The sequence below is a fragment of the Brevibacillus sp. GCM10020057 genome, assembly GCF_042683565.1.
Classification (GTDB): Bacteria; Bacillota; Bacilli; order Brevibacillales; family Brevibacillaceae; genus Brevibacillus.
On the sequence record NZ_JBHUJW010000023.1, the window covers coordinates 57,672 to 113,729 of the forward strand.

At 55.5% G+C, this 56,058-nt stretch carries 59 protein-coding genes, 1 tRNA gene, 1 riboswitch and 1 other annotated feature (2 of these 62 running past the window's edge); of the genes, 16 read left to right on the top strand and 44 right to left on the bottom strand.

What is annotated here, in order from left to right:
* The 4 genes from ACFSO0_RS07170 to gpr all read right to left on the bottom strand — a co-directional run.
* Positions 1-556 carry the 5' portion of an ABC transporter ATP-binding protein gene (locus ACFSO0_RS07170; RefSeq protein WP_376878400.1) on the bottom strand. 413 nt of this gene lie to the left of the window's left edge, so the window shows 556 of its 969 coding nt (coding positions 1-556); the start codon lies at positions 554-556; its stop codon lies off the left edge, out of view.
* Between the two features lie 257 nt (positions 557-813).
* On the bottom strand, positions 814-1,122 hold the full coding sequence (locus ACFSO0_RS07175; protein ID WP_376878402.1) for a DUF3679 domain-containing protein: 309 nt from the start codon (positions 1,120-1,122) through the stop codon (positions 814-816).
* Between the two features lie 5 nt (positions 1,123-1,127).
* Positions 1,128-2,309: a stage II sporulation protein P gene (spoIIP, locus tag ACFSO0_RS07180; protein ID WP_376878404.1), complete on the bottom strand. Its 1,182-nt coding sequence runs from the start codon at positions 2,307-2,309 to the stop codon at positions 1,128-1,130.
* 161 nt (positions 2,310-2,470) lie between these two features.
* Positions 2,471-3,571, bottom strand: coding sequence for a GPR endopeptidase (gene gpr, locus ACFSO0_RS07185; protein WP_376878406.1), 1,101 nt, complete (start codon positions 3,569-3,571; stop codon positions 2,471-2,473).
* Positions 3,572-3,727: 156 nt separating this feature from the next.
* Here gpr and rpsT point away from each other — a divergent pair, with 156 nt between their 5' ends.
* Positions 3,728-4,003: a 30S ribosomal protein S20 gene (rpsT, locus tag ACFSO0_RS07190; RefSeq protein WP_376878408.1), complete on the top strand. Its 276-nt coding sequence runs from the start codon at positions 3,728-3,730 to the stop codon at positions 4,001-4,003.
* A gap of 89 nt (positions 4,004-4,092) precedes the next feature.
* Here rpsT and holA read toward each other — a convergent pair whose 3' ends face one another.
* The 4 genes from holA to ACFSO0_RS07210 form a co-directional block, all read right to left on the bottom strand.
* Positions 4,093-5,133 (bottom strand): DNA polymerase III subunit delta, encoded by a 1,041-nt coding sequence (gene holA, locus ACFSO0_RS07195; RefSeq protein WP_376878410.1) that lies wholly within the window; start codon positions 5,131-5,133, stop codon positions 4,093-4,095.
* Positions 5,134-5,457: 324 nt separating this feature from the next.
* Complete coding sequence (locus tag ACFSO0_RS07200) at positions 5,458-6,321, bottom strand: hypothetical protein (RefSeq protein ID WP_376878412.1); 864 nt, start codon at positions 6,319-6,321, stop codon at positions 5,458-5,460.
* A complete protein-coding gene (locus ACFSO0_RS07205; RefSeq protein ID WP_376878414.1) occupies positions 6,321-6,866 on the bottom strand; it encodes an RNA polymerase sigma factor in 546 nt (181 codons plus the stop codon). Before ACFSO0_RS07205 ends, ACFSO0_RS07200 begins: the two co-directional genes overlap by 1 nt.
* Positions 6,867-6,919: 53 nt before the next feature.
* The gene (locus ACFSO0_RS07210; protein ID WP_376878891.1) at positions 6,920-9,307 is read right to left on the bottom strand and encodes a DNA internalization-related competence protein ComEC/Rec2; all 2,388 of its coding nucleotides are present in this window, start codon (positions 9,305-9,307) and stop codon (positions 6,920-6,922) included.
* Between the two features lie 192 nt (positions 9,308-9,499).
* On the opposite strand from ACFSO0_RS07210, the gene asnB reads away from it, so the two are divergent.
* The 3 genes from asnB to comER all read left to right on the top strand — a co-directional run bounded on the left by asnB (position 9,500) and on the right by comER (position 13,343).
* Positions 9,500-11,425: an asparagine synthase (glutamine-hydrolyzing) gene (asnB, locus tag ACFSO0_RS07215; protein WP_376878416.1), complete on the top strand. Its 1,926-nt coding sequence runs from the start codon at positions 9,500-9,502 to the stop codon at positions 11,423-11,425.
* A 108-nt stretch (positions 11,426-11,533) separates the two neighbouring features.
* Positions 11,534-12,409 (top strand): helix-hairpin-helix domain-containing protein, encoded by an 876-nt coding sequence (locus ACFSO0_RS07220; protein WP_376878418.1) that lies wholly within the window; start codon positions 11,534-11,536, stop codon positions 12,407-12,409.
* 76 nt (positions 12,410-12,485) lie between these two features.
* Complete coding sequence (comER, locus tag ACFSO0_RS07225; protein WP_376878420.1) at positions 12,486-13,343, top strand: late competence protein ComER; 858 nt, start codon at positions 12,486-12,488, stop codon at positions 13,341-13,343.
* A 197-nt stretch (positions 13,344-13,540) separates the two neighbouring features.
* On the opposite strand, the gene leuS is transcribed toward comER, so the two are convergent.
* The 12 genes from leuS to ACFSO0_RS07285 all read right to left on the bottom strand — a co-directional run bounded on the left by leuS (position 13,541) and on the right by ACFSO0_RS07285 (position 24,820).
* On the bottom strand, positions 13,541-15,958 hold the full coding sequence (gene leuS, locus ACFSO0_RS07230; RefSeq protein ID WP_376878422.1) for a leucine--tRNA ligase: 2,418 nt from the start codon (positions 15,956-15,958) through the stop codon (positions 13,541-13,543).
* Between the two features lie 82 nt (positions 15,959-16,040).
* Positions 16,041-16,281 (bottom strand) — a binding site (T-box leader).
* Positions 16,282-16,325: 44 nt separating this feature from the next.
* Positions 16,326-17,069, bottom strand: coding sequence for a class I SAM-dependent DNA methyltransferase (locus ACFSO0_RS07235; protein WP_376878424.1), 744 nt, complete (start codon positions 17,067-17,069; stop codon positions 16,326-16,328).
* Between the two features lie 5 nt (positions 17,070-17,074).
* Positions 17,075-17,431, bottom strand: a complete 357-nt coding sequence (gene rsfS / locus ACFSO0_RS07240) for a ribosome silencing factor (RefSeq protein ID WP_376878426.1) — start codon at positions 17,429-17,431, stop codon at positions 17,075-17,077.
* Positions 17,424-18,020 (bottom strand): bis(5'-nucleosyl)-tetraphosphatase (symmetrical) YqeK, encoded by a 597-nt coding sequence (gene yqeK / locus ACFSO0_RS07245; RefSeq protein ID WP_376878428.1) that lies wholly within the window; start codon positions 18,018-18,020, stop codon positions 17,424-17,426. Before yqeK ends, rsfS begins: the two co-directional genes overlap by 8 nt.
* Positions 18,013-18,639 carry a nicotinate-nucleotide adenylyltransferase gene (locus ACFSO0_RS07250; RefSeq protein WP_376878430.1) on the bottom strand — a complete coding sequence of 209 codons (627 nt, stop codon included), beginning with the start codon at positions 18,637-18,639 and terminating at the stop codon, positions 18,013-18,015. The genes yqeK and ACFSO0_RS07250 overlap by 8 nt, the downstream gene beginning before the upstream one ends.
* Positions 18,640-18,648: 9 nt before the next feature.
* Entirely contained in the window at positions 18,649-18,939 is a 291-nt protein-coding gene (gene yhbY / locus ACFSO0_RS07255; protein WP_376878432.1) for a ribosome assembly RNA-binding protein YhbY, read from the bottom strand.
* A 40-nt stretch (positions 18,940-18,979) separates the two neighbouring features.
* On the bottom strand, positions 18,980-19,834 hold the full coding sequence (locus tag ACFSO0_RS07260) for a shikimate dehydrogenase (RefSeq protein ID WP_376878434.1): 855 nt from the start codon (positions 19,832-19,834) through the stop codon (positions 18,980-18,982).
* A gap of 77 nt (positions 19,835-19,911) precedes the next feature.
* Positions 19,912-21,030: a ribosome biogenesis GTPase YqeH gene (gene yqeH / locus ACFSO0_RS07265; protein WP_376878893.1), complete on the bottom strand. Its 1,119-nt coding sequence runs from the start codon at positions 21,028-21,030 to the stop codon at positions 19,912-19,914.
* A complete protein-coding gene (locus ACFSO0_RS07270; RefSeq protein WP_376878436.1) occupies positions 21,030-21,554 on the bottom strand; it encodes a YqeG family HAD IIIA-type phosphatase in 525 nt (174 codons plus the stop codon). Before ACFSO0_RS07270 ends, yqeH begins: the two co-directional genes overlap by 1 nt.
* Before the next feature lie 146 nt (positions 21,555-21,700).
* Positions 21,701-21,901, bottom strand: coding sequence for a hypothetical protein (locus ACFSO0_RS07275; protein ID WP_376878438.1), 201 nt, complete (start codon positions 21,899-21,901; stop codon positions 21,701-21,703).
* Between the two features lie 12 nt (positions 21,902-21,913).
* On the bottom strand, positions 21,914-22,966 hold the full coding sequence (locus ACFSO0_RS07280) for a DNA polymerase IV (protein ID WP_376878440.1): 1,053 nt from the start codon (positions 22,964-22,966) through the stop codon (positions 21,914-21,916).
* A 228-nt stretch (positions 22,967-23,194) separates the two neighbouring features.
* Complete coding sequence (locus ACFSO0_RS07285; RefSeq protein ID WP_376878442.1) at positions 23,195-24,820, bottom strand: peptide ABC transporter substrate-binding protein; 1,626 nt, start codon at positions 24,818-24,820, stop codon at positions 23,195-23,197.
* A 248-nt stretch (positions 24,821-25,068) separates the two neighbouring features.
* On the opposite strand from ACFSO0_RS07285, the gene ACFSO0_RS07290 reads away from it, so the two are divergent.
* Positions 25,069-25,878, top strand: coding sequence for a serine hydrolase (locus tag ACFSO0_RS07290; RefSeq protein ID WP_376878444.1), 810 nt, complete (start codon positions 25,069-25,071; stop codon positions 25,876-25,878).
* A 117-nt stretch (positions 25,879-25,995) separates the two neighbouring features.
* On the opposite strand, the gene ACFSO0_RS07295 is transcribed toward ACFSO0_RS07290, so the two are convergent.
* The 4 genes from ACFSO0_RS07295 to ACFSO0_RS07310 form a co-directional block, all read right to left on the bottom strand.
* Positions 25,996-27,288, bottom strand: a complete 1,293-nt coding sequence (locus ACFSO0_RS07295) for a phytoene desaturase family protein (RefSeq protein WP_376878446.1) — start codon at positions 27,286-27,288, stop codon at positions 25,996-25,998.
* A gap of 305 nt (positions 27,289-27,593) precedes the next feature.
* Positions 27,594-28,730 carry a virulence factor gene (locus tag ACFSO0_RS07300; protein ID WP_376878448.1) on the bottom strand — a complete coding sequence of 379 codons (1,137 nt, stop codon included), beginning with the start codon at positions 28,728-28,730 and terminating at the stop codon, positions 27,594-27,596.
* Between the two features lie 107 nt (positions 28,731-28,837).
* Positions 28,838-29,698 carry a GNAT family N-acetyltransferase gene (locus ACFSO0_RS07305; protein ID WP_376878450.1) on the bottom strand — a complete coding sequence of 287 codons (861 nt, stop codon included), beginning with the start codon at positions 29,696-29,698 and terminating at the stop codon, positions 28,838-28,840.
* Between the two features lie 12 nt (positions 29,699-29,710).
* Positions 29,711-30,469, bottom strand: a complete 759-nt coding sequence (locus ACFSO0_RS07310) for a DUF4931 domain-containing protein (RefSeq protein ID WP_376878452.1) — start codon at positions 30,467-30,469, stop codon at positions 29,711-29,713.
* Between the two features lie 159 nt (positions 30,470-30,628).
* Here ACFSO0_RS07310 and ACFSO0_RS07315 point away from each other — a divergent pair, with 159 nt between their 5' ends.
* Positions 30,629-31,330 carry a pirin family protein gene (locus ACFSO0_RS07315; protein WP_376878454.1) on the top strand — a complete coding sequence of 234 codons (702 nt, stop codon included), beginning with the start codon at positions 30,629-30,631 and terminating at the stop codon, positions 31,328-31,330.
* A 142-nt stretch (positions 31,331-31,472) separates the two neighbouring features.
* A complete protein-coding gene (locus ACFSO0_RS07320) occupies positions 31,473-31,718 on the top strand; it encodes a hypothetical protein (protein WP_376878456.1) in 246 nt (81 codons plus the stop codon).
* 149 nt (positions 31,719-31,867) lie between these two features.
* On the opposite strand, the gene ACFSO0_RS07325 is transcribed toward ACFSO0_RS07320, so the two are convergent.
* From ACFSO0_RS07325 to ACFSO0_RS07340, 4 genes are all read right to left on the bottom strand, one after another.
* Positions 31,868-32,095, bottom strand: a complete 228-nt coding sequence (locus ACFSO0_RS07325; protein ID WP_376878458.1) for a hypothetical protein — start codon at positions 32,093-32,095, stop codon at positions 31,868-31,870.
* Positions 32,096-32,202: 107 nt separating this feature from the next.
* Positions 32,203-34,107 carry an ABC-F family ATP-binding cassette domain-containing protein gene (locus ACFSO0_RS07330; protein WP_376878460.1) on the bottom strand — a complete coding sequence of 635 codons (1,905 nt, stop codon included), beginning with the start codon at positions 34,105-34,107 and terminating at the stop codon, positions 32,203-32,205.
* Between the two features lie 188 nt (positions 34,108-34,295).
* Positions 34,296-34,370 (bottom strand) — tRNA-Thr (locus ACFSO0_RS07335).
* Positions 34,371-34,426: 56 nt separating this feature from the next.
* Positions 34,427-34,594, bottom strand: coding sequence for a hypothetical protein (locus ACFSO0_RS07340; protein WP_376878462.1), 168 nt, complete (start codon positions 34,592-34,594; stop codon positions 34,427-34,429).
* Between the two features lie 107 nt (positions 34,595-34,701).
* Here ACFSO0_RS07340 and ACFSO0_RS07345 point away from each other — a divergent pair, with 107 nt between their 5' ends.
* From ACFSO0_RS07345 to ACFSO0_RS07370, 6 genes are all read left to right on the top strand, one after another.
* Positions 34,702-35,514: a metallophosphoesterase family protein gene (locus ACFSO0_RS07345; RefSeq protein ID WP_376878464.1), complete on the top strand. Its 813-nt coding sequence runs from the start codon at positions 34,702-34,704 to the stop codon at positions 35,512-35,514.
* A gap of 140 nt (positions 35,515-35,654) precedes the next feature.
* A complete protein-coding gene (locus ACFSO0_RS07350) occupies positions 35,655-36,083 on the top strand; it encodes a disulfide oxidoreductase (protein WP_376878466.1) in 429 nt (142 codons plus the stop codon).
* A 3-nt stretch (positions 36,084-36,086) separates the two neighbouring features.
* On the top strand, positions 36,087-36,557 hold the full coding sequence (locus tag ACFSO0_RS07355) for a thioredoxin family protein (RefSeq protein ID WP_376878468.1): 471 nt from the start codon (positions 36,087-36,089) through the stop codon (positions 36,555-36,557).
* 183 nt (positions 36,558-36,740) lie between these two features.
* On the top strand, positions 36,741-37,610 hold the full coding sequence (gene ctaG / locus ACFSO0_RS07360; RefSeq protein WP_376878895.1) for a cytochrome c oxidase assembly factor CtaG: 870 nt from the start codon (positions 36,741-36,743) through the stop codon (positions 37,608-37,610).
* Between the two features lie 29 nt (positions 37,611-37,639).
* Positions 37,640-38,251: an SCO family protein gene (locus ACFSO0_RS07365; protein ID WP_376878470.1), complete on the top strand. Its 612-nt coding sequence runs from the start codon at positions 37,640-37,642 to the stop codon at positions 38,249-38,251.
* A 2-nt stretch (positions 38,252-38,253) separates the two neighbouring features.
* Positions 38,254-39,033 carry a FixH family protein gene (locus ACFSO0_RS07370; protein WP_376878472.1) on the top strand — a complete coding sequence of 260 codons (780 nt, stop codon included), beginning with the start codon at positions 38,254-38,256 and terminating at the stop codon, positions 39,031-39,033.
* A gap of 616 nt (positions 39,034-39,649) precedes the next feature.
* On the opposite strand, the gene ACFSO0_RS07375 is transcribed toward ACFSO0_RS07370, so the two are convergent.
* Together ACFSO0_RS07375 and ACFSO0_RS07380 are read right to left on the bottom strand one after the other, a co-directional pair.
* The gene (locus tag ACFSO0_RS07375; protein ID WP_376878474.1) at positions 39,650-40,642 is read right to left on the bottom strand and encodes a C40 family peptidase; all 993 of its coding nucleotides are present in this window, start codon (positions 40,640-40,642) and stop codon (positions 39,650-39,652) included.
* A 228-nt stretch (positions 40,643-40,870) separates the two neighbouring features.
* A complete protein-coding gene (locus ACFSO0_RS07380) occupies positions 40,871-41,929 on the bottom strand; it encodes a UDP-N-acetylmuramoyl-tripeptide--D-alanyl-D-alanine ligase (protein WP_376878897.1) in 1,059 nt (352 codons plus the stop codon).
* Between the two features lie 283 nt (positions 41,930-42,212).
* Between ACFSO0_RS07380 and ACFSO0_RS07385 the strand changes: the two genes are divergently transcribed.
* Positions 42,213-43,268 (top strand): CapA family protein, encoded by a 1,056-nt coding sequence (locus ACFSO0_RS07385; RefSeq protein WP_376878476.1) that lies wholly within the window; start codon positions 42,213-42,215, stop codon positions 43,266-43,268.
* A gap of 186 nt (positions 43,269-43,454) precedes the next feature.
* On the opposite strand, the gene ACFSO0_RS07390 is transcribed toward ACFSO0_RS07385, so the two are convergent.
* Complete coding sequence (locus ACFSO0_RS07390) at positions 43,455-43,955, bottom strand: CarD family transcriptional regulator (RefSeq protein ID WP_376878478.1); 501 nt, start codon at positions 43,953-43,955, stop codon at positions 43,455-43,457.
* Between the two features lie 281 nt (positions 43,956-44,236).
* Between ACFSO0_RS07390 and ACFSO0_RS07395 the strand changes: the two genes are divergently transcribed.
* Positions 44,237-44,908, top strand: a complete 672-nt coding sequence (locus ACFSO0_RS07395) for an MBL fold metallo-hydrolase (protein ID WP_376878480.1) — start codon at positions 44,237-44,239, stop codon at positions 44,906-44,908.
* A gap of 60 nt (positions 44,909-44,968) precedes the next feature.
* Here ACFSO0_RS07395 and ACFSO0_RS07400 read toward each other — a convergent pair whose 3' ends face one another.
* From ACFSO0_RS07400 to ACFSO0_RS07435, 8 genes are all read right to left on the bottom strand, one after another.
* The gene (locus tag ACFSO0_RS07400; protein ID WP_376878482.1) at positions 44,969-45,430 is read right to left on the bottom strand and encodes a DMT family transporter; all 462 of its coding nucleotides are present in this window, start codon (positions 45,428-45,430) and stop codon (positions 44,969-44,971) included.
* A gap of 40 nt (positions 45,431-45,470) precedes the next feature.
* Positions 45,471-46,169: a Crp/Fnr family transcriptional regulator gene (locus ACFSO0_RS07405; protein WP_376878484.1), complete on the bottom strand. Its 699-nt coding sequence runs from the start codon at positions 46,167-46,169 to the stop codon at positions 45,471-45,473.
* A gap of 44 nt (positions 46,170-46,213) precedes the next feature.
* On the bottom strand, positions 46,214-46,642 hold the full coding sequence (locus tag ACFSO0_RS07410; RefSeq protein ID WP_376878899.1) for a DMT family transporter: 429 nt from the start codon (positions 46,640-46,642) through the stop codon (positions 46,214-46,216).
* A gap of 154 nt (positions 46,643-46,796) precedes the next feature.
* A complete protein-coding gene (gene sigK / locus ACFSO0_RS07415; protein WP_376878486.1) occupies positions 46,797-47,507 on the bottom strand; it encodes an RNA polymerase sporulation sigma factor SigK in 711 nt (236 codons plus the stop codon).
* A 106-nt stretch (positions 47,508-47,613) separates the two neighbouring features.
* Positions 47,614-47,973 carry a fluoride efflux transporter CrcB gene (gene crcB / locus ACFSO0_RS07420; protein ID WP_376878488.1) on the bottom strand — a complete coding sequence of 120 codons (360 nt, stop codon included), beginning with the start codon at positions 47,971-47,973 and terminating at the stop codon, positions 47,614-47,616.
* A 16-nt stretch (positions 47,974-47,989) separates the two neighbouring features.
* A complete protein-coding gene (locus ACFSO0_RS07425; protein WP_376878490.1) occupies positions 47,990-48,376 on the bottom strand; it encodes a fluoride efflux transporter FluC in 387 nt (128 codons plus the stop codon).
* Positions 48,377-48,435: 59 nt separating this feature from the next.
* Positions 48,436-48,499: riboswitch (Fluoride riboswitch) on the bottom strand.
* Between the two features lie 171 nt (positions 48,500-48,670).
* Complete coding sequence (locus ACFSO0_RS07430; protein WP_376878492.1) at positions 48,671-49,237, bottom strand: GNAT family N-acetyltransferase; 567 nt, start codon at positions 49,235-49,237, stop codon at positions 48,671-48,673.
* 155 nt (positions 49,238-49,392) lie between these two features.
* Positions 49,393-50,457, bottom strand: coding sequence for an HD-GYP domain-containing protein (locus tag ACFSO0_RS07435; protein WP_376878494.1), 1,065 nt, complete (start codon positions 50,455-50,457; stop codon positions 49,393-49,395).
* 169 nt (positions 50,458-50,626) lie between these two features.
* On the opposite strand from ACFSO0_RS07435, the gene ACFSO0_RS07440 reads away from it, so the two are divergent.
* On the top strand, positions 50,627-51,118 hold the full coding sequence (locus ACFSO0_RS07440; protein WP_376878496.1) for a Mov34/MPN/PAD-1 family protein: 492 nt from the start codon (positions 50,627-50,629) through the stop codon (positions 51,116-51,118).
* Here ACFSO0_RS07440 and ACFSO0_RS07445 read toward each other — a convergent pair.
* From ACFSO0_RS07445 to ACFSO0_RS07465, 5 genes are all read right to left on the bottom strand, one after another.
* Positions 51,030-52,859, bottom strand: a complete 1,830-nt coding sequence (locus ACFSO0_RS07445) for a peptidoglycan D,D-transpeptidase FtsI family protein (RefSeq protein WP_376878498.1) — start codon at positions 52,857-52,859, stop codon at positions 51,030-51,032. The genes ACFSO0_RS07440 and ACFSO0_RS07445 overlap by 89 nt on opposite strands.
* Positions 52,860-53,059: 200 nt before the next feature.
* Entirely contained in the window at positions 53,060-53,701 is a 642-nt protein-coding gene (gene udk, locus ACFSO0_RS07450) for a uridine kinase (RefSeq protein WP_376878500.1), read from the bottom strand.
* A gap of 81 nt (positions 53,702-53,782) precedes the next feature.
* Positions 53,783-54,418, bottom strand: coding sequence for an O-methyltransferase (locus ACFSO0_RS07455; RefSeq protein ID WP_376878502.1), 636 nt, complete (start codon positions 54,416-54,418; stop codon positions 53,783-53,785).
* Positions 54,419-54,491: 73 nt separating this feature from the next.
* Entirely contained in the window at positions 54,492-55,592 is a 1,101-nt protein-coding gene (gene mltG / locus ACFSO0_RS07460; RefSeq protein WP_376878504.1) for an endolytic transglycosylase MltG, read from the bottom strand.
* Positions 55,593-55,697: 105 nt separating this feature from the next.
* A protein-coding gene (locus tag ACFSO0_RS07465) for a DUF4405 domain-containing protein (RefSeq protein ID WP_376878506.1) crosses the window boundary here: on the bottom strand, positions 55,698-56,058 show its final stretch. 443 nt of this gene lie beyond the right edge of the window; only the last 361 of its 804 coding nucleotides appear in the window; the start codon falls outside the window, past its right edge — the gene reads right to left on this strand; its stop codon occupies positions 55,698-55,700.

A 56,058-nucleotide genomic window follows, 5' to 3' on the forward strand; every position in this document is an offset into this window, starting at 1 on the left:
CTGTCGTCGGCTCGTCCGCAATCAGCAGCTCGGGATCACAGGCCATTGCCATGGCGATCATGACGCGCTGGCGCATCCCTCCGGACAACTGGTGCGGGTATTCGTCCAAAATAGCTTCCGCGCGCGGGATGCCCACTTTTCTCAGCATCTCGACCGCACGCTGCCTGGCTTCCTTTTTGCTCGCCTTCGTATGTAAACGGATTGCCTCCCCGATCTGATCCCCAATCGTAAAAAGCGGATTGAGCGAGGTCATCGGTTCCTGAAAGATCATGGCAATTTCATTTCCGCGTATTTCGCGCATCCGTTTATCATCGGCCTTCACCAAATCCTCTCCCTTGAAGCGGATCGAGCCGCCGACGATCTTTCCGGGAGGATTGGGCACCAGCTTCATGACGGAAAGGGAGGTCACACTTTTTCCACACCCGGACTCTCCTACGATGCCTACGATTTCACCTTTGTTTACTGTGATCGTCACACCGTCAACAGCTGGAATCTGGCCGCGGTCCGTAAAAAAGTGCGTCTGCAAGTTTTCGATTTGTAGGACAGGCTGTGACACGGGGCGCACCTCTCTTGCCGATATATTCAATAGAAATAGTTCTATCAGTAGATATTATGCCATTAGTACAATTTTTTGGCAACACAATAAATTCAAATAATTATATCTTGACTGACTATACAAAACATTGTTTTCATATCAGGGAAAGAGGGGATTTTTTCTCGCCCACTGCCTTTTGCAACGAAAAAGACCCGCGTCTGCGGGACTTTTGGCTATCGCTGCTCCTCCCAGTTATTTTTTTGCTCATAAACAAATCCTTATGGTTCAAAGAGACTCCCTACCCAGTCGACGAAGGTTTTGGCGCCGCTTTTGATCGTGGACCCCAATGTCATCCCCATGTTGCTCATGTAATTGACTACTTTTTCCGGCCCCGCTGTCTGCACTTGTTTGCCCATCACCGCGATTTCCATTTTCCCCTGATCCATTTTCTTGATGTAAAAGGTCTGCGGCTCTTGCTCGGGCAAGCCGCTCACCTTGGCAATCCCCCGTTCTGCCGTTTGCAGGCCCAAAACGACTCCGATCAGCAGGACGATCAAAAGCCCTGTCAATTTTGCAGTCACGTTCATGTCCGTCACCTCTTCGCCGGCGCATCCGATGCCGGTTTGTCCACTTTTTCCGCCTTCAGGTAGTAGGCCGCAAACACATCTGCCAATGCTTCTGCAGTGTTCAGACACTCCTGCAAGGTGTTTTCCGTGCCGCCTATTTCCATTAACAGGCTTCCCGGCGAAATGGACTGATTATACTCCCCGTGGTCCGTCTTTGCCCCTTTTTCCATGACGCCCCGGGAAAGCTCGGGGTACATTTCTTCCATCAGCTGGTGCAGTTCGGTTGCAAAGGCTTCGTTTTTTTCGTAGTTTTTGTTGCGCTTGCCGATGACGAACATGACGCGCGCGTACGTTTTTCCTTTAATGGTGACGGTCGTCCTGTCCCGCGGAGCCGTATCGCGGTGCAGGTCGAAGAAGTAGCGCAGCTCCCGGTTGTTTTCCACTGCCGCCTTGACCACCTGCAGCGACTGCGCATAGGACAAGGCATAGTCTTTGTTTTGGTTGAGCAGCTCCTGGTAGATGTCGTCCTTGCTCGCTTCGGCGCCGATACCGCGTTCGTTCAACGCTTCGGCAAGGTGCTTGCCCACCAGCGAAATGTTGCGGGTCGGGTGATCGACGGAAGTTCCGACCGGCTTCGTCTCGCTGTACCACGATTCGCGATTGTGCGTGTTGTATACGTACACGATCTTCCTGCCAGCTGTATCGGGCTTTGCGACGGGCTCTGTCTGCTCTTTATCCGGCTTGTCCTGCGCTGCCGGTACTGGTTCGGACGTCAGCGGTACGGCATCGGAAGCGTCTATGACCTGTTTTGGATGCGGGGGGTACTCGATGTAAAAGTCGGCGAGTGTCGCTCCTTTGCCTGCTACCACGAAACGGGCGTCGTCGGCCGTCACCATGCCTGGCAGCTCTCTGCCCAGCAGGCTGCGCAAATCGCCGGGCTGGATACTGGTGGCGAGTTGGAACAAAAAACCGGAAACACTGTTGGTCCGGCGTTCTGGCGAGGCTTGTACGATCTCGCCGAGCGCCGGGATCTCCTGTCCCATCCAGCCGAGAATGGCGAGGCTGGATACGCGGGCAGCGGCTTGCTGGACGGTCGAGGAAGCGATCATAAGCTTGTTGCCCCCGAGTGAGAAGACTCCGGTCATGACAAACAGGAAGGCCGTTATAAACGACAGAATTGCGAATTGGCGCTGGATCAGGGCAGCCATCTGGCTCACACTCCTCATGCTGCAGCATTGTCGCGGGACGTTCCATTTCCCTGCCCGCTCGTCTATGCTTTAGCCTATGAGCCTCATAGAGACGATAGAACCCTTTCCTAGCATTTCTCTCAAATCGCTACGCCCGCTCTTTTTCACCTGCCCTGATGCGCCTAGTGCGTGTACGCCCCGCTGTTGTTTTCATTCACCGCCCTGTGCAAGGCACGGTTCAGCCCTGTCGCGATGACGTTGGCGACTCCTTCGATAAAATCGTCCACTTCCTTTGGCGTCACGACCAGATCCTGTCCCAGCGGGCGGAGCACTTCGTGGATCAGCTGGCGCTTTTCCTCCTCGGGCAGCGAGCCTACCAGCCCCATGAACGTCTTGCGTGATTCCATATCCGGCAGGTCATCCTCGGTGTACGGTTCCTTGCGCTCCGGCAAAGTGCTCATGCTCAGCTTGTTGAATGCCCGCTTGCTCTCCGCCATCGATTGCCCGAAGTGTCCGAGCAGGTATGTGATCGCATCGTTGACGATCGTGGACGCGAAGACAACGGTTGGCACGCCGATCGCAATGACGGGAATGCCCAGCGTGCTTTGATCGATCGCCTTGCGCTTGTTGCCGACACCCGAGCCCGGATGAATACCGGTGTCCGATATTTGGATCGTCGTGTTGACCCGATGCAGTGCCCGGGAGGCGAGCGCGTCGATGGCGATGACGAAGTCCGGCTTGCTTCTTTCCACGACGCCAAACACGATCTCGCTCGTTTCAATCCCCGTAATGCCGAGAACTCCCGGTGACAGGGCGCTCACCTCCCGATAGCCCTCTCCAACCGTTTCCGGGGCGAGCTGGTACAGGTGGCGCGTCACCAGCAAATTTTCCACCACCAACGGGCCAAGGGCGTCAGGGGTCACATTCCAGTTGCCCAGCCCGACGACAAGCGCTTTTTTGTCCTCCGTAATCCCCATCTTTTCGAGGAAAGCGGCAAACTCCCGGGCGAACCGCTTCGTTACCTGTTCTTCGATAGATGTATCGTTGTCGCGCAGCTTGGGCACTTCTATCGTAAGGTAATGTCCCGGCAGCTTGCCGATGGCTTTGCCCGCCTCCTCATTCTGGACGTGCAGCCGGGTGACCTTGATATTGGGCTCCTCGTCGTCGGCCTGCAGCCAGATGCCGGGGATGTTGCTCTCGTTTTGCTGCTGCGCCAGCTCGTGCGCCTCTACTGCGAGATCCGTGCGAATCGAATAGCCAGACAAGTCAATGTTATGTTCCATAGTTCGTTGGCTCCCTTCTCCAATTTGTTCCTGCTACTATGTTGCTTGAATCCGCTATTTTTATTCCGAATCCTTTCTTGCAAATGGATTCCGCCCATGCTAGAATTACTTTGTTGTATGACTGTATGTCTATGGTCGTCTAAGGAGGTGACACACATGCCAAACATTAAATCCGCGATTAAGCGCACCAAAACCATTGAAAAGCGCCGCGCACACCGTGCTTCTCAAAAGTCTGATCTGCGCACTTCCCTGAAAAACTTTGAGAAAGCTGTCGCCGCTTCCGATGTAGCATTGGCGAAATCCACTCTTCTGGTGGCTGTGAAAAAGCTGGACAAGGCCGCTTCGAAAGGTCTCATTCATAAAAACGCAGCAAATCGTCAAAAATCTCGTTTGATGAAAAAGTTCAACGTGCTGACCGCTCCTGTAGCGTAAGAGACCAAAGTTGCAAAAAAACCCCGCGAACCTGGTGTTCACGGGGTTTTTTCCTTGTTTGTCCACGTAGAAAGCTCCGCAGAAATAGCTCATCCGCTCATCCGCTTCCGCTCCTCGTGGGCGCGGGCAATAAACAGCTCCAGTGCCAAACGCTTGTCCACCTGTCCGGACTTCATGCGGAAATCGTCCTCGGCAAGCATCAGCAGCAGCCTTTTCAAGGACTCCTCTGAAAAGTAGCGGGCCTGCTCCATCGCTTTTTTCACGGCGTACGGATGCATCTTGATCATGCCGGCGATCTGCTGCTGCGAATAGCCCCGCGGGGCGAGCTGCCTCACCTGCAGGAGCATGCGAAATTGCCTCGCCAAAAGCGCCAGCAGCTTGATCGGCTCCTCGCCTGTTTTCATGCTGTCGTAGAGCATGCGCAATGCCCGATCCAGCCGGCCAGTGGCCACCTGTTCAATGAGGGCGAATACGTCCTGCTCCAGCGTGCGTGCGCCGAGCTGTTCGATGACCTCGTCCGTAATCACGCCGCCGTCTCCCACGAACAGCGCCAGCTTCTCCAGTTCCTTGTCCAACAGCCGCAGCTCGCTGCCTGCCCTCTCCACCAGCTTCATCGCCTGCTCTCGCCGGATCGTCGCCTTGTACTTCCCGGCCTGGCGCTCGACCCAGCCGTACAGCTCCGCATCCTTCAGCTGCATAAACGGGATGACTTTGGCTCTTTGCTGCAGCGTCTTGACCAGCTTTTTGCGCTCGTCCAGCTTTTCCGCCTGGGTGTGCAGGATGAGCGTGGTGTAGTCCGGAGGGTTTTGCATGTAGTCGAGCAGCGCGTCCGGATTGCTTTCCACCTTGGTCTGCGGTTTGCTGCCCGTCAAAAAATACGCCTGTCTGGCGATGACAAGCCGGTGCTCGCCCATAAACGGCAAGGTCTCTGCATCTTGCAAGATGTCACCAAGACTGGTCTCCGTACAATCGTAAACGCTCACGTTGAGATCGCTGAAGTCGGGATCAATCATTTCCCGCTTTGCCAGCGTCAGAAATTCTTCTGCGAGAAAGGATTCCGGACCGTATAAGACGTAGACGGGGGCGTACTGCTTTTGCCGTATTTCCCGTACAGCCGACACCAATGGCATGGTTTTCCCTTCCTTTCTTTGCCCTGTCGTGCGTTATTATAGCACAAAACGGCTATGACGGTTTCGCTGACCGCAAGCGGCAAAGTTCCCTTCCCCGAAAAATCGCAAGGCGCTCTGTTTCCGGAAAAAAACCCGCCTCCTTGAAAAGCGGGAAGCGGGTTTCCTTATTCTGGCACCTCTATGTAAACGTTTGGGGAAAAGCCCCGGGATTCCTCCTCCCCAAACGGTAAGCAGGGGGTGCTTGATACTGTACTATACGCAACGCTCCCCTGTTCGGTGCCGGTCCTTATGTGAAATCCATGTTTGCCAAGCGTAACTTTCACTTCAATCTTCTTTGTCTTTGTTTTTCTCTTTGCTTTTCTTTTCTTTTCCTTTTTCACTGCTGCTTTCCTTTGCGTTTTCCTTGCTCTTGTCCTTGTTCGAGTCACTCTCTCTGCCGCGATCGTTGTCCTTGTCCGATTTCTCTTCCAAGCCGTAAGGAAATGCTGGCGGCTTTTCCTCTCTGAAGACAGGTTTTGGCTTGGCGGTCGGTTGGTGAGCAGCCGGTTTCACAACTGCCGGTTTCACGGGCTGTTTCGGCTGTCCGGACGAGGAGACCTTCTTCCCGCTCTGCTTTTTCGCAGGGGGAGTCGTTTTCGTCTCTTTCTTTTTCTCCTCCTCCTGGGTATTGGATGAAGGGAGATTAGTGCTGGGAGGAGGTACGGGCGGACCCACGAGCGGGGCATTGTCCGTTGTCGGCGTTTCCGTTCCTTGCTGGAGCAGGTCAGGTTCTACCTTTTTGCCGTCGCTGCCCGTAAACATCATGCCGATCAACAGACAGGCTGCGACCGCAGTGCTTCCAACAGTAGCAAGCCACACTTTCATCCGCTTCCACTTTCTCGATTCCGACGGCGAGGACGAGTTGCGTTTCACTTCCAAAACAGGAAGAGGTGCTTCATTCAAAGCTGCAGGCTGCGCCGGAACGGCTGCTGCTGATTCCAGTCTGGGCAGGATGGAATCCACGATGCTGAATGAAGGTACGACAGGGGGCAGCTTTTCCAACTGCTCGGAAACAGTTTTCAGACGGTTGAATTTCAATTGCAGATCAGAATCTTTGCGAATGAGGCTGTAGAGCGCCTCCTGTTCTACCGGGGAGAGGTCCCCGTCCAGATCCCGCTGCATCCATTCCCAAATTTCTTCGTTGGTCATCAACCGATCCCCCCTTTCTGGTAGTCGTACAAAAGTTCCTGCAACTGTTGTCTGGCCCGGAACAAATACGACTTTACCGTGTTAAGCGGCAAATCCAATGCTTCTGCGATCTCTTGGTAGGACAAATCCTCCAGGTAGCGCAGCACTACGACCATCCGGTACTGCCTTGGCAGCTTGGCGATGGCTTCCTGGATGTCATTCGACAGTCCAGTGAGAAGAATTTCATCTTCCACGTTGTTACGATCAGGGATGATCAGCTCATGCTCGTCTATTGAGACCGTTTCCTTCTTCGCTCGAAATTTATCCATACAAACGTTGCTTACGATTCGTTGCACCCATGTGGAAAATTTCGCCTTTTCCTGATAGGTGTCCAGTTTCCGATAAATGCGAATAAGCACTTCCTGGGCTGCGTCGAGAGCGTCCTGCTCGTTCCCAAGAATATAGTAAGCGCTGCGGTAAACGGAGGTCTCAATGGATCGAAGCAGATCGACAAGCGCTTCATGATCCCCGGACTGCGCTTTCCTGATCAACTCTGCTTCCTGCATATTCTCCTCTCCCCCCTACAGACGGTTCGCAAAAAGAAAAGGTTGCAAACAGATTATGTATTCGATCTTTGGACTTCCCAGGCCATCCCCTCTGGCGAAATAATCAGCGTGATAGCGCCTTGCCGGTCGGTTCTGTACACCTTGGAGCCTATTTCATTCAGTCTTTGCAAAACTTCCGCAGCCGGATGCCCGTAGCGGTTGTGCGCACCGACGGAGATGACGGCAGCCTTTGGGCGCAGTGCCCGAAGCAATTCCTCTGTGCTGGAAGTACGGCTGCCGTGATGGGCGACTTTCAATACATCCACCTCGCGTACGCCTTGCCGCACGACATTCGCTTCCCCGCCGCGCTCGATGTCGCCTGTGAACAACACCGATCGGCCGAATGCCGTCAGTTGGAGCACAACAGAGGCATCGTTGCCGGAAGCATCTGACGATTGGTCCGGCTGTATCCACTTCCACTCTACCCCCGGAGCGTCTGACCAAGTCTGCCCGGGGCTGCCCGTCAAGATCGGGACTCCCTTTTGTTGAAATTGCCGGAGGATTTCTCTCTCTGTTCCTTCCGGTGTGACGCCGCTCACAAGCACTGCCCCGAAGGAAAAGCGGGACACGAGCGCAGCCATACCTCCGATGTGATCCAGATCGCCGTGCGTCATGACGACACGGTCAATTTTTTCGATCCCGCGCGCCCGCAAAAAGGGGAGGACGACTTCTTTTCCCACCTCGTACGGATCGCGTTTTTCCCTCCACGGTTCACGTGCAGGAAGGCGCATCGTCCCACCTGCATCCATTAAGTATACCTTCTCTTTACCAATTTCGACAACGATGGAATCACCCTGGCCTACATCCAGGAAAGTGATCCGCACTTCGTCCCTCCCCGAAAAAGGCTGCCTGGCCAAAGCGACCAGAGCGATATAGAGCAACAGGCAGACAATCACATCTCTTTGCCGATGATAACCCATTCGCCACAAAACGGGCAACATCGCTATGAAGCCTCCGTAGAGCAAAAGCCACCACCACGCCGGGTGTGGCCAGTGCGAAAACGGGATGGCCGCGCTTCTCAGGGCGAATAACGGCTCGTGCAGCACTTTTAGGAGACCGGCGGACAACAGCACGGGCCAGGCAGCCAAAAACGGATGTACCAGCCCTGCGAGCAAGGCGATATACCCCAGGGGCAGGACGACCACGGAAAGAATCGGGGTGACAATCAGATTGACCAGCCAGGAGAGCGCAGAAAACTGGTGGAAATGGTAGATGAGAAAAGGAAACGATACGGCTTGGGCGGCGAAGGTGACAGCGATCAGCGTGCGCAGCCACAACGGAATGCGGACCATGACATGCTGGCTGAACGGCACGAAAATAATCAGCCCGAGCGTAACGGCAAAGGACAGCTGAAACCCGATGTGCCACAGCTGGTACGGATCGGCGAGCAGCATGAGCATGAGCGCGCCGGCCCACACATCCTTGCCGTCCACTTTCTTGCCCAGCCCTTGACTGACGACGCCTGCTCCGCCCATAATGCCCGAGCGCACAGCCGAAGCGCTCGCGCCGACCAACAGGACGTATCCGGCAAGCACGCACACGGCAGCTGTCATGGCCCCTTTTCGCGGCACCCCCAGCCGGGTCATGCCCCACATGAACATGCTGCTGACGAGCGAGACATGCAAACCCGATATGGCGAGCACATGACTTAGCCCCAAATCTGCGTACAAATCCGACAGCTCCGTCGATACGTCTTCTCCCGCGCCCAGCAACAGCGATTTCATGTAGCCGGCCATTTCCGGATCGGAGTATAACTGCTCCACCTGCTCTGCCGCTTCATCCTGCCAGCGCTGAAAGGACGACCACAAGCTGCTGCTTTCGCGGACGCTCGCATCTCGATAGGAAGTGTTCGCGATCGCCGCGACCCCTTGCCAGTGCAGGAACCGCTCGTAATCAAACGCGTACGGATTTCGCGCAGACTCCGGGAGCGACAGCGTCACATAGGCCGCGATCTCGCTTCCCCGCTTCCACGTGTCTGCCTGCAGAGCCTGTTCCTCCGTTTGCAGACTGACACGCACCGCCAGCCGTTCGGAGCGCTCCATGTCCGTCCACTTTTCCCCGTCGTGCGACCATTTGACTGTCTCCATGAAAAACCGCGCGACATCGCCATCCCTTTTTACAGCAGAATCGATCGTGCCACAAACCCACAAACGCTGTTCCTGTCGTGCGTACGGCGCAAGCGCGGAGGAGTGAAGAATCTCGTACCCGTAAAAATAGAGACCTGCTAAAATAGTAACGAGCGTGCAGAAAAGCCAGGGCTGCCGCAGGCTCTTTCGTCTGCGGAAACTGGCAGCAGCCGTTGCAATGCCCGCTGCGGCAAGGAGCCAGGCCGGATGCAGGCAGGCCGCCAACAGCAATCCGGCCAACATCGAAAGGCTCGCTCTGTACATCGTCACGCACATTCCTCCGTCCCTTTGTCGAACCATTCATTCGCATTCCCGAGTATATCCTTCAGGACGGGGACAAAAATAGGAACAGAAAGACTGCGCAGCTTATGTTCTGCAAGGTTCATAGGCATTCGGAGTGATTGCGCTGACTGTCGATACGTGATAGAGTTAGCAGGAGCAATCCAGTGAGAGGAAGAGTCATTTCATATGTGTGGAATCGTATCACTCTATAACAAGCGGCAAATGCCTGCCCAGCAAGAAACGATCAGCGCGATGACCGGTGTCATCCTGCACCGCGGTCCAGACGACGATGGTTTTCATTTGGAAGACAATGTCGCCCTGGGCTTTCGTCGTTTAAGCATCATCGACGTGGAAGGCGGACATCAACCGCTGTTTAACGAAACACGGGACATCTGGATTATTGGGAACGGGGAAGTTTACAATTACAAGGAACTGCAACAATGGCTGAAAGACCTTGGACATGTTTTTCACACCGATTCTGATATTGAAACGATCCTGCACCTCTACGAGGAAGTCGGGACAGACGCACCGAAGCATTTGCGCGGGATGTTCGGTTTTACGATCTACGACTCTCGCAAAAAGCGGCTGTTCGGTGCGCGCGACCACTTTGGAATCAAGCCGCTCTACTACGTGGAAACGGCTGATTCAATCGCGATTGCCAGCGAAATCAAGAGTCTGCTGGAGCTGCCGAAAGTCGCGCGGGAAGTGAATCACACCGCCTTTTATCATTACCTCACCTTCCAGTACGTGCCGGACCCGGAGACGATGTACCGCGGCATTTACCGCGTGCCGCCTGCGCACTCTTTCATCGTCGAAAACGACCAGATCAAGCTGGAGCGTTACTGGGACGTCGAGTTCAAACCGGACGAAAACAAGCCGTTCTCCTACTACGTGGAAGGTACGCGCAGCGTGCTGCTTGAATCGGTGGATAAGCATCGGATGAGTGAAGTGCCGCGTGGAGCGTTCCTCTCCAGCGGCGTGGACTCCAGCAGCATCGTCGCCATGCTGCGCACGTTCGAGCCTGTGAAGACCTTCTCGGTAGGCTCGGATATTCCGGGCTACAGCGAGCTGGACTTTGCCAGACGGACAGCGCAATATCTGGGCTCCGAGCATCACGAGCTGGTCGTAAATGCCCAGCAGTACATGAACGAGCTGCCAAGGCTGATCTGGCATCAGGATGAACCGGTCGCAGACCCGTCGGCAATCCTGCTCTATTTCGTCGCCCAGCTGGCGAGCGAGCACGTCACTGTCGTCCTGTCCGGCGAAGGGGCGGACGAATTTTTCGGCGGCTACAACATCTACCGCGAGCCGAGCGCCTTGAAAATGTTCTCCGGCATGCCTGGCTGGATGCGTCACTCGATCGGCTACATGGCGGAACGCCTGCCCGATCAGATCAAAGGGAAAAACTTCCTGATCCGCGGCTCCAAAACGGTGGAAGAGCGATTCTTTGGAAACGCCCTGATCTTCAACGAGGAAACGAAAAAACGGGTCGTCATGGAGGACATCTCGCGCTCCAGCTCGTACGTGTCTCCTTTCACCATCACCGAGGAGATCTACAAGCGCGCTGCCCAGTACGACGACGTGACCAAAATGCAGTATTTGGACATTCACACCTGGCTTCGCGGCAACATTCTGATGAAGGCCGACAAAATGACGATGGCCAACTCCCTGGAGCTGCGCGTACCGTTCATCGACCTGAAAGTCTTTGAGTTCGCCGCGACCATCCCGACGAAGTACAAAATCGCAAGCGGCACGACCAAGCACGTCCTGCGCGAAGCGATGAAGGACTTCTTGCCGCCGGAAATCAAGACGAGAAAGAAACTGGGCTTCCCGGTTCCGACCCGCCACTGGCTGAAAAACGAATTCTACAAATGGGCGAAGGAAATTATTTTTGAATCGAAAGTTGACGATCTGATCAACAAAGCGTACGTCCTGTACATGCTGGATGAGCATCGCGAAGGCAACGCCGATTACAGCCGCAAAATCTGGACGATCCTCGTCTTCATGCTGTGGCATCAAATCTTTATCGAGCAAAAATACAACTTCGGTCCGTTCGTCAGCCCGAACGTGGATATTCGCCGCAAAAAAAACTCGCTCCAGCACATCGGCTAGAAACCTGAAAGAAACATTTGCACACCCTCTCTTTCTTTTCGTAGCATCGCAAGTAGAGAGCACTGCCTCTCTACTGTAAGTTTTGCGAAAAGCAAGGGAGGGTTTTTTGTGGTGCTGGAATGGTGGGACAAGTATCGGCGCATTCTTTTGCCTGCTGCCGCCGTGCTGCTGATCGCAAGCAGCATCTGGCTCTATCAGGCGCGTGGTACAGGACGGGAAGGCACGACTGGACAGCTGCCGCTGATCCCGCCCGCTTACGCTTCAGAGGAAGGTGTACTTGCTACCGAAGATGGCCACTTGACGTCGGATAAAACAACGGCTTCTGCAGCGGATGCCGGGAACAGGTCTGCGCGTATTGCAGCGGGAGCATCGCAGCCAACGGCACCCGGTCCTGCATTTGGTGCAGCGGATGCGACAAATGCTGCCCATGCGCCGCAGGCGAAGAATGCTCAACCCGCAGACCCGCCTGCCTCCCCGCTGTACGTGGACGTCAAGGGCAGCGTGAGACAGCCGGGACTGTACCGTCTGGAGGTGGGCATGCGAGTAGCGGACGCGATTGCCAAGGCGGGCGGGGCCAAGCCTGAAGCCGATCTCGATCAGCTGAATCTGGCGGCACCGCTCGTGGACGGCACAGCCATCGTCATCCCTGCCAAAGGTTCTGCTCCCCCGTCTCTCGCTGTTGCCGCTTCGCCCGTCAGCCCCGCTGGCGTCTCCTCCTACGACGTCTCCGCGGCCAGTCTCGGCGGAGCGTCGGCCAGCCAGGCGAGAAGCAGCAGTTCTTTCCCCGAACAGCCTGTCCTGCTCAATACGGCAACCTTGGAGCAGCTGATGACCTTGCCTGGCATCGGCGAAGCACGTGCCCGGGCAATTCTGCAATATCGCGAGGAAAAAGGCGGCTTTCGCTCCCCCGAGGAGCTGCAAAACATCGAGGGCATCGGCGAAAAACTGTACGCGCGAATCAAGGAGCGAATCCGGGTCCGGTAAACAGGATCAATCTTTGGTCATGACGAGCGCGATTTGTACATAAAATTGGGAAAGAATCACGGAGGGAGGTATGGACATGGATACGATCGGGTTCATCGGTACAGGCAGCATGGGCAGCATCCTGATCGAAGCGTTGCTGTCTGCCAAAGCCCTGTCGCCGAGCCAGATCATCATAGCGAACCGCACTCCCGCCAAAGCGGAACGGTTGGCCGAACGTCATCCCGGATTGATTGTCGCGCAGAGCAATGTCGAACTGGCTAAAAAGGCGCAGGCGCTGCTTTTGTGCGTGAAGCCTTTGGAATATAGGGTCTTGCTGGAGCAGATCGCTCCTGCCCTGTCGCCGGAGCATCTGTTGATTACGATCACCAGCCCGATCAAGCTCGCCCAGCTGGAGGAACTGGTGCCTTGCGCCGTCGCCAGAGTCGTCCCGAGTATTACGAATGCTGCCCGCAGCGGAGTCAGCCTTTGCGAGTTTGGCTCTCGCGTCACGGAGAGCCAGCGACAGTTTATTCTCAACCTCTTTTCCCAGATCAGCAACCCGACAGTCATCTCCGAATCATTTTTGCGCATCACCTCTGACCTGACCAGCTGTGGACCTGCTTTCATCAGCTACATCCTCCAGCAGATGATTCAGGACGCTGTGAGCGAAACGGGCATCTCCCAAGAAGCAGCTACCTATTTGACGACACAAATGTTCATCGGCATGGCTGACCTTTTGAAATCGGAAATTTTCACTTTGCCCTCCTTGCAGCAACGGGTATGCGTCCCCGGAGGAATCACAGGCGAAGGATTGATCCCTCTGCAGGAGAGCATTCCGGGCCGGTTTGCAGAAGTTTTCCGCCGCACCCATGCGAAATTCGCAGAAGACCAGGAGCTGGTTGCTGACATGCTGTGCCACCAGCCGCAGGAAGCGGCGGGAGAGGGGCAAAGCTGACAGCGCAAGGGCAAAGCAGCGGGACAACACCTGCAGCACGGAAACTGGCTGCGGCTCCATAAAAAGAGCAAAAAAAGGAGCGGACACCCGTCATTTTCAGGGTCCACTCCTTTTTTACATCAGGGAATTTACTTCATCCCGTACAGGTTGCGGCCAAGGCTGTGATAACCTTGGCACAGCCCGTTCGCCCGGTTCCATTAGCGGACGACGATGTTGACCAGTTTGCCAGGCACGGCGATGACTTTGACAATCGTTTTGCCTGCCGTCAGTTCTTTGATGACGGCGTTGCCCAAGGCCAGTTCTTCCATTTGCTCTTTTGTCGCATCGGCGGCGATGAGCAGCTTCTCCTTGTTTTTGCCGTTCACTTGCAGAACGATCTCCACTTCGTCGTCGATCAGCTTGGATTCATCGTAAGTTGGCCAAGCTTCGTAAGCGATCGTCTCGGTGTGTCCCAGCTTTTCCCACAGTTCTTCGGCGATGTGCGGAGCGATCGGGGACAGCATTTTTACGAAGTCCTCCATATATTTCTTCGGCAGGACATCTGCTTTGTACGCCTCGTTGACGAATACCATCAGTTGAGAAATACCGGTGTTGAAGCGCAGGCCTTCGTAGTCTTCCGTCACTTTCTTCACGGTCTGGTGGTACACGCGCTCCATTGCCCCGACATTCGCCGTATCGACGATCTTCTCGTTCAGCTCGCCGTTGTCGTTTACAAACAGGCGGTAGACGCGGTCCAGGAAGCGGCGGGCGCCGTCCAGCCCTTTGGTCGACCAGGCGATGGACGCCTCCAGAGGTCCCATGAACATCTCGTACAGGCGCAGGGTGTCTGCACCGTGGGTGTTGATGATGTCATCCGGGTTGACGACGTTGCCTTTCGATTTACTCATTTTCTCGTTGTTTTCCCCAAGGATCATTCCTTGGTTAAACAGCTTCTGGAACGGCTCCTTGGTAGGCACGACACCGATGTCGTACAGGAATTTGTGCCAGAAGCGTGAGTAGAGCAAATGCAGAACCGCATGCTCGGCGCCGCCGATATAGACGTCGACCGGCAGCCATTCCTTCAACTTGTCCGGGTCTGCCAGCGCATTGTCATTGTGCGGATCGATAAAGCGCAGGAAGTACCAGCAGCTTCCAGCCCACTGCGGCATGGTGTTGGTCTCGCGGCGAGCTTTCAGGCCGGTCTCCGGATCGACAGTGTTGATCCAGTCGGTGATGTTTGCCAGCGGTGATTCGCCTGTGCCGGACGGTTTGATTTCTTTCGTCTTCGGCAGCATGATCGGCAGTTGGTCTTCCGGAACGACTTTCATGGTGCCGTCTTCCAGATGGAGGATCGGAATCGGCTCACCCCAGTAGCGTTGACGGCTGAACAGCCAGTCGCGAAGGCGGTAGGTCACTTTGCGGCTTCCTTTGCCGTTTGCCACCAGCCATTCGATCATTTTGTTGATCGCCTGTTCCTTGTTCAGGCCGTCCAGGAAGCCGGAATTGATGTGCTCGCCATCGCCCGCATACGCTTCCTTGGAAATGTCGCCACCAGCGATGACTTGCTTGATCGGCAGGTTGAACGTCTTGGCAAATTCGTAGTCGCGCTCGTCATGCGCCGGCACCGCCATGATGGAGCCAGTACCGTAGCTGATCAGCACGTAATCGGCGATCCAGATCGGCAGACGCTCGCCGTTCACCGGGTTGATCGCATACGCGCCGGTAAACACCCCTGTCTTTTCTTTCGCCAGGTCGGTACGCTCCAGATCGCTTTTCCGCTTCGTCTGCTCCAGATACGCATCCACCGCTGCCCGCTGCTCAGGCGTAGTGATCAGGTCGACCAGCTTGTGCTCAGGTGCGAGTACAGTATAGGTAGCACCGAACAATGTATCCGGACGGGTCGTGAAGACCGTGAATGTCTCGTCATGGCCTTCGATGCCGAACGTCACTTCTGCCCCTTCGGAACGGCCGATCCAGTTGCGCTGCATTTCCTTGATGCTCTCCGGCCAGTCCAGCTCCTCCAGGTCAGCCAGGAGACGCTCTGCGTATGCCGTAATTTTCAGCACCCATTGCTTCATCGGGCGGCGTTCCACCGGATGGCCGCCGCGCTCGCTCTTGCCGTCGATGACTTCTTCATTCGCGAGGACGGTTCCCAGCGCAGGGCACCAGTTTACAGCCACTTCGTCGATGTACGCCAGGCCGTGTTCATAAAGCTTGGTGAAAATCCATTGGGTCCATTTGTAATATTTCGGGTCTGTCGTGTTGATTTCCCGATCCCAGTCGTAGGAGAAGCCCAGCGCCTTGATCTGGCGGCGGAAATTTTGGATATTTTTCTCCGTAAATTCCGCAGGGTCGTTGCCGGTATCCAGCGCATACTGCTCCGCCGGCAGACCGAATGCATCCCAACCCATCGGGTGCAGCACGTTGTAGCCTTGCATCCGTTTCATACGGGACAGAATATCGGTAGCGGTATACCCTTCCGGATGGCCTACGTGCAGGCCGGCGCCGGAAGGATACGGAAACATGTCCAGCGCGTAAAACTTCTTCTTGCCCGGGTCTTCCGACGTTTTGAACGTCTTGTTTTGCTCCCAGTATTGCTGCCATTTTTTCTCAATGTCGCGATGACTAAAAACCATGGTAAAGCACTCCCATCCTCAATGGTGAAAATAAAGGAAAACTGGTGAAAAATAAAAAAACCCCACGCCCCCATCGATTACGAGAAGGGACGAGAGGCAGTGTTTACTCCCGCGGTACCACCCAGATTGATGAATGTCAGCCATTCATCCGCTTGTTTTACGTCCGTAACGTGGACCATTCGCTTACCCTTACGCAGCTGGCATGCAGCCTTGGGGGCAAGTGCTGGGAGGCGAGTTCAGATCGCTCCGGGTTGACTTGCACCAGCCGTCAACTCTCTACTGCACGGAGTTTACTCCTACTATTCCTCTTTCAACGCGTCGAAATTTGCAGTTATAACACGATTATAGTAAATCTCAACCAGTCATGTCAACGTTTCGGCTTGCGCGCGGCAAAAAACAGGCGCTCGCTCGTTTCCTTTGGCGGCCGATCCGAGTAGTCGGCCGTCACGACGATGTCCGCAAACCCGGCATCAGACAGCCAGCGGATCAGCTGGATCGGCTGGTACGCCCGCTGCAAGTGCTCTTCCTCCACCCGCTCGTACAGTCCCTCTGGCTGGCGGATAAAAAAGGTCAGCTGATGCTCCACCTCGAGCCGGAGCGGGTCGCAAAAACATTGCCAAATGTACGAAACTTCATCGTCCATGTAGGTGAACGTCTCATCGCCAAAAATGTGCAGCATCTTGTACGGGCTGTGCACGTCAAACAGGAAGCTGCCGCCTTCTGCCAGATGGTCGAACACCCGGCGGAACGTCTCCTGCACATCCGCCTCCTCGGTCAAATAGCTGAGGGAGTCGCACAGCGAGATGACCGCATCGGCCTGCGGCAGCTCGAGTTCGCGCATGTCCTGCTCCACCCAGGTGATTTCCACCTGCTCCCGGCGCATTTTATCATAGGCGACAGCCAGCATCTCCGCCGAAAGGTCGACGCCCGTCACGCGGTAGCCGCGCTTTGCCAGCGGAATGGCGATCGTACCCGTTCCGCAGCCGAGATCAATCACATGCCGCGGCTTCTCCCCTTTGGCAAAGTGGCCCTCTACCCAGTCGAGCCATTCGCCGTAGGGAGAGTCCGCCATCAGCCGGTCGTACACCGCTGCCATATGTGCGTATGCCATAGCGATTACCCCTGTTCGGAGAAGGAGACGATTTCGGCATCCTTCCACAGACGCTCCAGGTTGTAAAACTCGCGATCCTCGCGATGGAATACGTGAATGACGACATCTCCCAGGTCGACGAGCACCCAGCGTCCTTCTTCCGCGCCTTCGATCCCCCGAACATCCATCCCGTTTTTGTGTGCCTGATCGCGGATTTCCTTGACGATCGCCTGCACCTGGCGCTCATTGTTACCATGACAGATCATGAAGTAGTCTGCGATCACGGACAGGTTGCGGATATCCATCACGACCAGCTTTTCCGCTTTTTTCTCCTCGGCAGCCTTCACGACCAAACGAGCCAAATCTTCTACTGTTTTAACCATTAAACCCTCCTACTCTCCCTCTGCGGGAAATCAAGTCGTTATATGCCAAAAGCGTCAACGGATACACCGTCTTTTGCTTTTCGATCAAAAACTGTATCGTGCCTCCCAGCGCCAAAGCCAGAGCGGCATCCAGATCGGTTTCAGCCACCTCGCGGATCTTTTCCACACCGGGAAAATTTCGGTTCGGTTCTATATAGTCTGCCACACAGACCACTTTTTCTAACAGCGTCATGCCTGCTCTGCCAGTCGTATGGTAGCGGACAGCCTGCAAGATTTCCGGGTCCGTAATCCCAAGGTCCGACTGAATGACGATCGCTCCTGCAAAGGCGTGCCACAGCTCCTTTTCGCCTTCGAGCAATTCTGTCGGCATGTCGTGCCGCACGAGAATCTCGAACATCTTGTCGACCGGCCAGCATTTGCAGTAGTCGTGCAAACAGCCGGCCAGCTCGGCCTTGTCAGGGTCCGCTCCGTAGCGAACCGCCAGCTTCCGGGCAGATTCTGCGACGCCGAGCGTGTGCGTATACCGCTTTTCGTGCATTTGCGCCCGCACGCGTGCGAGCAGCTCCTCCCGATTGCTCCACTCATTCATAGATTCGGTTCTCCTTTATATAGCGCTCCACCTCACGCGGGACCAGGTAGCGAATGCTCTGTCCGGCCGCCGCTTTGGCGCGGATCAGCGTGGAGGAAATATCCCAGATGGGCATTTGTACAAAGGTCACGTCTTCCAAGGGGGCTTGATGGTTGATCGTACCGGGGCGGTCATCAGCCGGGTCTGCCTGATCGACAACCGAACCGGGCCGGGCCAATCCGATGAAGCGAACCAGCCGACGAAGCTCCTCGTACCGGTGCCACTTCGGGAGAATTTCCACCATGTCTCCACCAATGATAAAGGAAAAGCGGCACTCTGGAAACTGCGCCACCAGCTGCACAATCGTATCGTACGTATAGGACGGCCCTTCGCGCAAAAGCTCGATGTCGGTCACTCGAAACGATTCGTGGTCCGCGATGGCCAGCTCTACCATTTTCAGCCGCGCCGCTGCAGGAGTGAGGCCTGCTCGCGTCTTGTGCGGCGGTATGTGTGCGGGCATGAACCACACTTCGTCCAGCCCTGCCTGCTCCCTCGCCTGTTCGGCCGCGAGCAAATGCCCGCAGTGAATCGGGTCAAAAGTCCCGCCCAAAATGCCTACGTGCTTGATTCCGTCGTTCATGGCATTCGCCTACGGCAGCTCGATCGTCTTGTGTTCCCGGGATTCCTTGTACAGGACGACGGTGTGCCCGATCAGTTGCACCAGCTCCGCTCCTGCTCCCGCCGCCAGTTGTTCTGCGACTTCATGCTTGTCGTCACTGTTGTTTTGCAAAATGGAGACCTTGATCAATTCGCGCACTTCCAGCGCCTCCTTGATCTGGGTAATCATGTTTTCGTTTACGCCGCCTTTTCCCACCTGAAAAATCGGGGTGAGGTGATGCGCTTCTGCGCGCAAAAAGCGCTTTTGCTTGCCGGTCAACATCGGCATGCCTCCTTCGTTCTATTCATCGGATCGATTTATTTTATTCTGCTGTTTTTGTCAATTGTTGCAGGACCGTCTCCCGCATGATTTCCGTCGGCGCCTTTTTCCCTGTCCACAGTTCAAAGGCCAGCGCTCCCTGATTGACGAACATGCCGATGCCGGAATGGACGCGGGCGCCGATTTCTTTGGCCTCGCTGAGCAGCCTGGTCTCGAGCGGATTGTAGATGAGATCGCTTACGATCAGTCGGTCGTGCAGCCACTCTTTGGGCACAGGCATTTCGGTCACGTTCGGGAGCATCCCGATCGAAGTCGTGTTGATCAAAAGCGAAGCGTCGGCAATCGCTTCTTTTCCTTCTCCCTGCTCCACGATCTTCGTCGAGACGATGGATTGCAAGGATTCTGCCAGGATCGTCGCTCGTTCCCGCGAGCGGTTGATGATGCGAATTTCCTTGACCCCTTTTTCCGCCAGAGTAAAGGCTACCGCACGAGCTGCTCCGCCTGCACCCACCATGGTGACGATCTGCTGGTCGAGCTGGATGCCCGTCTCCTCCTCGAGAGAGCGCACGTATCCCATGCCGTCCGTATTGTAGCCGATCAGGCGTCCGTCCTTGATCACGACCGTATTGACTGCCCCGATGCGCTTCGCCAGCGGATCGATCTCGTCGAGCATCGGCATGATGGCCACCTTGTGCGGAATCGTCACGTTGATTCCCACAAGCCCCAGCGCGCGAATCCCCGCGACGGCATCCTCCAGACTGTCTGCTGCGACATCAAAGGCTACGTAGGCAAAGCCCAAGCCCAATTCCGAAAATGCGGCATTATGCATCATTGGCGATTGTGAATGGGAAACCGGATGGCCGAACAGGCCGACCAGCTTTGTTTTACTCGTAATCACGATGCTCTCCTACCCCCTAATGACCTCTTTTTTTCAGACGCGCGGGAACAAGGACGGCGCCTTTTTCTCCGACGGAGCTAGATCAACCCTTTTCTGATCCCTACGCTTACCCCTTTGGGCGCATGAACCACGACACTGGCGTCATGCTTGCCCTGCAGGCTCACCCAGCCCAAACCGGAGATGACGATGTCGGTAGTCATTCCGGTCGGCTTGATTTTAAACGAATGTTTGACAAACGGCGGCAACGCTCTCGCCGCATCTCCGCCTGTCGGCGGAACGAGCAGGGTGCCATGATGCTTTTCCATCACTTCGTCTGCCTTTTCCAGCTTCGTGCGATGAATATACAAGTCGTTGGACACGTAAATGACAAAAGGCTGGCGATGGCCCTGGACGAAATCGATGCGGGCCAGTCCGCCAAGGAACAGCGTCTGGCGGTCGTCCAGCTGGTACACCCTGGAATTGATCCGGCTTCGCGGCGTAATTGTACGCAAATCTGTCGGTGAGATCATATGCCCGATCTGATCCCGGTTGATGATGCCCGGCGTATCGTAGATGGACCGCCCGTCTTCCAGCGGAATTTCGATCTTGTCCAGTGTTGTGCCCGGGAACGGAGATGTCGTGATCTCCAGCTCCGCTGCACCGTAATCGTGCAAAATGCGGTTGATCATCGTGGATTTCCCCACGTTGGTCACGCCGACGATGTAGACGTCACGCCCATTGCGCAGCTCTCCGATGCGGGCGAGCAGCTCGTCGATGTGCTGACCCTTCGCCGCGCTGATCAGGACGACATCCTGGGGGCGCAGGCCGCGCTCCTTGGCCTCGTGCTGCATCCAGTTGCGCACGCGGTTGAGATTGATGTTGCGCGGCAGCAAGTCGACCTTGTTGCCCACGAGCAAAATCGGATTTTTGCCCACAAAACGCGGCAAGCCCTTCAGCCAGGAGCCCTGGAAATCAAAGATGTCCACGACCATGACTACAAGGGATTGCGTAGAGCCGATGCCGTCCAGAATCCGCAGGAAATCGTCATCCCCCATGCTGACAGGGGCCACTTCGTTGTAGTGCTTGATCCGATGGCAGCGCTGGCAAATGACGTTCTTCCTGCCCAGCGCTGACGGCGGCGCATAGCCTGGCCGTTTGGCATCCTCCGTCTGAATCGCGATTCCGCACCCTGCACAGGCAAGAGCCGTCTGATCCATCATGCTTTTCTCCTCCACGAAACCATTCCTTTCCGTTCCATCCAAATAAGAGCCAATCGTTCCATCTGACGGTTGAAACGCGTCCAAAAACCATCTGTCTGGGCTACCGGCACGACCAGAATCGTGTGAAATCCGAGCCGATTTCCTCCCAGCACATCGGTAAACAATTGATCGCCAATGACGACAGTCTCGGCGATGGTCACGTTCATCTGGCGCACCGCCTGCAGAAAAGCGCGGTTAGTAGGCTTACGAGCCGCACTGATATACCCGATGCCGAGGGGCTTGCAGAAGCACTCGACGCGCTGCTGGTTGTTATTGGAGACCACCGTGACCTGTATGCCTGCGTCGCGCAGTCGCGCAAGCCACATCTCCACCTCCGGGGTTGCGAGCGGCCTGTCCCATTCTACCAGCGTGTTGTCCAGATCGGTGATCACGGCACGAATGCGATTACGTTTCAATTGATCTATATCAATGTGGTGGATTGATTCCACGAACTGATTAGGTACCAGCTTCTGTAAAAACACGGGGCACCTCCAAATAATGTGAAGCAATCAACCGCGATTTCGGCACTTACTATACCATAATCGGCCACTTGGTTGCAAAAGAAAAAGCGCCAGCACCGGCGGCAATGACGAAACCCCCGCGCCGCTGTGCGTCGGGGGTTGGGCTGTCATGACTCTCCCTCGACTTTTTCCCGCCGGGACTCCATCAGCCGACGGACAGACTCGCGCGGAGACCAGCATTGGAACCGGTAATGCGGCTGCGTCTCGTACGTCAGCCGCGAGCAGCGATAAGTGACTTTCCCCGCCGCCTTCTCCACGCGAAAGTGAATACAGGACGCGCAGCAATGATACGCATTCGACCCTTCCACCAGCGTTCCTCCCTACCTCCCGTATTTCCAGGGAAACAGCGTCAGCTGCTCGTACCGCTCCTGCTGCGGCTCTGCGAAGTTGGAGAAGCCTACTCCGACCAGCCGTACTCCTGCCGCGTAGTCAAAAGCATCGAGCAAATCGTCCAAGAGCTCCTGCCAGTTCGCGCCGACAGCGGCCTTGTGCTGCTTGGTCCTCTGCGTGAAATCCGCGTATTTGATCTTCAGCGTGATCGTCTGGGGAACGACATTCTCCTGACGGACGTCTTCTTCGACTTCGCGCAGGAGCGAGTGTGCGATCGGCGCGATAGAGTCGCGGTCGTACAAGTCGAATGGCAGGGTCGTCTCCCTGCTCGTCGACTTGTGCGGGCGATGCGGCTCGATCTCCCGGTTGTCCTCGCCTCTGGCCCGATAGTAGAGTGCCCTGCCCAACTTGCCGAACAGGGCGACCACCTCATCCAGCGACAGCTGCCAAAAATCTTCGACGGTCTTGATCCCTTTTTTGGCCAGCAGCTCCTGCGACTTTTTGCCGACGCCATTGAGCGTACCGATCGGCAGCGGGCGCAAGACATCCAGCGCCTGCTCCGGGCGGATGATGACAAACGCATCCGGCTTTTTCAGGTCGCTCGCGATCTTGGCAAGCGACATGTTGTAGGACAGGCCGATGCTGCAGGTCAAGCCCGTCTCCCGCTTCACCCTCCGCTTGATTTCTCTGGCGACCGGAACGGCATTTTCGTAATGGGACACGTCCAGATAGGCCTCATCCAACCCGACCGTCTGGTAACGTCCCGTATAGGCGGAAAAAATGTCGCGCACCTCTGCCGATTTCTCTACATATCTGGGGTAGCGTACGGGCAAAAAAATGCCTTGGGGGCATTTTTTACGGGCCAACGCGACTGGCATGGCGGAACGCACCCCGAACTTGCGCGCTTCGTAGCTGCAAGTGGACACGACTCCGCGGTTGCCTGTCCCCCCTACGATGACCGGCTTTCCCCGCAGCTCCGGTCTGTCGAGCTGCTCGACACTGGCAAAGAATGCGTCTATATCCAGATGCAAAATTTTTTTCATGAGCCGGATACCACCAAACATACATTCTCGTATGCAAGTATTATCCCTGATTTGGAGCGTACGCGCAAGGGACAGGCACCCATCGCCCTCATGCCGGCAAAAGGGGCGTCTCCAAGTCAAAAAACTCAACTTTTTGAGACAACCCCTTCCGCTTTTCTTATTTGTATACCGCTTCGCCTGGCGCGATTTTATGCCGCTTCCTATTTCACCTGTCTAGCTCCCGGTTTTCTATTTCTTCTCGTTGGAAGCGTATTTGAAGTCGATAAAGCCGAGCGCGTCGATTACGACATCTTTTACGCTGTCCTGCTTCACCCAAGCGTAGGTGAAGTAGTAGATCGGCATGGCAGGCATTTCATCCATGACGATCGCATCCGCTTTTTTGAGGATTTCTTTGCGTTTTTCTGCGTCTCCCTCTTTTGCGGATTGAGCCAGGAGATCGAGGAACTCTTTGTTTTCCCATTTCGAGGTATTCAGACCGCCTTTGAATACTTCCAGGAAGTTGATCGGGTCGTTGAAGTCGCCGATCCAGCTGGCTCGCCCGATCATGAAGTTGCCTTCTTTCATTTGCTCGCGGTGTACTTTATTTTCTTTATTCACCAGTTTGACTTCGATGCCAAACGCTTTGCGCCACTGGTCCTGAATAACTGTCGCGATGCGCTGGTTCACCTCTGTCGTGTTGTAGGCAATCGTCAGCTCAGGCAGCTTGGTGATGCCTTCTTCCTTCATGCCTTCCGCGAGCAGCTTTTTCGCTGTCTCGACATCGCCGTCCTTGATGTAGCCATCCGGATTCAGCGCCATCGTCGGAGGCAGGATGTCCAGCGCAACCGTGCTCTTGAACGGCACGACGCTCTCCGTGATCTCCTTGCGGTTGACCGCTGTGGCGAAGGCTTGGCGAATTTTTTTGTTGTCAAACGGCTTTTGTGTCGTATTGAAAATGTACCAGTACGTCCCGGCTGTCGCCTGCGTCTGCATTTTCCCCGAATCTTTGAGGGATTCCAGCGCGTCAAGCGGCAGATCGCCCAGCGGAGAGCCCGCCCAGTCCAGGTCTCCGTTCTCGAACATCGACAGCTCTGTATTCGCATCTTCGATCATGTTGATCGTGAGCTTGGACAGCTTGACGGAATTTTTGTCCCAATAGGAGTCGTTTTTCACGAATTCGATCTTGGATTTGTGCTCCCACGTCTTCAGCACGAAGGGGCCGTTACCCACGTAGGTTTCCGGCTTGGAAGCCCAGTCTTTGTTTGCTTCCACCGCTTTTTGATTGACCGGGAAATACGTGACGGATGCAACCAGCTCCGGGAAGAACGGGGCCGGATTTTCCAGCGTCACGACCAGCGTCTTGTCATCTGTCGCCTTGACTCCGACATCTTCCGCTTTTGCCTTTTTGGCGTTGTACGCTTCCCCGTTTTTCAGATAGTACATTTGATACGCGTAGGCCGATGCCGTCTCCGGATTCAGCACGCGTTTCCACGCATACTCAAAGTCGCGGGCCGTAACCGGGTCCCCGTTCGACCATTTCGCATCGCGCAAATGGAACGTGTACGTCAGCCCATCCGGCGACACTTCGTACTTCTCTGCAATCGCCTCTTTCAGCTCGCCCTTTTCATTCAGGCGCAAAAGGCCATCGAATGCCGCACGGGCAACAGACATCGAAGGGATATCTTCTGCCAGTCCCGGATCGATGGTGTTCGGTTCGCCTGTACTCAGGTTGACTTGCATGGTTTGCGGGGCCGCTGCCTGCTCTGCTGCAGGAGCCTGTTCCCCCGTCGTGCTCCCCTGCGGCGCACCACAGCCCGCAAAAGCCAGGCTCGTCAGCAGCAACGCGCAAAATGACAGTTTCTGTAACCGTTTCATCAAAAAACCCCCGTCTCTGAAATCGTTTGTCTTGATTGTTAGGAGCATGAATAAATCATATTGTCTTGAAAAAAATTTGTCTACATCAGAAAACTTCTATCAAGATAAAAACTTTATCTGAAAGACGATTTGCAGACGGGCATTTGCCGCGGGAAACCTGTAAACGGCCACAGCAGGACTGCAGCTATGCGCTCCCGAATGAGTAATGATCTCGCTAATTTCGTTACACAAAAAAGGAGATGGATCGAATGCTTTCAAGTTTAGCCACCCCCATCGCGCAGTTGACCGAAAAGGCTGGCGGCGACTGGGGCGTTTATCTGGAAGATCTGCATACGGGAGAGAAGCTGGCGTTCAATGAAAACGAGAGGTTCTACGCAGCGAGCATCATCAAAGTCCCGATCATGGTGGCCGTGTTCGCAGAAGCGTATGCAGGCAGGATCGCGCTGGGGCAGACCGTCAAGCTGCGCCGCGAAGACCTCGTGGGCGGAGCCGGCGTCCTGCAGCATATGACACCGGGTACGGAACTCACTGTGCAGGACCTCGTCACGCTGATGATCATTCAAAGCGACAACTCCGCGACGAACATCCTGATCGACCTGGTCGGGACAGAAAGCATCCGCAGCGCCATGCAAAAGACGGAAATGGTCAACAGCCGCTTCTACAACAAGCTGATGGTAGTGCCCGCCGAGCTGGAAGGCTACAACGAACTGACGGCGGCCGACATGGGCTCCCTGTTCCGCTATTTGGCGACGGGAAAAGTTCTCTCCTACGACAGCTGTCTGAAAATGGTGGCAATCCTCAAACAGCAGCAGCACCGCGACCGCATTCCCCTGCTTCTCCCGGACCCGGACGGCGAGTTCATCGGCATGGTGCCGAAATGGGAGTTCGCGAACAAGACAGGCTCTGTCACCAAGATCACGCACGACACGGGCATCCTCTACCTGGGCAATCACGCAGTCACGATCTGCCTGTTAAACAGAGGGCTGGAGCAAAAGCCGGCCGCCGATGTCATGGCCCAGATTGGCCGGCTCGTCTACGATCTGTACCGGCAAGCATAGCGATCCTTCTATCCCCGCCTGATCCGGCGGGGTCTTTTTATTGCTGCCCGACGCGCGAGCGAAAAAAGCGGGTGTTCCTCTCATGCCGAATGAGAAACACCCGCAGATCATTCTATACTATTTTTCCAAAATCAATTGAGATACATTCCATGCACTCGAGAAAGAAAGCTCGGACAATTGTCCCTGGCCTTCGCACCAGTCGCCTGCGAAGAACAGGTTCCGGTAATCTGGCAAAAACGTAGGCATCGGCTTTTGGTTCATGGTCCACTTGATCTCCTGCACGATCGCACGCGCGGAAACACGCGGAACGACCAACTGCTCGCGCCAGCCGGCAAAGTGCTTGTCGTACAGCGCTTCGATTTCCAGCTTGCGTTGCTCGGCGATCTCCTTGTTCCCCACCTCGGACTGGCGCATATACGCAGTCGCCTGCAGCAACTGTCCGCCCTCCGGAACGCAAGTGTGGTCGTAGTAGGAAATATCGGTGATAAAGATGTTGTTTTGCTTGTCGTAGATGTACGAGTACGGCACGTCGATGCGCTCTTTCAGGCCGATGTCGTACACCATGACGACGGTCGGCTCGTATTCGGCGTGCTGGGCAATGGCATGCTCCAGGCGCGTTCCGGCGAACACCTTGACCATCTCTTTCGGCGGGATACAACTGATGAATTCATCTGCCGTAATTTCGCCTTCCGGTGTAACGACTCCCACGACGTGATCTTCTTCTACATTGAATTTTTCCACTTTTGTTTTCGTCAAAATGACGCCGTTGTTCGCCTCGATGACACGGACAAATTCATTGATGAGCGCTTGCCAGCCCCCGCCGATGTAGGCCACAGGCTTGTTCGTCTTGAACAGACGGCTATAGTAGGTAAAGAACACGTCGGACGGAATTTTCTCCGGCTCGCGCGTGAAGAAGTTGGAGGACGCCAGTGTCAGCATCATGTCTTTAACTTCCTCGTTCACTTGCTGCTTCTCCATCCATTTTTGAATGGACATGTGCGGATGGCCCGTTTCCATCTTCAGCATCGTTTTCAAGATTTCAAACGTAAACAATACTTTGTCCATACCTTTCAAAAGCTTGGTCTGGAACAGTCCTTGTATGTTCGCTGGAACAGCCGTCAAGTCGTCTCCGATATCGTACTTCGCTTTTGTCGGATTAAAGTCTTGCCAATCAATGTGAAGGCCCAATTCCTTTTCAAACGTCCGCAAAAATGAGCTGTCCCGGGCATAGATCGCATGGGCGCCAAAGTTGAAATTGAAGCCTTTGATTTTCAATGTGACGGCGCGACCGCCAAGCTGTCCGCGCTCCAAAACTGCTACTTTTTTTCCTTTCGCCGAAAGATAGGCGGCACTGGAGAGACCAGCCAGTCCTCCGCCTACAATCACAACGTCATAGTGATTGGTTGTCATACACAATCTCCCCTACGCTACTCTCAATGTTGATGACATGGTGAAAACACTATCCTAGAATAAGGGATAGATCCCGTGGAAGTCAACCATTATTGAACTGTGTACATTTTTATACTGATAGATACCACTCATTTCCTTATGTGCTCCATGATGACTGTTTCCTCTCCCATCCCGTGCAAGCCCGCTCCCGGAGCAGCTGTCGCCTGTACGCGAGAGCGATGACCTCTTACGCAGTATTCCCTTGCGCGGAAGGTATATCCTGCTGATTATCGCGCGGCCGCTCGCACGAAGCCCGCAAACCCTTGCTAGTTTTGCTCGTTTCTGCGCGTCATTTGCTGCCAGACCGTTCCGCTGGCAGCTACTCCGCTTTCAATTCGCTCTACCGCCATCTGCACCTGCAGACTCACTTCAAATTCCGGATCGTTTTGCGCTGCACGCAGAGCCGGGAGGGCCGATTCATCTCCGACCTCAAACAGGAAGCGCGCCGCCCGCCAGCGTACCAGCTTGTTGCGGTCCGCCAGCGCTTCGCACATCGGAGCGATCGCCCGCGGATCACCCAGATCGGACAGCGTATCCCCAGCCGTCCGTCTGACCGACACGGAATCGTCCTTCAGTGCACGGAACAGCAAGGGAAAAACGGCGTCACCCCCGACCATCCCCAAGTAAACGACTGCCAGCCTGCGAATGGACGGCTTGGCATCCGCTAATGCCTTTTCCAGCACCGGAAGGTCTTCCTCGCTCGGCTCCATCCGTTCCAGAGCAGCGTAACGTTTTTGCCAGTCGGGGTCGTCCAGCATTTCCAGCGTGACCTTTTTCTTTTCCCGTACGATCGGGGCAGGCGCATCCCCTTCGCCAAGCTGCAGCGCCCTTTCGACCAATTCTTCCACGCGGGCTTCGGGATACGCGGCTGTAATTTCCTGCGCGACTTCTTCCCCGATCTCCCGCAAGTCCCCGTAGCGGACGCCATGCTCGACCCATTTGCGCTCCATGATCAGATTCTGCGACGCCGACCCGGCACGCATCGCCGCCTGGCCAAACCGCTCCGGCAGCGCAGCGCGAATCTGCTCCGTCCCCATCGTGACTTTGACCTGCATCGGAATGTCGCGGAACATTTGCACGAATACTTGCGCTTCCCCGAACGCCGCCGCCTCTCCCGCGACAACCACGGGCACGGCCGCCCCCTCGCCTGTCGCAAAAATCTCCCGCGCCTGCGTCAAAATGCGCTGCCAGTCCGCATTCGCTTTGCGCTCCAGCGCGAGGAAGTCAGCGGTGTGAAAGATCGAGGCGACTCCATCAATCGCCAGCAGCTTCCCCATCAGCTCCGGGGAGCTGGCTGCCTTTTCTTTTGTATAGACATGTTGGACACCGTCCGGCAGACGCTCGTCGACGTTCAGCTTCATCACATTCGGACTGGGCGTCGGTTCGATGGACAACAGTTTCATGGCTTTTGTCACTCCTTTATCCGCATGTGGGCGAAAATCCCTTTAATCGTAGCACGGAATTGGGCCGCATATCCAATCTGCGGTGCATTTCCGTACAATTTGCGCGGCTACAGCGGCAGCTTGTAATAGTCGTTTGCCGACCGGACGACAAACCCGCACGATTCATACAGGCCCAGCGCCCCGCTGTTTTCGGAGGCGACCTCCAGCGACATCCGCTCTGCTCCCTGCGCCCGGATCAACTCGATGGTACGGGCCAGCGCGCGGCGGCCGTAGCCTTTGCCCTGGTGATCGGGATGCACGCAAAAACCGTAGATAAAGCCTTCGCCGTCCGTGACCTTGGCGCTGATCTTCCCGATCGGCTTGCCGTCTGTGAAGATCAGGAAGGTCCTCGCGTCAGCCTCCTGCTCCACGCGGATGCTCATTTCCCTGGCGCGAGCCTCGTCCATCTGGAAGCCGTGGACATTCAGCCGGATCACGGTCTCCACATCTTCCGGACCTGCCGCGCGCAGCTCGATGTCAGCAGCAGGTTTGGCCGTCTTTCCGCTGTCCAGGTCCATCCAATATTCTGAAAATTGATAACTGGCTCCAAGCTGCTCCATGCACGCCTTGCCCGACTTAGACGCTCGCTGCACGATAAACAGCTGGTGCGGAATGTTTCGCGTCCGGCAATGCTTTGCGGCGCGCGCTTGCAGCGCCCGAAATATCCCCCGCCTGCGATAGTCGGGATGAACCATGCCGCTCACTTCGGCCTCCCCGCCGTGAAAGACGTACATGCCGAGAAAGCCGACCAGCTGCTCCCCCACATAGCACAAAAAATCTTCCGTATGGGTGCCAGAGCGATTCGCCAGCATGTCCGGGTTGACTTTCAAATCGATGCCGTCGTGCTCGTTGCACACATTTACCAGTTGTTTGACCGCTGCCAGCTCATCTGCCGACAACTTGCTTTTTTCGCTGATTAGATGCTTCATGATTTGGGCCTCCTAAAAATACTGACGTCTGATTTCGGCCGCCACTTCCTCCAGGTTGTTCGCCACCTGCGGAATGGAGTAGCCTATGTAGAGCGGCGAGGTCACAAAGCGCGGCACAGCCTTCGCGATTATCCTGCCGTTGCTGCGGTAGAAGAAAAAATTGTAGCTAAGACAGCGGCGATTGGCGTGATGAAGAATCCAGTGCGCCAAAATTTGCAGGTATTCCGCCATTCGCGGCAATCCGTCCCAATTGGAAAGAATGACGTTGTATTCATAAAAGCCTGCCCGAGGGTGTGACGAGAGGTTCAATTCCACTCCCCGCGCCCGGTCGATGAGGACCCCCTCGAAATCGCTCTCCTTCACCTGGCTGCGATAATCGTACTTGTTCAAGCCGACAATTTGCATATGCGGGTGACGGATGCTGCCGCCTGAATAGGGGCCGTGATTTTTGAAGAACAGAACGGATTGGAAGGCGCCGCTGTCGTCAAGCTCCAGCCACTTTTCCAGCCCGAATGCGAGCAGCTCGTGCGCATGTTCTTTGGAGTAGACGGACCAGTCCCCATCGCAGTCATCCGATTCGATCAGGACGGTCTGGTATGTATCCTGCAAGACCGGAAACTTGTTCATCAGCCAAATCATCGACCCGCGCCGTTCCAATATATCCGTAAGGTTGTCTGTGTCGCAGAACGGACAGGCAGTCTCGCGGTTGGTGATGCTCTCCGGTTTTTTTCGGCCGATGTGCATGTTGAAATGCAAATGCGTCTGCATCATCCGCATAATCCTCCTCATTGCCAATACTCTAACTTTACACGGAAATCATTAGAAAATCATTCCGTATTTTCTTCCCTGTTTTTATGTTATCATCCTCCCAAAAGTAAGTGAAAAAATGCGAGCCAAGTGCCGCTCGCAGACTCTCCAGGAGGTCCTGCCATGATACACGTCTATCCGGCCGCATCCCGTTACACAGCGGACCACGGCTGGCTGAAAAGCAGCTTCAGCTTCTCCTTTGCCGATTATTACGATCCCGACAACATGGGCTTCGGCCCGCTGCGCGTATTCAATGACGACTGCGTAGCTCCGCAGACCGGTTTCGGCGCCCATCCGCACCGGGAGATGGAAATCATCTCGATCGTCCTGCAAGGGCAACTCGCCCATCGCGACAGCACCGGCAACCAGGAGGTCATTCGACCGGGGGAAGTACAGCGGATGAGTGCAGGCACAGGCATCGTTCATTCGGAGATGAACCCATCCGCGACAGAAGAAGTGAAGTTTTTGCAGCTCTGGTTCGAGCCTGCCCAGTACGGACTTGCGCCATCCTACGAGCAGAAGACGTACGACCAGGCGAAGCTGGCGAACCAGCTGCTGCCGGTCGTCTCTGCTGAAGGCGGCGAGCAGATCGCCAAAATCCATCAAGACCTGACTTTGTACCTCTCTCGCCTGGAGAGCGGCAAGACGATTCGCTTTGAACAGGAAGCGGGGAGGCGCATCTATCTTTTCGTCATGCAAGGGTCTTTGCGGCTCAACGGCGACGCCGCGCTCGAGACGCGGGAGGCCGCGCGCATCACCGAGACTGGAATCCTCGACATCGAAGCGGCAGCCGACACGCACTTCATGCTGATCGACCTGCCCTGACCCTCTTTGCCCGCTTTGCAGCATGAACTTTTCTGATAGTCACGCAGCCTATTTTTCATCCAACGGGCTGCGTTTTCTTTTTTTATCTCAAATCTCCCGCATACAATAAATAGTAGTGTATCGCGGAAAGGTGTTGGATGAAATGGAAAAGTCGTTTTATTACCCGGTCAGCTGGAGTGAGGCTCACAAATACAAAGCGTTGCTCGACCAAGAAGGCGTCCCGTACGAAATACAATCCCCCCTGGATTTGCCCATCCTGGAAAAAGGCCAACTGGCCATCGTCTTTCCTTCGATTCCGTTGCGGATGTACGCTTGGGTTCGGACCTTGTTTTACCGGGACGGCCTGCGCTATCCCGACAAGTATTCGTACGACTTCGGTTCGCGCTAGGCGGCACCGGCAGGAGCAATCCCGCAGGAAATAACCCGACGTGTTCTCCCCGCTCACGACAGGCGGTGAATTCCTGAGCCGCGTTCTCCAGTCCTTTAGCCGACAGCAAAAACAACGGCCCGCCTCTTTTCTCCCGAGGCGGGCCTCCTTTACATGAGCCTTGTATTTTTGCCAGCCGCCGCTTCTTTCGGCGGCTCGCTTGGCTCCAAATACACCAAAAACCTTCTGGCTTGCTTGTACATGATCGACAAAGTCAGTTCCCTTATCTTGTTCATCACTTCATCTTTTCGTTCGGGCGGAAGCTCCGCTTCGAGCTTTTCTTCTTGCTCGGCTAAATAAGACATTACCCATTCCGGGTCCAATTTGTAGGCAGGCAACGACAGCGACTCCTCTACTAAATAATCTATTCCAGTCTACCGAAGCCCACCGTCAATTCACAGCCACAATTACTGGCTGCGCACACAGAGATTGGCACTGTCGCTCGCTATTTCCCTTGCTCCAGCTCCTCGATCATGGCAGACAGCTCAGCCCACCGCTCGATGGCCGCTTCCAGTTCGGCTGCCACCTGCTGTTCTTCTGCGTACAGCTTTTCGACTTTCCCGTAGTCGCTGCCAAAAGCCGCAATTTCTTCTTTCAGCCTGGCGCTGCGTTCCTCCAGCGCCGCGATCTTGCCTTCGATTTCGTCCCATTCCTTTTGATCCTTGTAGGACAGCTTCTTCGTCCGGTTGTTGCCGCGATTCGCCTGGCTGCCCGCGCTTTTTTCCTGCGGCGCTGCTGCGGCCGCCGCTTTGCTGGCACGCTGCTCCTCCAAATACTCCGAGTAATTGCCGGTAAACGGACGAATGACGCCCTGCCCTTCAAAGGCAAACAGGTGGTCAACGGTCCGGTCCAGGAAGTAGCGGTCGTGAGAGACGGTTATGACGGCGCCGGGAAAATTTTCCAGGTAATCTTCCAGGATGCTGAGGGTCTGAATGTCGAGGTCGTTCGTCGGCTCGTCCAGGAACAGGACGTTCGGCTCGCCCATCAGTGTGCGGAGCAAGTACAATCGGCGCCGCTCCCCGCCGGACAGCCGCGAGATCGGCGTGTACTGCATCGACGGTGAAAAGAGGAAGCGTTCCAGCATTTGCGATGCCGTAATCGTCTCTCCGTCGCTCGTATGAATGACTTCCGCCGCTTCTTTAATATAATCGATCACCCGCAGCTTCTCGTTCATTTCCACGTTGTTTTGCGTGTAGTAGGCGATCTTGACAGTCTGTCCTACCTCGATCTTACCCGTGTCGGGCTGGATTCGTCCTGCCAGCATGTTGAGCAGCGTCGATTTGCCGCTGCCGTTCGGGCCGATGATCCCGACGCGGTCACCTGGCAGGACGATGTAGCTGAAGTCCCGGATCAGCTGGCGGTCGCCGTAGGCTTTGCTGATGTGCTCCACCTCGATGACCTTTTTGCCAAGCCGGCTTGCACCCAGTGCCATATCCAGCTTGGCGGCAGGCCCTTCGACGACGCGGTCGCGGAGCTCTTCGACCCGTTGGACGCGCGCCTTTTGCTTGGTCGTGCGTGCTTTTGCCCCGCGGCGCAGCCACGCCAGTTCCCGCCGCAGCAGATTTTGCCGTTTGCTCTCGGCCGCCGCTTCGTTTTCTTCCCGCTCCGCCTTTTTCTCCAGAAATGTCGCGTAGTTGCCCTCGTAGCTGTAGAGCTTGCCGCCGTCCAGCTCGAACGTCCGGTTGGTCACGCGGTCCAGGAAATACCGGTCGTGCGTCACGAGCAGCAAAGCGCCTTGGTAGCGGGACAAGTATTCCTCCAGCCACTCCACCGTCTCGTTGTCGATATGGTTGGTCGGCTCGTCGAGAATGAGCAAATCCGCCGGCTGGATCAGGGCACGCGCCATCGCCACCCGCTTTCTCTGGCCCCCGGACAGTTCGCTCACTTTTTGGGAAAAGTCGTGCAAGCCAAGCTGCGTCAAGATCATCTTAGCCTGCGTGCTGCTCTCCCACGCGTCGGCTGCATCCATTTTGCTCTGCAAGGCAAAGACGCGGGCCTGCTTTTTCTCGTCTTCCGGAGCGGTCTGCAGGTCGGCCAGTGCCCTTTCGTACTCGCGCAAGAGCTGAATCAAGGGAGAATCGCCGTAAAAGACCTGATCCAGTACGGAGGACTCTTCCTCGAAGCTCGGGTTTTGCGGCAAATATTCCACATGGAAGCGGTTGGCGTGCACAATCCTCCCGCTGTCGGCGGTGTCGAGCCCCGCGATGATTTTCAACAGCGAAGACTTCCCGGTGCCGTTTACGCCGATCAGACCGATCCGCTGCTGCTCGGCGATATGAAAAGAGATGTTCTCGAATAATACTTTTTCCCCATAGCTTTTGGAGAGATTTTCAACAGATAAGATTTGCATCGTCGTCACCTGAACTTTTCGATTGATTCCGGCCTTGCATTGGTTGCCAGCAAGCTGCATGGGAATGCTACATCCGATCGTACCATGTTTTTGCAGGAAGCTCTAGGGAGGACAAGGGAAAATCAGCGCAAGCAAATGAGAAGAACAAAAAACCAGGGAGAGCTCTCCCTGGTTTACTATGTATGAGATGGTGCTAGCGAAGGGATTTGAACCCCCGACCTGCTGATTACGAATCAGCTGCACTACCCCTGTGCTACGCTAGCACGTTGCTTACAGGAATTATATTAGTATACTCTACGCAAAAAAACAAGAGGAAATTTCACAGATTCATGATTTTTTTTGCCTGCTGCAAGACGGTGCCAATCAGCTGACCAGAAATCACCAGATCAGCGCAATCGTCCAGCCAGGTAGGATCGCGGTTGACGATGACGAGCCTTGCCCCTGTAAACACCACACACGCCTTTGCTTTTGCGACCCACTCTGCCAAAACTTCCAGCCGATCCGTGCGATCTCCCTGCTTTCACCCGTTATCCTGTTCCTCCATATTGTAGTAGAAAGCGGCGCATTTTGCACACGCAGGAGGTTGGCTTGTCCATGACCACTTATTTCGTATCCGATATTCACGGCCAGTATCAGGCCTTTCAAAAAGCGCTGCAGGACGCTTCCTTTTCGCCCGCGCAAGGCGACAAGCTGTATGTGATCGGGGACACGATCGATCGCGGCTCGCAGTCAAAGGACGTCCTGCTGTACATCCTGAATCTGCAACACCAGTATCCCGAGCAGGTTTTTCTCATCAAAGGAAACCACGAGCAAATGTTTGAAGACTGGCTCAGCGGCAGAGGCGACGCTGAAAATTACTTGCGTTTCAACGGCGGAGACGCCACGGTTCGCTCCTTTCTCGGCAGCCACCCTTTGCGCCGCGCTTTCGTGAACGGGGGTCTCCCCTCTCCCCAGGTCCAGGACGAAGCAAGGCGGATTATCCTCGCAGAGTACCCGTTCCTGCTGCCCGCCTTAAAAGCGCTTCCCCTCTACATCGAGCTGCCCGCAGACCCACGTACCGGCGCTCCGGCTGTCCTGCTCGTTCACGCCGGCATCCGGCCCGGCATACCGCTGTCCCGGCAAAACCCGGAAGACCTGCTGTGGATTCGGGAGCCTTTTTACAACCATTACACCGGAGAAATGCCCATCGTTTTCGGGCACACGCCTGTTCCCAAGCTTCCCGGCTACCGCGGCAACGGACCGTGGCGGCGTGACAATCTCATCGGAATCGACGGCGGCGCTGCCTACCGCCGGGGGGTGCTGCTCGTGGAATGGCCTTCTTTGCAGTCGATTTTCGTCCCCGTGCAGGCCATTCAGCCTGATCCCATCATACAGGTCAACGGGCAGGGCAGCAGTTTGCCCAAATGACGTATTGTTTCTTGTCCGTTTTTACACTACAATGGGTAGTGGAATCGGGCATTTCCTCCTTGGACAAGCCCCTTGGCTCTTCCTGCAATTGCAATCTACAACGACGGCACAATATGCTACTATGAGGACGAGGTGTTTATATGAAGCGTCAACAAGCCTTGGAACAAGCCATGTTTGCTTCCTGGGGAGTCGCCTTGATCGCCACGGCTGGCAGTCTCTTTTTTTCTGAATTGCTCAATTACATACCGTGCAATCTGTGCTGGTACCAGCGAATCCTCATGTACCCGCTCGTCATCCTGCTGGGAGTCGCTTCCGCGAGAAAAGATTACCGCATATCGCTGTATGCCCTGATCCTCTCGTCGATCGGCGGCCTGATCTCCCTCTATCATTACTTGATCCAGAAAGTCCCGGCCTTGCACGAGCTGGGCAATGCTTGCGGCATCGTCCCCTGCAATACGGACTACATCAACTGGTTTGGCTTTATCACGATCCCTTTTCTCGCGCTGGTCGCTTTTATCCTGATCATCGCGCTGCAAGTGTTCATTCTGAAAAACGGAAAGGAGAGGTAATTCATGAAAAAGATCATCTTTCTGTCCATCCTCGTAGCAGCGGTGCTGATCGGGGCAATCGTCTACTCCGACATCTCCAACCGCCAGCAAGCGGCCGGCAACCCTTACGGCAAGGCCAATCTCAATCCGGCGACGCTCGCTCAGCTAAACGACCCGCTGTACGACAACCTGATCATGCCCGACGAGCTGAAACAGCGCCTGAACAACAAGGAAGACCTGTATGTCTACTACTACAGCCCGGTCTGCGAGCACTGCCAGGCTACGACGCCCGTCCTCGTGCCGATCGTGCGGGAAATGAAGATCGACATGAAAAAGCACAACCTGCTCGAATTCGCCTCCAGCTGGGATGACTTCCAGATCGAGTACACGCCGACCCTCGTCCACTACAAGGGCGGCAAGGAAGTCGCGCGCCTGGTCGGCGGCCACGAGGCGAACGAATGGAGACAATGGCTGGAAGAGCAGCAAAAATTATAGTGGTTGCAGCAAGCCTCCCGAAATCGCAACGGGGGGCTGTTCTTTTTGTTTGCCTGGTGACATTTATGTGAACGTGCTGGCGATCTCTGGAAGAAATAGCCCGAACGAGTCATGAGGCTTTTTCGGTTATTTGCCTATAATGATGGATGGGGAAGATCCTGGGATATGTTCGGAGGTTGGAACTTGATGCTCACCTACTTGACAGCGACCTTCGGCTTTCGGGCGACGTGGAACCCGGAGCTGATGGTTCTCACCGCATCGATCGGGATTGCTTACTTCGCGCTCATCGGCCCGCTGCGGCATACGTTTGCTCAAGCGACTCCCGTGTCCTTGCGGCAAAAAGCCTTGTTTTGCATCGGCCTGCTGCTTTTTTACTTCGGCATGGGCAGCCCGCTCAACGTCGCCGGGCATTTTCTGTTCAGCGCGCACATGCTGCAGCAATCTTTGCTCTACCTGGTGATGCCCTTGCTGCTATTGGCCGGAACGCCCAGTTGGCTGTTCGCCTCTTTGCCGGAACGAAAGTGGGCGCGGACGCTGCTGCGGCTGACCACCCATCCGATCACGGCCGTCCTGATGTTCAATGCCCTGTTTTCCTTTTACCATATGCCCGTCATCCTCGACATGGCAATGAACAACCTGGCGATGCACAACCTGATCCACCTGCCCTTGCTTTTGACTGCGCTGCTCATGTGGACGCCGGTCATTGCACCGCTGCCGCAGCTCCATCGCCTGACCGAGCTGCAAAAGCTCGCCTACATTTTCGCAAGCGGCGTGCTGATTACCCCTGCCTGTGCCTTGATTATTTTCGCTGGCGCACCGCTGTACGGGACGTATGTGAACGGGCCGACAATGCTCTGTACGCCCTTCTTTTCCGCTCCCGTCGACAAATCAATGCTGGCTGTCCCGCTGCAGGCTCTTGACGATCAGCGACTGGGGGGTATAATCATGAAGCTGATGCAGGAGGTAACATACGGGTCCGTGCTCGCCTACATCTTCGCCCGCTGGTACCGCAAGGAAAAGGACCAGCCGGACGATCAGCTGCTTCCCCATTAACTCACGAAACGAAAGGGGCACTACCGGACATGCCTGAAGCGTCTGCAGCGTCAGCCTTATGGCTCAGGCGGCTGCTGTTGTTACTCCCTGCCCTCGTGCTCGCTGCACTGGTCGCGTCCTGGTTTCGGGGCGGCACGCAAATCGCCGCGCTGCCAGGCCTTACGCTGGAGACAATCGACGGAAAAGCGTATTCACTCGCCCCGAAGCCTGGCCAGATCCGCCTCGTGGAGCTGATCTACACCCGCTGCCCGGACGTTTGCCCGACGACGACAGCAAAGCTGGTCCAGCTGCAAAAGCGGCTAAAAGAAGCGAATCTGATGGGAAGCCGTGTCGAATTTTTGACCGTCACGATCGACCCGCATAACGATACGCCGGACGTCTTGCGAAAGTACGCCAGGCAGCTGGGCATCGATTCGCAAGGGTGGACGATCCTGCGCGGGGACGAGCAGTCCATCCAGACCGTCACCCGCTCGCTCGGGTTCATCGCGAGAAAGACGGCGGACGGCTTTATCTCCCATACAGCCAGCACGTATGTCGTCGGCGCCAACAACGAAGTCGTCCGCAAATTCGGGATGGGCGACGATTTTGATATCGACCAGGTCTATCAGGAACTGGTGACCATGAACAAGGAAGGATTGTAGCTATGAAACGGTATTTGTTTTCCCTGCTCGTCCTGCTCGCGGCAATGACAGCCGCCTGCGGACACAATCATCAAGAAGCTGCGCTGCCTTCTGCCGATCCGGTCGCGGCCGACTTCGCCATTTTGCCGAAGGAACCTGCGGCAGGCAAGCCCATTACGTTTTCGGTCAAGGTGACGCAAAATGGCGAGCCTGTCAACGATGCCAAGGAAGTCAAATTTGAATGGTGGAAGGACGGGCAGGAGCAGCATGTGACGATTCCCGCATCGCTGCAGAAGGATGGCGTGTACACCGCCCGGCAAACGATTGACGAAGCCGGCTCTTATTTCGTTTATTACCACGTAACCGCACGCGATTTTCACAACATGCAAAAGGTAGCCTTTACCGTCGGCGGGCAATCCGCTTCGTCTGCCTCCCCTGCCCACGCGCAGCACCCGGGCGAAGCGACGGCGGAGCATGAGCATGAGGCTGCGGAGCACGCGCACGCGAGCGGCGTCGATTTTCACTTCATGCCGCCAACCCCGGTCCTGGCAGGCCAGCCGACTCCCCTCATGGTTCACCTGATGAAAGACAATGCCAGTTTCACCAAAGCGGCAGTCCGCTTTGAAATTTGGCAGGGTAGCGCGGCAGAGCATACGTTTGTCGAGGCACGGGAAGAGCAGCCCGGTCAGTACAGCGCGGAGGCGAACCTCCCTGCTGCTGGCAGCTACACAGTGAAAGTCCACGTGGAGAAGGGGGAAATCCACGACCACAAGAGCTTTCCACTCGCCGTACAGCCCAAGTAATCACTTCAATCGCTTCATGCGAGCAGCACAAGGCGCAGCTCCGTTTCTGAATGGAGCTGCGCCATTGTTTGCTCAGCACGTAAAATAGGCGATCCGGTCAAGATCCGTACCGTAATATTCCCAGCGATTGCGTCTCCAGCGATACCCCGATACGGACGTGCGGCTGATGTATACGGGATAAAACCAGAAAGAATTTCCATTTCTCATCCACAAGTAGGCATAGCGGTACAAACAAGGATAGAAACTGCCTGCGTCAATCCGGCGCGTACCTCCGTAACCGCTCGAACCTGGGGAACTCGGCGTCCTGCCAGGCGGCGGTCCTGGCGGCGGAGGAGGAAAGCCTCCGGGTGGCGGCGGAAATCCCCCTCCAGGCGGCATGGGCGGAAAGCGATGTGACATGACGTTTCACCTCCTACAAGTCTCCCTATAGGAAATGCAGCGAATGCGGCTATGGCATGTGCGTTTGCCGCCTGTCATTTACCTATTTTTCCGCTCCTGTCTGCTCCGCTGACATGTCATGCCTGTTCTCCCCTGTCCACGGAAAAAGGGCAACGTCTTCACGCCGCCCCAATCCCGCCTGCATCATTCGTTTTCTGACAAGGGAAAGCCGCCCTGCCTAGTACGGTCGTCCGCCCATGATGAAGCGGTACTCCCAATGCGTTCCTTTGAAATCCGTGATCTTGACGCCGCCGGACTCTTTGGAGAAAGTTTGCAGCAGCTTGTCGTCTCCCATGTAGATGCCCACGTGGGTGATGCTCTGCTTCGCGACGTCGATGTTTTTGTAATCGGACTTTTTATAGCCTTTATAGCTCATGAAAAAGACGAGGTCGCCTTTCTTCAGCTTGTTGATGTCCGTCGTATAGGAGCCGTGGCTCTTGACGTAATTGGCCTGGGATTTGGCGCCTCCCTTGCCCATGTCGATGCCCGCTCCATCCAGATAAGCCCACATCGTAAATTCCGAGCAATCCATCGTCTTCTTGTTCGCGCGGGTCGAGCTGTACTCGTACGGCGTCCCCAGGTATTTCAAGCCAGCTTCGATGACCTTGTCGCCGATGCTGGCAGATGGCGTACCCGGGTCAGGTGTTGTTTGACCCGAATCAGGCGTTGTCGTGCCCGAATCTGCCGGAAGCACGCGCCGCGCCCCGAGCAGCTTTTTCGTATAGTCGGCCAGATTTTTGAGGACGACGGCTTTCTGACCTTCTGACGAGTAAACGTATTGACCGTTTCCGACGTAAATCCCCATGAAGCTCGGCGAACCTTTTCCTGTGGAGGAGAAGAACAGCAAATCGCCTTCCTGCACGTCGTTGACAGCGACTTTCTCGCCCGCTTTGTACAGCTTGGCAATCGTGTCGTCGATTTTGATTCCTACCTGCTTGTATATGTACGTTGCCAAACCTGCCGAGCCAAAAGAATTCGGACCCAATGCTCCATATTTGTAACTTTTTCCAACCAATGTCTTCGCGATCTCTGCGACTTCCGTTGCTTTTGCAGAATTTTGCGAATCTAAAGTTTGAGCTGCTGCTGCATGTCCACCTTCCGTAAACATAAGCAGGGAAGCACCCAGCATGACGGCGACACTCGACTTTCTCAACCAATCTCGTTTCGTCATTCTTTCCCCTCCTGGCTGTCTATCCCAAACTATTGGGTACGGAACCAGTTTACTGGAAGAACGGACGCCCTAACAGGCTGTAAATTTTCCCAACAGAGGAATTGAATACATAGACTGATGACCAAAGCCCTAGCTGCTGCCTGGTCGTATGCGGGCTTGTCCATTCCGTCAGACATAGTCAAAAGCGCTCGTCCGCTTCCATGACGAGCGCATCTTGCAAAAGCTGCTTTACTTTCGTCTCTGCCGGATTTTCGCCGTTTCCTTGCACAAAAAGAGGACAGTTTCGCCCATTCTCAGACGGTGGGAGCCTTTTACGAGAAAAGAAGTGTCCGGGCCGATGCGTTTGGCGAGCAGGCGGTGCAGCCTTGTCTTGGTTTGGCAGTGAACGACGCGATCCGCAGGAAACCCCGAGCGGATGGCGCCGCGGGCAATATGGCGGGCGCTTCTTCCCAGCGTGTACAAGTAGTCTACATTTTTTTGGCTCAAGTAGCGGCCGACGTCTTCGTGCGCGACTACCTCGTAGTCTCCCATCTCCAGCATGCTGGCCAGTACCGCGACTTTCGTCCCGCTTGCGACCTGGCACAGCACATCGATCGCCGCTTTGGCAGCGTCCGGGTTCGAGCTGTACGTATCGTCCAGGATTTGCACGTTGTCAGCCAGACGATAGCGAGTCAGCCTTTTGCGCTGCGCCTGAAACGACTGTAACCCTTCGCGAATGGTCTGAATGGAAAAACCGAGCTCGTCACAGACCGCAATGGCAAGCAACGCATTGTACACATTGTGCACGCCCAGCATGGGCAGGAAAAACATCTCCCGCTTCCCCCGCAGATCGCACGTGAAACGGATGCCCTGCTCGTCGACCTGAATGTCTTGCCCCTGGTAATCCGCCTCCTGGACAATGCCGATCGTAATGAACTTCCCTGCGAACGAGCCGGCGTACGGCTGCCCTTTCAGCTTGCGCGAATACGGACAGTCCATGTTGAGAAAAACCGTCCCTGTCCGCTTCATGTGGCGGATCAGCTCTGACTTCGCCATCGCGATGCCGTCCACCTCTCCGCCGAAATTGCCGATATGTGCCGTACCGACGTTCGTGATGACCCCCATCGAGGGCTGGATGATCTGGCAATGCTTTTTGATATGGCCGCTGCCCGTCATCCCGAATTCGAGAACGGCCGCTTTGTGCTCGTCTTTGATCTTTTTGGCGTGTGCGCGTGTGTTGCCCAGGAAGTTTTTGTTGTACATCGATTTATAGATGTTCCACCGCCTGCCAAGGATGGCAGCGATCATTTCTTTCGTCGTCGTTTTCCCGGCGCTGCCGGTCACTGCGATCACAGGCTTCTGGAGAATGAGCGTCTTCGCAGGTGCCGCTTTCGCCCTTCCTCTGGCTTTGCCTTTTCCGGTGCCTCTCACGGTATGATTCTCCCTCCACTCTGCGCGCACTGTTGTCAAGGATAGTGTATGAGTGCGAGAGACAGCCTGTTTAGACCTTCATCTATGAAAACGTTCCGCTTTCATCCAAAACGAGCTGACGCTTTCCCGAATAGAGTAGAAACGAAAGAGGTGAAGCCAAATGACGCGCAAAGCTACCATCGCCGCAGTAGGCGATATTCTCATGTGGCGGGAGCAAATCGAATCCGCCTGCGTAACGGGCACCGGAAAATATTCGTTTGCGGAAATGTTCGCGCCCGTCGCTGCCATCCTGCAAGGCGCTGATTTGACAATCGGCAATCTGGAGACGACTTTTTCCGGCAAGACACAGCCCTATCAAATCGGCTCTGCCCGCACAGGCTACCCCCGGTTCAACTGCCCCGACGAGTTGGCGCGCGACTTGCGGCAAGCAGGCTTCGACGTTCTGACGACGGTCAACAACCACTGTCTGGACGGCGGCCCCCAGGGTCTGTTGCGTACGCTCGACGTGCTCGATCAGCACGGGATCGCACATACGGGGACGTACCGCAGTCCGCAGGAAGCTTCCAGCCACCTGATCCGCGACGTGAACGGCATCCGCATCGGCATCCTGGCCTATACGTACGGCACGAACAAGCAGCAGGTACCTGCCGATCAGCCGTGGCTCGTCAATCTGCTGCAGCAATCCGCCGTGGAGCAGGACATCTCCCGGCTGCGCCCACAGGTCGATCTGCTGATCGTCTGCCTTCACTTCGGCGTAGAATTTCGCTTTACTCCGACGCAAAAGCAGCGCTGTCTGGCGCAAGCCCTCCTGGAGCGGGGTGCGGATGTCATACTCGGCGCCCATCCCCACGTCCTCCAGCCGGTAACCACACCGCTGATCGCCACGGCAACCGGCGGGAAACGGCGCACGCTGGTAGCCTATTCGCTGGGGAACTTCACTTCAGAGCGCATGCTCTCCTACGACCATTCCCAATGCGGCGCGATCCTGCGCTTTTCCGTGGAAAAAAGCGCGCAGGGGCAGACTGCGATCACCGGCATCTCGGTAATCCCGACTTACTCGCAGCGCTATATCGCAGGAGGCCGCGTACGCTATCGCGTCGTTTTGCTGCGCGCGTATTTGCGCAGACCCGATCGGCATGTGACACTGCGCTCCCGGCGCAGGCTGCAGCAGCTGTGGGCGCGCGTGGTGCAGATTGTGGGGAGGCGGTTTCTATAACTTCTTCCCCTATCTCGTAACGGCAAAGCGAAAAATTCGCCCGGATTTAGAAGAAAGCATTCCCAATCGATTCGGTCGAGATAAAAAAAGAGTACGATTGTCAGCACAATCGCACCCTGCCCTTATGAAAAAACTTGTCTGCGCCAAGCCTTCATCGCACTTATCATAGACATGAATCTGGTAACATCACGGAGACACTTTGACGATTTCCCTGGCACTCGCCTGCCTGAGCACCTCTTTCGCCTCTTCGCGATCCAGCCCGCGGACAAGCTCGATCTCGCTGATCAGGTTCAGCGTCGCGTTGTCCAGCATGATTTTGTCGCTCGTCCCCAGCACCTTGTGCTTGCTGAGCGCCTGCAAATCGCGAACGACTTCGGCTCCTGCAATGATGTCGCCGCTCTTCAGCTTTTCCGTATTCAGCTTGCAGCGTTGAGTCCCATTTACGCTCAGGTCGGGTTTCCCATTCCGGAAGACCGCAAGTGCCTGTTCCAACGTCTGTTCGTCGACAATCTTGCGAATTCCCAAAGCGGACATTTTTTCAACAGGAACCATGATGTCAAGCTCCTTCAACAGCATGTGCAGCACAAAATAGAGATGCTTTTCCCCCAGGAACTCTTTTTCCTCCATTGCCTCGATGATGCCTGCACCGTGCATTGGATAAAAAATCTTGTCTCCAACTTGAAACATTAGTCCACCTCCTGTGCTTCCATCCTCTCCATTATATCACGATGCAGAAAATAAAATTATTAATTTTATCATAAACAAATATTTATAGTCAATAAATTTTATTGTATAAATTTCCTGTTCGAGCATTCTTTCCCCTGGCTGGAAAAATAGCAGGCTTCCACGCTCTTTCCGGCTGGCAATGCCGCTTGCAAGCACTTGGCAAAGTGCAGGGAAGAAAAGGATTCCGGGAGGTTTTGCGGAAGTAATGGTCTGAACTTTACCAACAGGAGGAGTGGGGACTTTTGTCAGGGATCAAAACAATCAAACTCGAGATGAAAATGGACAGCGGGGTATTCGTCGTCCATACAGCAGTGCTGTGGGATGAAGCGGGAGCCGTGCTCGTCGATACGGGAATTGGCGGACAACTGGCATTGATTCAAAGCGTACTGGAGCAGGAGGGCATACCTTTCGACACGCTGCATACGGTTATCATCACCCATCAGGACCGCGACCATATCGGCAGTCTTCCTGAAATCGTCGCCGCGCGCGAGGGAAGCATCCAGGTCCTGGCTCACGAAGCGGCTGTGCCGTACATCGCGGGAGAAATTCCGCTGCTCAAAAGCGGGACGACCGTCACTCCGGTAAAAGTCGACCGCGTCCTGCAAGACGGCGAAATCCTCCCCATTTGGGGCGGCATTCAGGTGATCCATACCCCCGGACATACACCTGACCATCTATCGCTGTACCATCTTCCCAGCAAAACGCTGATCGCCGGAGATGCGCTCACCGCCGAGAACGGTGTGCTCCAGCCGTTCAATCCCGTGTTTACACTAGACAAAGCGACCGCCGTAGACTCCATCGCCAAGCTGCTCTCGCTGGACATCGCGACGGTCATCGCCTATCACGGAGGAGTCTGCACAGACCAGATCCAGGAGCGTCTCGCGCAAATCGTCGAAACGACACCCCGCGCCTGACAAAAAACAAACAACCAGCCGTTACACCCTTTTTCGTGTACGGACTGGTTGTTTTTGCTCTTACGCTGTCGCATCCTGCTTCTGGCGTGCGCCCCCTGCTTTGAAGACGACAACGCCACCCGCGATGACCAGCACACCGAGCAGGTGCTGGTACGTGAAAGGAATCCTGCTGAGCCCCAGCCACCCGAGCGAATCCATCAGTAAGGCTGAGCCGAGCTGGGAGGTTAGCACGATTGAAACCGCATATGTCGGCCCCAGCTGGCGAATCGCCTGCATGATACACGTGACCACCCCTACTCCAAGCAGGCCGCTGCACCAGAACCACGGCTGCATGTGAGACAGCGTGAACAGTTGGTTTCCTTCCAGCAGCAGACCCAGCACGAGCGACGCCAAACCGCCCGTACCCAGTACCAAAGCGGTAGTCGTCCAAGACCCGACCCGTTCGTTCACCCGGCTGTTGAAAATATTTTGCAGGCTCACAAGCGAACCTGCGAGCAAAGCCAGCACCATTCCTGCAACCACACATCCCCACTCCTCGTCTCCGTCTTTATTCTCCTGCCTCTTACTCGTACACGTTTTGCCCTGCCAGCGCCCGCAGGCCGTCCCTGTCTGTGATCACGATGGCCCCTTGCTGCCGCTCGACCAGTCCGTCCGCAACAAACTGCCGCAAGACCCTGTTCAGATGGCGATAGCTGGTGCCGATCAAATGCGCAACATCCACCATGTCCGCCGCATGCAGCTGTCCATTCACCTTTGCATCGGTATCGTCGAAGGAGACAGACAACAGGTAGCTCGCCAGCCGCACCTCGACCGGATACAGCAGATTGAAACTCATGGAGGATGACTTCGCGTAAAACTTTTTCGTGATGTGGTCGAGCAAAAATTGTAGCAGTTGCGGGTCCCCCTCCCCGTATTTGCGCAGCCAGCGATGCTGAATGCCGAGCATGAGCACCGGCGATACCGCCTCCACAGTGTTAACAATATCGGTTCCCCGCACGTATTCGATGTCTCCGATCAGCTCAAGCGGCGTCTTGAACGAGAGGATCAGTGTCCTGCCCTCCGCCGATGTCGTATAGATTTTCAGCTTTCCCTTCACCAGCACGTACAGATGCGTCGCAGCTTCCCCCTGCGTGCACACCTTCTCCCCTTGCTCGAAGCTGTACAAGGACAGGTGCGACTGGATTTGCCCGGAAAAGACCGAGTCCATCTGGAAAGCCCGCAAGTAATGACGCACCTGCTCCAAATCGTGATGTTCTTTCATGACTCCCACTCCCTCCATGTCTCCTGCTGCCCGGGCAGAGCCTTTCACGACAGCTTCAGAATCACGATACCCGCGAGCATCATAGCGATGCCGAGCAACTGCGGGAGCCTCATCCGCTGCCGCACCACTCCGAACCAGCCGTTACTGTCGATCAGAAAAGTCAGGCACAGTTGGGAAATCAGCAAAGCCGATACTGTCAGTGTCACCCCGATCTGCTGAATCGCCGTGACATTGCTGAAAACAATGATCGCTCCAAAAGACCCGCCCGTCAAATACAGCCGCTTCACTTTCCGCAAGCCCCGCCAGTCTGTATCCCGCACGAGCAGCATCACCAAAAAGGCCGCCGCAAATCCCGTAAACTGGGTAATCGTCGCCGTTTGCCATGTGCCGATGCTCGCGCTGATAGCGGCGTTCGCTGCTCCTTGCAGGGTGAGCAGGGCACCGGCTGCCAGCGCAAACAAAAATCCTTTCACGCTCATGGTTGTCATTTCCCCCGCGAATTTTCTTTTTCTCTAGTAAAAGATAGAATTTCGTTCGAGGAAAGGACATATGTCCCCGGCATCCTGGATGCACGCAAAAAAGGGCACCTGAAGTAACAGGCACCCCGCCGGCCAGCTGTTCCGTTCGTTATCTCCCTTGCGTCTGTTTGGTGCGGTAAAACTCGTTAAACAGCTTCATCAACGCCCGTTTCTCGATCCGCGACACATACGAGCGCGAGATGCCCAGTTCACGGGCAATTTCCCGCTGCGTCTTTTCTTTGTCCTGATCGAGGCCGAATCTGCCGATGATCACTTCTTTTTCCCGATCGTCGAGGATGTGGATATGCTGGTAGATCTTGTTGGACTCCAGCTTGAGCTGCACCGCATCCACGACTTCATCCGTCTCCGTGCCAAGGACGTCGATCAGGGTAATTTCGTTCCCTTCTTTGTCCGTCCCGATCGGATCGTGCAAGGAAACGTCTTTCTTCGTCTTTTTCAAGCTGCGAAGATGCATGAGGATTTCATTTTCAATACAACGCGCTGCGTACGTCGCCAGCTTGGTGCCTTTTTCCACCTGGTAGCTCTCGATCGCCTTGATCAAACCGATCGTCCCGATGGAGATCAGGTCTTCGCTGTCTTCACCAGTGTTTTCAAATTTCTTGACGATGTGCGCGACCAGCCGCAGGTTGTGCTCGATCAGCTTGTTGCGGGCATACGGGTCGCCTTTTGCCATCAGACGCAAATACTTTTCTTCCTCCGTGTCAGTGAGCGGTTGCGGAAAGGCATTGTTCTTGACATACGCCACGAACATCAGAAGTTCTTTGAAAACCAACGAGAGTGCCGCAATCAGGCTGGACATGGCTGCCACCTCCACGTCTGGGATAGCTTACTCCTATGCTATGTGGGCGGTAGCCTATATGTGCATGTACGGAAAAAAGGACGGCGCCCCCCTGCCTTTGGCGCCGTCACTCCCCGACGATCATCCCTGCCCAGGCAAACAGACACGCTACCAGCACCGAGGCTGTGACATATGCCGCTGCCTTGCCCACTTCCTGCCGTTGCAGCATTTGAATGGTCTCGAAGGAGAACGTGGAGAACGTCGTGTAACCCCCGAGAAAGCCCGTTCCCAGCAAGAGCCATGCCCAATCCGGCAGCATGTGTTGCCGCTGCCAGGCTGCCAGCAAGCCGAGCAAAAAGGACCCGGTCACATTAATCGTCCATGTCCCGTACGGAAAGTTGTCCGGCGCAACTTTCGCCATCCACTTCCCCAGCCAAAACCGCACCAGCGCCCCGAACACGCCTCCGATCCCTGCCAGCCATACCATCTGTGAACCTCTCCTTTCATTTGCTCCGGCTGTGTTGTTTCTCCACTGCCAATCGGGCGCCGATGGCCGCAAGCCCGATTCCTCCCAGCACGCTCGCCGCGACATACCCGGCTGCCAGGCCGAAGCGCGCTTGCTCGATCAGTCCCAGCGTTTCCACAGAAAACGCGGAAAAGGTCGTAAACGCGCCCGTGAATCCGGTCCCGATCCCCAGCCTGATGTACGGAGGAACCTTGAACCTCGCCGCGGTCACGGCAAAAAACCAGGCCAGGAACAAAGACCCCAGCAAATTGATCACCAGCGTCCCCAGAGGAAAACCGTCTGCTGCCGGTATGACAAGCCCGATTGCGCAGCGTAAAGACGCGCCAAAGAAGCCGCCGATTGCTACTGCCGCACTATCTTTCATCCCAAGCTCCTCCCTCGCAAGTCCCGAAAAGCAAACAAACTCCTACCAGCAGCGCTGCGGCACTGGTAGGAGTCATTCGTCACGCCCGGACGGTTCATGGCGAACGCCATCTCCTGTTCGCATTCATAGGTTGATTGTAAAAAAGTTGCACGCTCGGGTCAATGGGGGCCTGCCGTCGCGTTGTTTTTTTCCGCCAAAGAAATACACATCCGAACCTGCTGGTACCAGTGACAGCCTCGATGAGCCGGGGTTCAGAGCAATACGCAATGGGCAGAAACAGTGCCTGCTGGCAGTCTATACGCTGACGGCTGCTTGCTTGACCATGTGGCTGAACCAATGCCCGCTCACCTTGATCTTTCCGTCCTCGCGATAGCCGATGGACTCGTACAGTTTGCGTGCCCGCCCGTTTTCCTCGTCGACCAGCAAAGCTGCTTTCCCAAAGCCGCGTCGTCTGCATTCCTGTTCAAAGGCTTCCAGCAAAGCCTTGCCGATTCCTTTTCCCCGATATTCCCGGCTGACGACGAGAGTGTCCAAATAAAATTCGTCGTCCCTCGCCTCTTTTACAATATGCGGCGCTTTGCCCGTCTTCCTCTCGACATGCTCGACAAAAGGGCGGTCCAAAACCGCAGTCTGGCTGCCATGGTAAAACAGAGCGAGCCCCACCCGCTTGTCCCCGTCCACTGCGACGACTGCATTTTCGTAGCTGAGCCTGTTCCCGGCCTGGGCAAAAAATCGGCGCACTTCCGCGATGGCGCAAGCAGGCTCTGATGTACCAGTCAATGTATATGCAATGCCGCCAATCGCTTCGTAGATCAGCGGCGCTGCGAAGTCCGCATCCGCAGGTGTTGCCTCGCGTATCATGCTGCTTCCCTCCTTCTGTCGGCGCTGCTTCTCCCGGCGTGCTTCACTCCATTGTGCCATACTCCGCTGAAAGGGTCGAGGCACATCCACACCCCTTCCCGACAGCGCAATGAATGAAACCTCTCCCCTGTGAACAGTCTCTTTTTGAGACCGGTTTAGCCGATCATTTTTTCGATGGTCAAATGTCGCACTTGGCGAAGGTCCACGAATTCGCCGCTTTTCCGCACCAGCGGCCGCATCGGTTCATCCTGATGGATCAAAATGACCTCGACCTCATCCCCGTTGTTCAGGCGGGCGCGCGCTCCGACGTACAGCTGGGCAATATAGTGGACGAACTTCGAGACGATCTCGATGTTGAGCTTGCCATCGCACGCCTCCTTCCACAGCACCTGTGCGGCTTCAAACGGTGAAGTTCTGTCCTTGTAGACACGGTCCGAGCAGACTGCATCGAACATGTCGGCGATTGCCAGCACCTGGCATTCCAAAGGAATTTCATTTCCTTTGCGGCCCTGGGGATATCCGCTGCCATCCAGCCGTTCATGATGGAGGAGTGCGCATTGCGCCAGCAGCTCGGTACCGCCATCCATCTCCCTGATCATTTCATAACCGTAGATCGTGTGCTTCTTTACTTCCTCAAATTCGGCGTCAGTCAGCTTGTCCGGTTTCAGCAAAATATCTTTGGGCACCTTCATTTTGCCCAAATCATGCAAAAAACCGGCCATGCCCATAAAGGCAATCTGTTTTGCGTCCCACTTGATGATCCGGGCGATCAGCGAGCAGAGAATGCCTACGTTCAACGAGTGACGATAGGTATAACTGTCGGTGCCTTCCAAAACGTACAAGGAACGGAACAAGCCGAGCCGATTCACGGTCTGTTCAGCAATCTTGTCAAAAACTTCCGAAAATTTATCCAGACATGAAGCTTCATGCTTCCCGACCTGCTCGAACAGCAATCGGGTCTCGTCCAGCGCTTGTACATAGGCCGCGATCGTTTCTACATCTGCCTCCAGCTCCATGAGCTGCGCTTTGATCTGCTCGCCGGACCCTTCCGAGCGAATCTCCCGCACTTCTACAAAATGGACATGCTGCTTGTGAAGCAGTTCTACGTGAGCAGCCGTAATCAGCGTTTCTTCGGGAAGAAGCAAAACTCCGTTATCCGAAAAAAGATCGCTGGCAAGTACTCTTCCCACAAGCGAATAATCAACAGTTGCCAAAGACATAAGATCCACCCTTCAAGCCTTTTTCCTAAATTATAGAAAGTAAGGATGGTCGTTACAATCTATTTTTTTCAAACTGCTTGAACTCTCTTCCCATTCGGGACGTTCAGCGCGCGAGTTACATATGATGAAAGGCGTACGATTGGTGATTTCTAGGAGGGACATCCGTCTCATGACGATTTTGTACATCACTCCGAAAGCGTGGAAGCAAATCGAAAAAGCCGTGAGAAAGAATCCTACAATCGAGACAGGAGGGGTGATGATGGGCTATCCATTGGGCGACGATCGCTGGGTCGTCACTTATGCGAGCGAGCCGGGGCCCAATGCTATCCAAAATCCCAACTCGGTCTTTTTTGACGACGCCCACCTGCGCAAGCTTGTACGCAAGCTAAGCAAGAGCCGCAAGTGGCAATACCTTGGAGACTGGCATAGCCATACGATCAAGCGACTCTCGCCGAGCAAGGGAGACAAGCGTACGTTCTGGGAAAAAGCGTCGCAGTCCATGTACACTTCTCCTTCCCCACTGATGCTGATCGTCGGCCTGGGCAGGCAAAACCAGGTGCAGGCACGCGCTTTCATTCTGGGGAATTCCCTGCGCGAGGTCGCAAGGATTGAGCTGTTTGACCGGCAAGTTCATCAACCGCGCGGCGAAACATCTCGATAGCTTGATTTCTCCCCCCGCTTGGCTGATTTTCTGAGACGATACAGAGCGCAAATTGCGGCTGTTCATACGGCGCGTAGCCGATGAACCAAAGATGGTTCTGCGCCGGGTTTTCCCCCCCGGTCTGCGCAGTCCCGCTCTTTCCCGCCACTTCCCACGAAGCGCCAGCCAACGCTTGCCCGGTGCCATCCGTCACGACTTTTCGCATCATCTTGCGCAGCTTGCTGGCCGTCACGAAGTCAATCCCTTCGGCAGGCAGCGTCTGCAGGGGAAAGCGGTGAAAAGCCTGGCCGTTGCGGTACGCAATCTCCTCGACCAGACGAACCTGCATCGGCTGGCCGCCGCGCAAAATCGCCACAACCATGTTGGCCGCTTGCAAGGGTGTCACCCGGACATCCCGCTGACCGATCGCCGTTTGTATGAGGACTCCTTCGTCGCGGCGGGATACTCCAGGGGCGAAGATCGCGCCTCGCTGCTCGCCATCTATCTGCCGAAATCCGTCGAGCTTGAACAAATGCGCAGTCACATGCCCGACCTGCTCGGACAAGCCCAGCCGTCTCGCGTATTCCTCCAGTTTTTCGCCCCCGACCCGATTGGCAATCTGGGCAAAGGCAATATTGCATGACTGGGAGTAGGCTTCCTCGATCGTCACGCTGCCGTGCCCGTCCTTTTTCCAGCAGGAAAAATGGTACTTGCCGTACTCGCCCGTACACGTAAAACGTTCTGTCGGAGAAACGATGCCTTCCGCCAGCGCAGCAGCCGCTACGACGGTTTTGAAAATCGAGCCGGGCGGCAGCTGCTTGACTGCCCGGTTTTTCCAGTTTTCCGTGGCAAGGTTCACCTTGGTCTGATCGTAGGTGGGACGGCTGACAATCGCACGGACATCGGCTGTTTGCGCGTCGAGGACGACGATGCTTCCTTGCTGCAAACCGGCCTCATCGGCGATTTTCTCCATTCGCCGCTGAATATCTACGTCGAGGGTAGTCGTCAGCGAGAGCGGATAATATTCGTTGTCCTGCTTGGAGTAGCGGATATCCAGCCCGCGCATCGGGTTGCCTTGCCCGTCCACGTAGTAGGACAGGACAGACGGCTCCACGCCTTGCAGGAACCGGTCGAAGCTGCGCTCCAGCCCGGACGCCCCGATCGTGCTGTCCGCATTCATTTTTCCGCTGGCCCATTCATCCGGGTAGAGCGACTGCACCAGAGCCGGATTTTGATTGATGAAGCCGATGACATGTTTGGCGACCTCATCCGGCCGATACCGCTCCGTGACGGCCAGCGCGACAACGCCGGGGATCGCCAGCGCGTTTACTTCATCCGCCTGTCGCTGCGAGAGCACGACGAGCTTCCCTTCCTCATTTCTTAGCAGCAGCGGAGCCTTCGCATTCTCCATCACTTCCGCCAATCGCTGAACAGGCTGGCCGACGATAGCGGACAGGCGTGAAAGTCCGTTCGTTCCCTCCAGGCTGCCGCGAGCCAAGGGAAAGAGGATCAGGGCGCGATGCTCCTCGCCCGTGAACGCGTAGCCGTTGCGGTCTCGTATATCTCCGCGCCCGCTATGCAGCACGATGCTTTGCTGACGCTGTTTGACCGCGCTCTTCACCAGATCGATGTTGCGTTTTGTGAACCGGTGCGTCGCAGCGATCTGAATCCACCAGAGCCGCGCGATCAATCCGATCCAGATGAAGGTCATCCCCATTAATACGAGAAACTGCCTTCGTTTCATCCGCTTCTCCAGCTGCATCGTCTTCCCTCCCTTGGCTTTTTTAGCCAGTATTGCCCTTTTGCCGGGGAGGGAAACGAGTCGCACAAGAAAACTTGGCGATACCAGCTTTTTTGGCCAAACCGCCGTTGCACTTGTACATGCACGCTTCTGGTAATACGAAAAGGGGCGTCTCCCAGTCAAAAAATCGACTTGGAGACAACCCCTTGGAAATGGACGCATTACGTATTGGCAAGCTGCTGTTTTTTCAGCAAAATGTTGCTGATCTTCGTCGACAGCAGATCGAGAGCGACCAGGTTGTAGCCGCCTTCCGGAATGATTACGTCGGCGTATCGCTTCGTCGGCTCGATAAACTGCAGGTGCATCGGCCGCACAACATTCAGGTATTGATTGACCACAGACTCCAGCGAGCGGCCGCGCTCCTCAATATCGCGCGCGATCCGCCGCACAATGCGCACATCAGCGTCCGTGTCCACGAACACCTTGATGTCCATCAGGTCGCGAATCCGCTCGTCCTCCAAAATGAGCATGCCTTCCAAAATGATGACATCTTTGGGTTCAATCCGGACCGTTTCTTTTTTTCGCGTGTGCACTTTGAAATCGTATATCGGCTTTTCAATGGCTTTACCTTCCAGCAAATCTTTCAGGTGTGACAGCATCAGGTCGTTGTCGAAGGCCAGCGGATGATCGTAGTTGGTCTTGTACCGCTCCTCCATGCTCAAATGATCCTGGCTTTTGTAGTACGAATCTTGCTCAATCATGGCCACACTGTCGTTTTGAAACTGGCGGAACAGTTCCCTGGCGACGGTCGTCTTGCCAGATCCACTGCCTCCAGCTACCCCAATCAAAACGGGGTTGCGCATGCTTCATAACCCCTTTCCTGTTTCACATCGCAGCAGCGTGCCGCAGCTTGTTTTCATGCATCATGTCTTGGCCGTATCCCGCTACTTCTTTTTCAGACTGACAGCCAGTCCGTCGCCTACCGGGAGAAACGTCGTTTCCAGATCAGGATGCCCGGCCAGATGCGCATTGAAGGCGAGCAGCTTGTCGATCATGGGACGTTGGCGCTTGGAAGCCTCGTCCGGTGTCGCTACCAGCCCGCGGAACAGCACATTGTCGCTGATGACGAGTCCCCCGACGCGCAGATGCGGCAAATACAAATCGAGGAAAGTCCGATACTGGCCCTTTGCCGCATCGATGAACAGGCAATCAAACTGATAGGATTGAGGCAGCCCAAGCGTGGCGTCCCGCGACAAAATCTCAATCCGCTCCGCACAGCCTGCTTCGGCTACGTTGGCCCGCGCGCGGGCGAGCCGTTCCTCGTCGATGTCCATGGTGACGATGCGCGCCTTGGGTGCCGCCTCTGCCAGCCAGATCGTCGAATAGCCGATGGCCGTGCCTACTTCCAGGATCGACTTCGGCTGATGCAGCAACAGCAGCGTCCTCATAACTTGCGCAGACGGCAGCTGAACAATGGGGATGTTCTCCGCTTTCGCCTCCTGCTCCAGACGCGTGAGCAGCGGGGAGCGCTCGGGAATCAGGTTCGATATATATTCATCTATCGCCGGATTGGTTATCATCTTTTCACTCCTCTATCTTGCAACCGGATTATTATAGCATAACTCTTTTGCTCATTAAAACAGAGGAAACCGTTTAGTTTCCCCTGCTTTTCGCATTATTCGCGTTGTGCTCCTCCAAAGTGCGAGAGAAGTAATGCTCCGATGTGCCGTCCTTTTTCGTCACGTAAAAGAAGTAATCGTGCTTGGCAGGCATGACCACAGCCTCGAGGGAAGCCCGCCCCGGGTTGGCGATAGGCCCCGGTGGCAGCCCCGGATTTTTATACGTGTTGTACGGGCTGTCCACCTTCAGATCCTCAAAGGTCAACCGGTCCCGCTGCTTGCCGAGGACAAACTGGACTGTGGCGTCCGCCTGCAGCGGCCATTTGTCGCGCATCCGGTTGTAAAATACGCCCGCCACGATTGGCCGTTCCTTGTCGACTGTCACTTCCCGCTCCACGATCGAAGCGAGATTGACTGCCTCATCGATGGTCAACTTGCGCGCCTTGATTTGTTCTGTCCACTCCGGCTTCCACTCTTTCTGGAATTGGGCCAGCATTTTGGCCACGATATCATGGGCGGTGGCGTCTTTTAACACTTCGTACGTCTCGGGAAACAAATATCCTTCCAGACGATGCTTGCGTTCTTTGCTTTCAGGAATCTGGGCGACGAATGGAAACTCGGAAAAATCCCCCTCGTCCGCTTCCTTGAGGAAGGCGGCCTTGTCCACGATGCCTTCCTTGTCCAAATGGTCGGCGATCTGCTCGATGTTCCACCCCTCGGGAATGGTAAAGCGCTTCGCGGAGACGATCGCCTTGCCTTCCGTCATGTCCTGAAGCATGGCATCAATCGTCTGTCCGGCCGTAAACTGGTACTCCCCTGCTTTCAGCCCCGGGGCCACGCCTTTATACTTCACATAGTAGCTGAACATATTTGCATTTCGGATCAAACCCGCCTCTTCCAGCAAGCGTCCGATTTCCTTGATGGATGCGCCTGTGGGGATCGTTACGTTCCGGGCGGTTTGTTCGCCTTCGACCGGCTGCAGCTGCTGATAGACGTACAGGACTCCTCCCCCGACGACCACGACCATCAGCAGAAAGAGCGCAGCGATCAGACGGAAAACTCCTCCGCCTCGCCTGCGGCGCATCACACCGGATCGATCTGCCTGACGATCAGGCCTCACTGACATGGGTTTCAAGTGCGAAATCCTCCCTTTAGGGTCTCTACTCTCAATCCTATTTATTATACAGGAGGGATGTCGGGCTTGTCACTGTGCAGCCTATTTTCACAAACCTGGACAGCTTCAACCCTCTTTTGTTTTGCGGGAGAAGCTTGCTTTTCTCAGATAATGGGTTGCAATGACAAACACCGCCATGATTCCGGAATAAGTCAAAAGAACGTTTGCGACGCTCACGTTTCCTCCCCGCCGACGGGGTTGACCTTCTCCCCCGGCTGGTCTCTCTCCTCTCATTTCGCCTATTTCTTTGCCACCGACAGCTTTTCTGCCTTCTGGTCCTGCTTGATTCGTATGTACGCTAAAAGCCGACACCGAACTTTTCAGTCGCGTAACGAACGAAGTCTGATTGATTTGGTACACACCAAAGAGCAGAACGATCACCGTCAAGCCCTGCGCTGCATACCGCAGCCAGGATCGGCTCTTTTTC

Bases quoted from the DNA above. Each gene is read 5' to 3' on its own strand.
- ACFSO0_RS07310 (WP_376878452.1), bottom strand. From the start codon at position 30,469: ATGATGCAGACGCATTTGCATTTCAACATGCACATCGGCCGAAAAAAA.
- ACFSO0_RS07380 (WP_376878897.1), bottom strand. From the start codon at position 41,929: ATGATCGCTGCCATCCTTGGCAGGCGGTGGAACATCTATAAATCGATG.
- ACFSO0_RS07175 (WP_376878402.1), bottom strand. From the start codon at position 1,122: ATGAACGTGACTGCAAAATTGACAGGGCTTTTGATCGTCCTGCTGATC.
- ACFSO0_RS07390 (WP_376878478.1), bottom strand. From the start codon at position 43,955: ATGTTTCAAGTTGGAGACAAGATTTTTTATCCAATGCACGGTGCAGGC.
- ACFSO0_RS07315 (WP_376878454.1), top strand. From the start codon at position 30,629: ATGATACACGTCTATCCGGCCGCATCCCGTTACACAGCGGACCACGGC.
- comER (WP_376878420.1), top strand. From the start codon at position 12,486: ATGGATACGATCGGGTTCATCGGTACAGGCAGCATGGGCAGCATCCTG.
- ACFSO0_RS07370 (WP_376878472.1), top strand. From the start codon at position 38,254: ATGAAACGGTATTTGTTTTCCCTGCTCGTCCTGCTCGCGGCAATGACA.
- ACFSO0_RS07350 (WP_376878466.1), top strand. From the start codon at position 35,655: ATGAAGCGTCAACAAGCCTTGGAACAAGCCATGTTTGCTTCCTGGGGA.
- ACFSO0_RS07330 (WP_376878460.1), bottom strand. From the start codon at position 34,107: ATGCAAATCTTATCTGTTGAAAATCTCTCCAAAAGCTATGGGGAAAAA.
- holA (WP_376878410.1), bottom strand. From the start codon at position 5,133: ATGCCATTGGTGTCGGCTGTACGGGAAATACGGCAAAAGCAGTACGCC.
- yqeH (WP_376878893.1), bottom strand. From the start codon at position 21,030: ATGGATCAGACGGCTCTTGCCTGTGCAGGGTGCGGAATCGCGATTCAG.
- ACFSO0_RS07385 (WP_376878476.1), top strand. From the start codon at position 42,213: ATGACGCGCAAAGCTACCATCGCCGCAGTAGGCGATATTCTCATGTGG.
- yhbY (WP_376878432.1), bottom strand. From the start codon at position 18,939: ATGTTGACCGGCAAGCAAAAGCGCTTTTTGCGCGCAGAAGCGCATCAC.
- crcB (WP_376878488.1), bottom strand. From the start codon at position 47,973: ATGGTATGGCTGGCAGGGATCGGAGGCGTGTTCGGGGCGCTGGTGCGG.
- ACFSO0_RS07300 (WP_376878448.1), bottom strand. From the start codon at position 28,730: ATGAAACTGTTGTCCATCGAACCGACGCCCAGTCCGAATGTGATGAAG.
- ACFSO0_RS07445 (WP_376878498.1), bottom strand. From the start codon at position 52,859: ATGCAGCTGGAGAAGCGGATGAAACGAAGGCAGTTTCTCGTATTAATG.
- ACFSO0_RS07455 (WP_376878502.1), bottom strand. From the start codon at position 54,418: ATGATAACCAATCCGGCGATAGATGAATATATATCGAACCTGATTCCC.
- ACFSO0_RS07375 (WP_376878474.1), bottom strand. From the start codon at position 40,642: ATGACGAAACGAGATTGGTTGAGAAAGTCGAGTGTCGCCGTCATGCTG.
- ACFSO0_RS07305 (WP_376878450.1), bottom strand. From the start codon at position 29,698: ATGAAGCATCTAATCAGCGAAAAAAGCAAGTTGTCGGCAGATGAGCTG.
- ACFSO0_RS07345 (WP_376878464.1), top strand. From the start codon at position 34,702: ATGACCACTTATTTCGTATCCGATATTCACGGCCAGTATCAGGCCTTT.
- ACFSO0_RS07425 (WP_376878490.1), bottom strand. From the start codon at position 48,376: ATGAAAGATAGTGCGGCAGTAGCAATCGGCGGCTTCTTTGGCGCGTCT.
- ACFSO0_RS07355 (WP_376878468.1), top strand. From the start codon at position 36,087: ATGAAAAAGATCATCTTTCTGTCCATCCTCGTAGCAGCGGTGCTGATC.
- ACFSO0_RS07405 (WP_376878484.1), bottom strand. From the start codon at position 46,169: ATGAAAGAACATCACGATTTGGAGCAGGTGCGTCATTACTTGCGGGCT.
- ACFSO0_RS07280 (WP_376878440.1), bottom strand. From the start codon at position 22,966: ATGAAAAAAATTTTGCATCTGGATATAGACGCATTCTTTGCCAGTGTC.
- ACFSO0_RS07285 (WP_376878442.1), bottom strand. From the start codon at position 24,820: ATGAAACGGTTACAGAAACTGTCATTTTGCGCGTTGCTGCTGACGAGC.
- ACFSO0_RS07205 (WP_376878414.1), bottom strand. From the start codon at position 6,866: ATGCAGGAAGCAGAGTTGATCAGGAAAGCGCAGTCCGGGGATCATGAA.
- ACFSO0_RS07200 (WP_376878412.1), bottom strand. From the start codon at position 6,321: ATGACCAACGAAGAAATTTGGGAATGGATGCAGCGGGATCTGGACGGG.
- rsfS (WP_376878426.1), bottom strand. From the start codon at position 17,431: ATGGTTAAAACAGTAGAAGATTTGGCTCGTTTGGTCGTGAAGGCTGCC.
- ACFSO0_RS07435 (WP_376878494.1), bottom strand. From the start codon at position 50,457: ATGTCTTTGGCAACTGTTGATTATTCGCTTGTGGGAAGAGTACTTGCC.
- ACFSO0_RS07365 (WP_376878470.1), top strand. From the start codon at position 37,640: ATGCCTGAAGCGTCTGCAGCGTCAGCCTTATGGCTCAGGCGGCTGCTG.
- asnB (WP_376878416.1), top strand. From the start codon at position 9,500: ATGTGTGGAATCGTATCACTCTATAACAAGCGGCAAATGCCTGCCCAG.
- sigK (WP_376878486.1), bottom strand. From the start codon at position 47,507: ATGTCCAGCCTGATTGCGGCACTCTCGTTGGTTTTCAAAGAACTTCTG.
- ACFSO0_RS07440 (WP_376878496.1), top strand. From the start codon at position 50,627: ATGACGATTTTGTACATCACTCCGAAAGCGTGGAAGCAAATCGAAAAA.
- udk (WP_376878500.1), bottom strand. From the start codon at position 53,701: ATGCGCAACCCCGTTTTGATTGGGGTAGCTGGAGGCAGTGGATCTGGC.
- ACFSO0_RS07210 (WP_376878891.1), bottom strand. From the start codon at position 9,307: ATGTGCGTGACGATGTACAGAGCGAGCCTTTCGATGTTGGCCGGATTG.
- spoIIP (WP_376878404.1), bottom strand. From the start codon at position 2,309: ATGGCTGCCCTGATCCAGCGCCAATTCGCAATTCTGTCGTTTATAACG.
- ACFSO0_RS07250 (WP_376878430.1), bottom strand. From the start codon at position 18,639: ATGAACGACGGAATCAAGCACGTAGGCATTTTGGGCGGGACTTTTGAC.
- ACFSO0_RS07430 (WP_376878492.1), bottom strand. From the start codon at position 49,237: ATGATACGCGAGGCAACACCTGCGGATGCGGACTTCGCAGCGCCGCTG.
- ACFSO0_RS07235 (WP_376878424.1), bottom strand. From the start codon at position 17,069: ATGGCATACGCACATATGGCAGCGGTGTACGACCGGCTGATGGCGGAC.
- leuS (WP_376878422.1), bottom strand. From the start codon at position 15,958: ATGGTTTTTAGTCATCGCGACATTGAGAAAAAATGGCAGCAATACTGG.
- ACFSO0_RS07320 (WP_376878456.1), top strand. From the start codon at position 31,473: ATGGAAAAGTCGTTTTATTACCCGGTCAGCTGGAGTGAGGCTCACAAA.
- ACFSO0_RS07290 (WP_376878444.1), top strand. From the start codon at position 25,069: ATGCTTTCAAGTTTAGCCACCCCCATCGCGCAGTTGACCGAAAAGGCT.
- gpr (WP_376878406.1), bottom strand. From the start codon at position 3,571: ATGGAACATAACATTGACTTGTCTGGCTATTCGATTCGCACGGATCTC.
- rpsT (WP_376878408.1), top strand. From the start codon at position 3,728: ATGCCAAACATTAAATCCGCGATTAAGCGCACCAAAACCATTGAAAAG.
- yqeK (WP_376878428.1), bottom strand. From the start codon at position 18,020: ATGAATGAGTGGAGCAATCGGGAGGAGCTGCTCGCACGCGTGCGGGCG.
- ACFSO0_RS07295 (WP_376878446.1), bottom strand. From the start codon at position 27,288: ATGACAACCAATCACTATGACGTTGTGATTGTAGGCGGAGGACTGGCT.